The sequence below is a fragment of the Oricola indica genome, from assembly GCF_965227485.1.
GTDB classification, from domain to species: domain Bacteria; phylum Pseudomonadota; class Alphaproteobacteria; order Rhizobiales; family Rhizobiaceae; genus Oricola; species Oricola indica.
On record NZ_OZ245747.1, the window covers coordinates 446,010 to 501,835 of the forward strand.

Annotated in this window: 54 protein-coding genes, 4 pseudogenes and 1 CRISPR repeat array (1 of these 59 only partly in view); of the genes and pseudogenes, 30 read left to right on the forward strand and 28 right to left on the reverse strand. The window is 58.7% G+C overall.

Going from position 1 to position 55,826, the window contains the following annotated elements; translation table 11 throughout:
* Positions 1-1,482 carry the 3' portion of a hypothetical protein gene (locus ACQK2M_RS02345; RefSeq protein ID WP_425416461.1) on the forward strand. The gene continues 87 nt to the left of window position 1, outside the view, so the window shows 1,482 of its 1,569 coding nt (coding positions 88-1,569); its start codon lies beyond the left edge, outside the window; the stop codon is at positions 1,480-1,482.
* A gap of 103 nt (positions 1,483-1,585) precedes the next feature.
* Here ACQK2M_RS02345 and ACQK2M_RS02350 read toward each other — a convergent pair whose 3' ends face one another.
* The 3 genes from ACQK2M_RS02350 to ACQK2M_RS02360 all read right to left on the reverse strand — a co-directional run bounded on the left by ACQK2M_RS02350 (position 1,586) and on the right by ACQK2M_RS02360 (position 4,602).
* Positions 1,586-2,362 carry a helix-turn-helix transcriptional regulator gene (locus ACQK2M_RS02350; RefSeq protein WP_425416462.1) on the reverse strand — a complete coding sequence of 259 codons (777 nt, stop codon included), beginning with the start codon at positions 2,360-2,362 and terminating at the stop codon, positions 1,586-1,588.
* Positions 2,363-2,574: 212 nt separating this feature from the next.
* Positions 2,575-4,371, reverse strand: coding sequence for an SLC13 family permease (locus ACQK2M_RS02355; protein ID WP_425416463.1), 1,797 nt, complete (start codon positions 4,369-4,371; stop codon positions 2,575-2,577).
* An 18-nt stretch (positions 4,372-4,389) separates the two neighbouring features.
* Entirely contained in the window at positions 4,390-4,602 is a 213-nt protein-coding gene (locus ACQK2M_RS02360) for a SlyX family protein (protein ID WP_223478797.1), read from the reverse strand.
* A 213-nt stretch (positions 4,603-4,815) separates the two neighbouring features.
* On the opposite strand from ACQK2M_RS02360, the gene cdd reads away from it, so the two are divergent.
* From cdd to ACQK2M_RS02390, 6 genes are all read left to right on the forward strand, one after another.
* A complete protein-coding gene (gene cdd / locus ACQK2M_RS02365) occupies positions 4,816-5,214 on the forward strand; it encodes a cytidine deaminase (RefSeq protein WP_425416464.1) in 399 nt (132 codons plus the stop codon).
* Positions 5,211-6,008 carry a purine-nucleoside phosphorylase gene (locus ACQK2M_RS02370; protein ID WP_425416465.1) on the forward strand — a complete coding sequence of 266 codons (798 nt, stop codon included), beginning with the start codon at positions 5,211-5,213 and terminating at the stop codon, positions 6,006-6,008. The genes cdd and ACQK2M_RS02370 overlap by 4 nt, the downstream gene beginning before the upstream one ends.
* Positions 6,005-7,030, forward strand: a complete 1,026-nt coding sequence (gene deoC, locus ACQK2M_RS02375; protein ID WP_223478794.1) for a deoxyribose-phosphate aldolase — start codon at positions 6,005-6,007, stop codon at positions 7,028-7,030. Before ACQK2M_RS02370 ends, deoC begins: the two co-directional genes overlap by 4 nt.
* Positions 7,031-7,040: 10 nt before the next feature.
* Positions 7,041-9,434: an aldehyde dehydrogenase family protein gene (locus tag ACQK2M_RS02380; protein ID WP_425416466.1), complete on the forward strand. Its 2,394-nt coding sequence runs from the start codon at positions 7,041-7,043 to the stop codon at positions 9,432-9,434.
* 17 nt (positions 9,435-9,451) lie between these two features.
* Positions 9,452-10,765, forward strand: coding sequence for a thymidine phosphorylase (deoA, locus tag ACQK2M_RS02385; RefSeq protein ID WP_425416467.1), 1,314 nt, complete (start codon positions 9,452-9,454; stop codon positions 10,763-10,765).
* 125 nt (positions 10,766-10,890) lie between these two features.
* Positions 10,891-11,973, forward strand: a complete 1,083-nt coding sequence (locus tag ACQK2M_RS02390) for an alpha/beta fold hydrolase (protein WP_425416468.1) — start codon at positions 10,891-10,893, stop codon at positions 11,971-11,973.
* A gap of 19 nt (positions 11,974-11,992) precedes the next feature.
* Here ACQK2M_RS02390 and ACQK2M_RS02395 read toward each other — a convergent pair whose 3' ends face one another.
* Entirely contained in the window at positions 11,993-12,541 is a 549-nt protein-coding gene (locus tag ACQK2M_RS02395; protein WP_425416469.1) for a retropepsin-like aspartic protease family protein, read from the reverse strand.
* A 140-nt stretch (positions 12,542-12,681) separates the two neighbouring features.
* Complete coding sequence (locus ACQK2M_RS02400; protein WP_425416470.1) at positions 12,682-12,969, reverse strand: PqqD family protein; 288 nt, start codon at positions 12,967-12,969, stop codon at positions 12,682-12,684.
* A gap of 272 nt (positions 12,970-13,241) precedes the next feature.
* Here ACQK2M_RS02400 and ACQK2M_RS02405 point away from each other — a divergent pair, with 272 nt between their 5' ends.
* Together ACQK2M_RS02405 and ACQK2M_RS02410 are read left to right on the forward strand one after the other, a co-directional pair.
* Positions 13,242-13,439 carry a hypothetical protein gene (locus ACQK2M_RS02405; RefSeq protein ID WP_425419969.1) on the forward strand — a complete coding sequence of 66 codons (198 nt, stop codon included), beginning with the start codon at positions 13,242-13,244 and terminating at the stop codon, positions 13,437-13,439.
* 102 nt (positions 13,440-13,541) lie between these two features.
* On the forward strand, positions 13,542-15,941 hold the full coding sequence (locus ACQK2M_RS02410; RefSeq protein ID WP_425416471.1) for a glycosyltransferase family 25 protein: 2,400 nt from the start codon (positions 13,542-13,544) through the stop codon (positions 15,939-15,941).
* Positions 15,942-15,952: 11 nt separating this feature from the next.
* Here the strand turns inward: ACQK2M_RS02410 and ACQK2M_RS02415 are convergent, their stop codons facing one another.
* From ACQK2M_RS02415 to ACQK2M_RS02425, 3 genes are all read right to left on the reverse strand, one after another.
* Entirely contained in the window at positions 15,953-16,984 is a 1,032-nt protein-coding gene (locus tag ACQK2M_RS02415) for a nucleotidyltransferase family protein (RefSeq protein WP_425416472.1), read from the reverse strand.
* 41 nt (positions 16,985-17,025) lie between these two features.
* Positions 17,026-17,655: a uracil phosphoribosyltransferase gene (upp, locus tag ACQK2M_RS02420; RefSeq protein ID WP_425416473.1), complete on the reverse strand. Its 630-nt coding sequence runs from the start codon at positions 17,653-17,655 to the stop codon at positions 17,026-17,028.
* A gap of 101 nt (positions 17,656-17,756) precedes the next feature.
* Positions 17,757-18,719: an adenosine deaminase gene (locus ACQK2M_RS02425; protein WP_425416474.1), complete on the reverse strand. Its 963-nt coding sequence runs from the start codon at positions 18,717-18,719 to the stop codon at positions 17,757-17,759.
* A 122-nt stretch (positions 18,720-18,841) separates the two neighbouring features.
* On the opposite strand from ACQK2M_RS02425, the gene ubiE reads away from it, so the two are divergent.
* The 4 genes and pseudogenes from ubiE to ACQK2M_RS02445 all read left to right on the forward strand — a co-directional run.
* A complete protein-coding gene (ubiE, locus tag ACQK2M_RS02430; RefSeq protein ID WP_425416475.1) occupies positions 18,842-19,618 on the forward strand; it encodes a bifunctional demethylmenaquinone methyltransferase/2-methoxy-6-polyprenyl-1,4-benzoquinol methylase UbiE in 777 nt (258 codons plus the stop codon).
* A 4-nt stretch (positions 19,619-19,622) separates the two neighbouring features.
* Entirely contained in the window at positions 19,623-21,200 is a 1,578-nt protein-coding gene (gene ubiB / locus ACQK2M_RS02435; protein WP_425416476.1) for a 2-polyprenylphenol 6-hydroxylase, read from the forward strand.
* Between the two features lie 304 nt (positions 21,201-21,504).
* Complete coding sequence (coaBC, locus tag ACQK2M_RS02440) at positions 21,505-22,746, forward strand: bifunctional phosphopantothenoylcysteine decarboxylase/phosphopantothenate--cysteine ligase CoaBC (RefSeq protein ID WP_425419970.1); 1,242 nt, start codon at positions 21,505-21,507, stop codon at positions 22,744-22,746.
* Positions 22,747-22,782: 36 nt separating this feature from the next.
* A pseudogene (locus ACQK2M_RS02445) lies at positions 22,783-23,007 on the forward strand (Lrp/AsnC ligand binding domain-containing protein); the annotation flags it as partial.
* Positions 23,008-23,011: 4 nt separating this feature from the next.
* On the opposite strand, the gene ACQK2M_RS02450 reads toward ACQK2M_RS02445, so the two are convergent.
* Complete coding sequence (locus ACQK2M_RS02450) at positions 23,012-23,275, reverse strand: hypothetical protein (protein ID WP_425416477.1); 264 nt, start codon at positions 23,273-23,275, stop codon at positions 23,012-23,014.
* 159 nt (positions 23,276-23,434) lie between these two features.
* On the opposite strand from ACQK2M_RS02450, the gene ACQK2M_RS02455 reads away from it, so the two are divergent.
* The gene (locus ACQK2M_RS02455) at positions 23,435-24,352 is read left to right on the forward strand and encodes a pirin family protein (RefSeq protein WP_223478780.1); all 918 of its coding nucleotides are present in this window, start codon (positions 23,435-23,437) and stop codon (positions 24,350-24,352) included.
* A gap of 101 nt (positions 24,353-24,453) precedes the next feature.
* On the forward strand, positions 24,454-25,050 hold the full coding sequence (locus tag ACQK2M_RS02460) for a hypothetical protein (RefSeq protein ID WP_425416478.1): 597 nt from the start codon (positions 24,454-24,456) through the stop codon (positions 25,048-25,050).
* 7 nt (positions 25,051-25,057) lie between these two features.
* Here ACQK2M_RS02460 and ACQK2M_RS02465 read toward each other — a convergent pair whose 3' ends face one another.
* The 3 genes from ACQK2M_RS02465 to ACQK2M_RS02475 form a co-directional block, all read right to left on the reverse strand.
* Positions 25,058-26,242: an NAD(P)/FAD-dependent oxidoreductase gene (locus tag ACQK2M_RS02465; RefSeq protein WP_425416479.1), complete on the reverse strand. Its 1,185-nt coding sequence runs from the start codon at positions 26,240-26,242 to the stop codon at positions 25,058-25,060.
* A 96-nt stretch (positions 26,243-26,338) separates the two neighbouring features.
* Positions 26,339-26,992 (reverse strand): peroxiredoxin, encoded by a 654-nt coding sequence (locus ACQK2M_RS02470; protein ID WP_425416480.1) that lies wholly within the window; start codon positions 26,990-26,992, stop codon positions 26,339-26,341.
* A 135-nt stretch (positions 26,993-27,127) separates the two neighbouring features.
* The gene (locus tag ACQK2M_RS02475) at positions 27,128-28,720 is read right to left on the reverse strand and encodes a peptide chain release factor 3 (protein WP_425416481.1); all 1,593 of its coding nucleotides are present in this window, start codon (positions 28,718-28,720) and stop codon (positions 27,128-27,130) included.
* Positions 28,721-28,886: 166 nt separating this feature from the next.
* On the opposite strand from ACQK2M_RS02475, the gene ACQK2M_RS02480 reads away from it, so the two are divergent.
* From ACQK2M_RS02480 to ACQK2M_RS02505, 6 genes are all read left to right on the forward strand, one after another.
* Entirely contained in the window at positions 28,887-29,306 is a 420-nt protein-coding gene (locus tag ACQK2M_RS02480) for a VOC family protein (protein WP_425416482.1), read from the forward strand.
* Positions 29,307-29,328: 22 nt separating this feature from the next.
* Entirely contained in the window at positions 29,329-29,559 is a 231-nt protein-coding gene (locus ACQK2M_RS02485) for a DUF4287 domain-containing protein (protein ID WP_425416483.1), read from the forward strand.
* A 32-nt stretch (positions 29,560-29,591) separates the two neighbouring features.
* Positions 29,592-29,945: a DUF1428 domain-containing protein gene (locus tag ACQK2M_RS02490; protein WP_425416484.1), complete on the forward strand. Its 354-nt coding sequence runs from the start codon at positions 29,592-29,594 to the stop codon at positions 29,943-29,945.
* An 18-nt stretch (positions 29,946-29,963) separates the two neighbouring features.
* Entirely contained in the window at positions 29,964-30,434 is a 471-nt protein-coding gene (locus ACQK2M_RS02495; protein ID WP_425416485.1) for a VOC family protein, read from the forward strand.
* An 81-nt stretch (positions 30,435-30,515) separates the two neighbouring features.
* A complete protein-coding gene (dut, locus tag ACQK2M_RS02500) occupies positions 30,516-30,974 on the forward strand; it encodes a dUTP diphosphatase (protein ID WP_425416486.1) in 459 nt (152 codons plus the stop codon).
* A gap of 14 nt (positions 30,975-30,988) precedes the next feature.
* Positions 30,989-31,648 carry an HAD family hydrolase gene (locus ACQK2M_RS02505; protein WP_425416487.1) on the forward strand — a complete coding sequence of 220 codons (660 nt, stop codon included), beginning with the start codon at positions 30,989-30,991 and terminating at the stop codon, positions 31,646-31,648.
* Positions 31,649-31,670: 22 nt separating this feature from the next.
* Here ACQK2M_RS02505 and ACQK2M_RS02510 read toward each other — a convergent pair.
* A pseudogene (locus ACQK2M_RS02510) lies at positions 31,671-33,113 on the reverse strand (YifB family Mg chelatase-like AAA ATPase); the annotation flags it as partial.
* Positions 33,114-33,243: 130 nt separating this feature from the next.
* Here ACQK2M_RS02510 and ACQK2M_RS02515 point away from each other — a divergent pair.
* A complete protein-coding gene (locus tag ACQK2M_RS02515) occupies positions 33,244-33,369 on the forward strand; it encodes a hypothetical protein (protein WP_425416488.1) in 126 nt (41 codons plus the stop codon).
* Between the two features lie 45 nt (positions 33,370-33,414).
* Positions 33,415-34,638: a CRISPR direct-repeat array (repeat unit 36 nt; unit sequence GTTGCGGTTGGCCTGCGATTTCTGAACTGCTAGCCT).
* Between the two features lie 72 nt (positions 34,639-34,710).
* On the opposite strand, the gene cas2 is transcribed toward ACQK2M_RS02515, so the two are convergent.
* The 4 genes from cas2 to cas9 form a co-directional block, all read right to left on the reverse strand.
* Positions 34,711-35,085, reverse strand: a complete 375-nt coding sequence (gene cas2 / locus ACQK2M_RS02520) for a CRISPR-associated endonuclease Cas2 (protein ID WP_425416489.1) — start codon at positions 35,083-35,085, stop codon at positions 34,711-34,713.
* Positions 35,082-36,023 carry a type II CRISPR-associated endonuclease Cas1 gene (gene cas1 / locus ACQK2M_RS02525; protein ID WP_425416490.1) on the reverse strand — a complete coding sequence of 314 codons (942 nt, stop codon included), beginning with the start codon at positions 36,021-36,023 and terminating at the stop codon, positions 35,082-35,084. The genes cas2 and cas1 overlap by 4 nt, the downstream gene beginning before the upstream one ends.
* Before the next feature lie 69 nt (positions 36,024-36,092).
* Complete coding sequence (locus ACQK2M_RS02530) at positions 36,093-37,313, reverse strand: IS701 family transposase (RefSeq protein ID WP_425416491.1); 1,221 nt, start codon at positions 37,311-37,313, stop codon at positions 36,093-36,095.
* 174 nt (positions 37,314-37,487) lie between these two features.
* Positions 37,488-40,808, reverse strand: a complete 3,321-nt coding sequence (gene cas9 / locus ACQK2M_RS02535) for a type II CRISPR RNA-guided endonuclease Cas9 (RefSeq protein WP_425416492.1) — start codon at positions 40,806-40,808, stop codon at positions 37,488-37,490.
* 428 nt (positions 40,809-41,236) lie between these two features.
* Here cas9 and ACQK2M_RS02540 point away from each other — a divergent pair, with 428 nt between their 5' ends.
* Positions 41,237-41,821: a recombinase family protein gene (locus ACQK2M_RS02540; RefSeq protein ID WP_425416493.1), complete on the forward strand. Its 585-nt coding sequence runs from the start codon at positions 41,237-41,239 to the stop codon at positions 41,819-41,821.
* Between the two features lie 318 nt (positions 41,822-42,139).
* Positions 42,140-42,805, forward strand: coding sequence for a hypothetical protein (locus ACQK2M_RS02545; RefSeq protein WP_425416494.1), 666 nt, complete (start codon positions 42,140-42,142; stop codon positions 42,803-42,805).
* A 95-nt stretch (positions 42,806-42,900) separates the two neighbouring features.
* Here ACQK2M_RS02545 and ACQK2M_RS02550 read toward each other — a convergent pair whose 3' ends face one another.
* On the reverse strand, positions 42,901-43,248 hold the full coding sequence (locus ACQK2M_RS02550) for a hypothetical protein (RefSeq protein WP_425416495.1): 348 nt from the start codon (positions 43,246-43,248) through the stop codon (positions 42,901-42,903).
* A 196-nt stretch (positions 43,249-43,444) separates the two neighbouring features.
* Between ACQK2M_RS02550 and ACQK2M_RS02555 the strand changes: the two are divergent.
* A pseudogene (locus ACQK2M_RS02555) lies at positions 43,445-43,723 on the forward strand (transposase); the annotation flags it as partial.
* Positions 43,724-43,735: 12 nt separating this feature from the next.
* On the opposite strand, the gene ACQK2M_RS02560 reads toward ACQK2M_RS02555, so the two are convergent.
* From ACQK2M_RS02560 to ACQK2M_RS02585, 6 genes are all read right to left on the reverse strand, one after another.
* Positions 43,736-44,509 carry a hypothetical protein gene (locus tag ACQK2M_RS02560; protein ID WP_425416496.1) on the reverse strand — a complete coding sequence of 258 codons (774 nt, stop codon included), beginning with the start codon at positions 44,507-44,509 and terminating at the stop codon, positions 43,736-43,738.
* 13 nt (positions 44,510-44,522) lie between these two features.
* The gene (locus ACQK2M_RS02565; protein ID WP_425416497.1) at positions 44,523-45,527 is read right to left on the reverse strand and encodes a hypothetical protein; all 1,005 of its coding nucleotides are present in this window, start codon (positions 45,525-45,527) and stop codon (positions 44,523-44,525) included.
* A 101-nt stretch (positions 45,528-45,628) separates the two neighbouring features.
* Positions 45,629-46,114 (reverse strand): hypothetical protein, encoded by a 486-nt coding sequence (locus ACQK2M_RS02570; protein WP_425416498.1) that lies wholly within the window; start codon positions 46,112-46,114, stop codon positions 45,629-45,631.
* A gap of 258 nt (positions 46,115-46,372) precedes the next feature.
* On the reverse strand, positions 46,373-46,804 hold the full coding sequence (locus ACQK2M_RS02575) for a hypothetical protein (RefSeq protein ID WP_425416499.1): 432 nt from the start codon (positions 46,802-46,804) through the stop codon (positions 46,373-46,375).
* A gap of 39 nt (positions 46,805-46,843) precedes the next feature.
* Positions 46,844-47,146, reverse strand: a complete 303-nt coding sequence (locus ACQK2M_RS02580; protein ID WP_425416500.1) for a hypothetical protein — start codon at positions 47,144-47,146, stop codon at positions 46,844-46,846.
* A gap of 403 nt (positions 47,147-47,549) precedes the next feature.
* On the reverse strand, positions 47,550-48,143 hold the full coding sequence (locus tag ACQK2M_RS02585) for a hypothetical protein (protein WP_425416501.1): 594 nt from the start codon (positions 48,141-48,143) through the stop codon (positions 47,550-47,552).
* Between the two features lie 835 nt (positions 48,144-48,978).
* Here ACQK2M_RS02585 and ACQK2M_RS02590 point away from each other — a divergent pair.
* The 3 genes from ACQK2M_RS02590 to ACQK2M_RS02600 all read left to right on the forward strand — a co-directional run bounded on the left by ACQK2M_RS02590 (position 48,979) and on the right by ACQK2M_RS02600 (position 50,187).
* The gene (locus tag ACQK2M_RS02590; protein ID WP_425416502.1) at positions 48,979-49,395 is read left to right on the forward strand and encodes a hypothetical protein; all 417 of its coding nucleotides are present in this window, start codon (positions 48,979-48,981) and stop codon (positions 49,393-49,395) included.
* A gap of 22 nt (positions 49,396-49,417) precedes the next feature.
* Positions 49,418-49,597, forward strand: coding sequence for a hypothetical protein (locus ACQK2M_RS02595; RefSeq protein WP_425416503.1), 180 nt, complete (start codon positions 49,418-49,420; stop codon positions 49,595-49,597).
* 89 nt (positions 49,598-49,686) lie between these two features.
* Positions 49,687-50,187, forward strand: coding sequence for a hypothetical protein (locus tag ACQK2M_RS02600; RefSeq protein ID WP_425416504.1), 501 nt, complete (start codon positions 49,687-49,689; stop codon positions 50,185-50,187).
* 168 nt (positions 50,188-50,355) lie between these two features.
* Here ACQK2M_RS02600 and ACQK2M_RS02605 read toward each other — a convergent pair whose 3' ends face one another.
* Positions 50,356-51,042 (reverse strand): hypothetical protein, encoded by a 687-nt coding sequence (locus ACQK2M_RS02605; protein WP_425416505.1) that lies wholly within the window; start codon positions 51,040-51,042, stop codon positions 50,356-50,358.
* A 367-nt stretch (positions 51,043-51,409) separates the two neighbouring features.
* Here ACQK2M_RS02605 and ACQK2M_RS02610 point away from each other — a divergent pair, with 367 nt between their 5' ends.
* The gene (locus tag ACQK2M_RS02610; protein WP_425416506.1) at positions 51,410-51,817 is read left to right on the forward strand and encodes a MucR family transcriptional regulator; all 408 of its coding nucleotides are present in this window, start codon (positions 51,410-51,412) and stop codon (positions 51,815-51,817) included.
* 86 nt (positions 51,818-51,903) lie between these two features.
* Here the strand turns inward: ACQK2M_RS02610 and ACQK2M_RS02615 are convergent, their stop codons facing one another.
* The 3 genes and pseudogenes from ACQK2M_RS02615 to ACQK2M_RS02625 all read right to left on the reverse strand — a co-directional run.
* A complete protein-coding gene (locus tag ACQK2M_RS02615; RefSeq protein WP_425416507.1) occupies positions 51,904-52,626 on the reverse strand; it encodes a hypothetical protein in 723 nt (240 codons plus the stop codon).
* Between the two features lie 63 nt (positions 52,627-52,689).
* On the reverse strand, positions 52,690-54,519 hold the full coding sequence (locus ACQK2M_RS02620) for a recombinase family protein (RefSeq protein WP_425416508.1): 1,830 nt from the start codon (positions 54,517-54,519) through the stop codon (positions 52,690-52,692).
* A 56-nt stretch (positions 54,520-54,575) separates the two neighbouring features.
* Positions 54,576-54,677: pseudogene (locus ACQK2M_RS02625) on the reverse strand (ATP-binding protein); the annotation flags it as partial.
* Between the two features lie 102 nt (positions 54,678-54,779).
* Here ACQK2M_RS02625 and ACQK2M_RS02630 point away from each other — a divergent pair.
* Positions 54,780-55,721 (forward strand): IS1595 family transposase, encoded by a 942-nt coding sequence (locus ACQK2M_RS02630; protein ID WP_425416509.1) that lies wholly within the window; start codon positions 54,780-54,782, stop codon positions 55,719-55,721.
* Positions 55,722-55,826: the final 105 nt, after the last annotated feature.

The following is a 55,826-nucleotide window of genomic DNA, read 5'->3' on the forward strand; positions in this document are numbered from 1 at the left end:
TTGGTCGATGTTTGTACCGGGCTCAGCGTGGACATTCCGCTGCTCAATCCGGTGACCGACACGTCATCCGGCCTGCTTTCAGGGCTGCTCGACCCGGTGCTCAACGCGATCATCGGCGATGTAAACACCAATATCGTCGATGTCCTGAGCCAGGAGAATATAGGACTGACGGTTCTCGACGAGGACAACAATCCGGTGACGAGTTCGGACAATTGCAACCTGGTCGCAGACGATATCGTCATCGACGAGGACGCCGGTATCGCGATCGGCGGCGGCACGGTCAGTTCGCTGGGCGGCACGTCCAATCCCCTGGCCAATGCAGGCGAAATCAACTCGATCGCCATCGGCAACGATGCCGACACGGACCCGACCGCCACCAGCGCGATCGCGCTCGGCTTGCGAGGGTCCGTGGATGCGGTCGACGGCGTGGCGATCGGAAGGGATTCGTCGACAACCGCGGAAGGCGGAGTTGCGATCGGCGCGGATTCGACGGCCGATCGTGCCGGCATGGGCGGCGGCGCGGAAGACTTCTCCGGAACGGCTGTCGCATCGACTACCGGCGCCTTCTCCGTCGGTTCGGCCGGCAACGAGCGCCAGATCACCAATGTCGCCGGCGGCACCGAGGACACCGATGCGGTCAATGTGCGTCAGCTGCGCACCGTGGGGAACGATCTTGCAGGCGCGATCGGCGGCGGTGCGGGCTTCGACGCCACGACGGGGATTTTCACCGGTCCGAGCTATACGATCCGGGGATCGGTCTACAACGACGTCGGATCAGCGCTTGCAGCGCTCGACAGCGGCTTCGGCGTGATCGCGGCCAACAATACGAGCGGCTACGCGGACGCAAGCGCCACTGGCGATGACGCGCTGGCGACCGGCTACGGATCGAGCGCCGGAGGCTCGGAGGCCACGGCCTATGGCACATCGGCATCCGCCGGAGGCGCGGGCGCGACCGCCGTGGGCACGGGCGCAACCGCCGACGAAGACGGATCCACGGCCATCGGCGCAGGCGCGAAGACCACCCGCGCCGGGCAAATGAGCTTCGGCACGGCAGCCAACACCTACACCATGTCGGGCGTCTCCTCGGCGGCGAGCCTGGCGGCGCAATCCGGTCCGGTCGGTATCGTGACCTCGGACGCAGGCGGCAATCTCGCAACCGTCGCAGCCGAAGACCTGCTGGCCGATATCATCAACAATTTCGACAGCGACGTCACCGAACTCAGCAACCGGATCGACGACGTGCGTACCGAATCGCGGCAGGGTATCGCGGCCGCCATGTCGATGGCGCAGGCACCGATGCCATCGGCGCCGGGACGCACGACCTGGGCGGCGAATGTGGCGACGTTCAAGGGAGAATGGGCGTCCGGCTTCGCCGTGGCGCACCGGCTGCCCGGAAGCACACCTGTGAGTTTCAATGCGGCAATGAGCCTGAATGCAACCGGCGTGCCCGGTGCGCGCGCCGGCCTGTCCGGCGAATTCTGAACCCTTTCATGACACGGGGCAACTCGGGTCCCGGTCAGAAGGAAAGCCCGTGCGTATCCGGTGAAACGCACGGGCTTTTTGATTCCGCAATTCTAAGCGAAGCTCAGTACTTTCCGAGCCAGCCATGCTGTATCGCGTTGACGACAGCTTGCAGCTTGTTGCGCGCCTCAAGCTTTTTCTGCGCATTGGCGAGGTGATAATTGACCGTGTGCGTGGTGATCCCGACGCGCTCGCTGGTTTCCGCCACGCTGAATCCCCGCGCCGCCGCCTTCAGGCATTCGATCTCACGTTCGCTCAGAGGATTCTCGCGTGCGTCAACATCACCGACGATGCGGATCAACTGTTCGAATGCATGTTCCGCGACGAAATTGAGCTGCATCATCTCGCCAATACCCACATCGTCGCGGCGGCCGGCAAAGGAAATCATCCCGACGCGCCCGATGCTGCTGCGCGCCGGCAGATGAACGAATGCATTGTAACCGCGCGCCAAAAGGAATTTGCCGAGTTCCGGATTGTCCGCTTCGTCGCCGTTTTCAAGATAACGGGTCAACGACTTGACCTCTGGCAAGACGGAATTGCGCAATTCCTGGACAAAGGACCAGTGATAATAGTCCTCGTCCATGCAGCGGTGAATTACTTCGCTGTCCCAATTGGTGAGAATAACCCTGTCATCGAGCTTGGTTTCCCCGTCGTCTCGCGAAACGAAAACGATAAAATAATCGAGGCCAAAGGCGGGAAGGTAGTTCTTTAGTATCTTGAAAATGTCGTAGCTGGTGCGGGCGCCTGCGATCTGCCTGACTGCCTCGACAGATTCACCGGTTAACTTGGTCGCAGCTCCATGCGTGTCCTCGTCACCGTGCAATCTTCGGATATCTTGCATCTGGCTACCCCCCGAAGCGATACCGGGAATGCGACCCGGATAATATATATACTAGATGCACTTTTTAGCCAAGATAAACCAGCAAGAAATAACTATCGAAATCCGTAATGAAATTCGGACAGAAACCCTCATATTTCCAGATAATAACTTCAAACTTTCGAGAATTTATCCGCCAAGTAAAAAAGAATAAGGCGCCGCAATAATGCGTAATATCAATCGGTCAGCGGCCAAACCATCGGAATAACAATCATTGCGGATACAAACGTCGTCATATCCATCAGGAATCCAAGACGCAGGAAGTCGGAGAAACGGTAGCCACCGGCGTTGTAAACCAAGGTGTTGGTCTGATAGCCGATGGGCGTCATGAAGCTTGCAGAGGCTGCAACCATGACCGCGACGACGAAAGGCCGCGCGTCGAGACCCAACGTTGCGGCAAGACCGACCGCGACAGGCGTGACGATGACGGCAACCGCGTTGTTTGTGACGATCTCGGTCAGCACGGTCGCCAGGATATAGACGGCAGCGAGCGCGACCAACGGCGGAAATCCGGCGAGCAGCGGCGCGGCGGCATCCACGACAATGCGAACCAGGCCCGTGCGATCCATCGCCACGCCGACAGACAGCATCGCGAAGATCAGACCGAGCACGCGCCAATCGACAGATTGCACCGCCTCATCGACCTCGACGCAGCGCAAGACGAGAACCAGCACCGCGCCGATCAGCGCGAGAGCGGCAATCGGCATGACGCCAGCGGCCGCGCCGATAACCACGCCTGCCGTGATGGCGATCGCCAATGGCGCTTTGGCGCGCCGGAAACCGCGAACGCTCGGCTGTGCGACATTGACGAGATTGTTGTCTTCCGCGAATCGGGCGAGGTCTTCCGGGGCGCCCTCGACCAGAAGCGTGTCGCCGACGGTCAGCGGCGTGGTCTCGAAACTGTCGGCCATGTTCATGCCGCCGCGATGCAGCGCCATGGGGTAGACGCCGTAGCGCCGCCAAAGCCGCAAATGCCGCAAGGTGCGTCCGAGCACGCGCGCGCCGGGGCCGATGAGGATCTCGACAACCGCCGAGGAGCGCGCCGCCGTCTGATGGATGCGGCTCGCCGCGCCGAGCGTCACGCCGCTCTCTTCCTTCATCGAAAGGATTTCCGCGACCGGCGTGCGCAGGACGACGATGTCGCCCGCTTCCAGCGCGGTCTCGTCAAGTTCGCGGCGCAGCGAGACGTTGGCGCGAATGACGTCGACCAGACGGCGATCCGGCCTGTTGAAGGCTCCGATCGAGCGCACCAGCGCGCCGACATGGGGCGAATCCTCGTCGATCACCGCCTGGACGATGAACTTGCGGTCCGCAGGCGACCCGGCGACACCCGAAACCGTCTCGCGATCCGGCAGCAATCGGCGCCCGAGCATCATTGCGGCGATGCCGAGCAGCGTGATGACGATGCCGACGGGCGCGATTTCGAGAATATGGAAGGGCTCAAGGCCGAGGTCGCGGGAGACACCGTCTACCAGCAGGTTGGTCGAGGTTCCGATCAATGTGCAGGTGCCGCCAAGGATCGCCGCATAGGACAGCGGGATCAGGATGCGCGACGGGGATTCCCCCATCTCGCGGGCCATCGAGGTCGCGACCGGGATCATCAACATGACCAGCGGTGTGTTGTTCATGAAGGCGGAGGCCGCAGCCACCGCCACGAGGAATGCCAGGTAGGCGACCATGGGCGAGGTTCGCGCATGGGTGGTGACGAAACGGGCGAAACGCTCGATCGCGCCCGTGCGGATCAGCGCCGCCGACAGGACGAACATTGCCCCGATCGTCGCCGGCGCGCTCGACGACAGAACGCCGAGAACATCGGAGATGTCGAGAATGCCGGTGACCAGCAGAACCGACACGGCGACACCTGCCGTGATTTCCGGCGGACGCCATTCGGCGACGAAAGCCACCAGCATCGCCAGGATGACGAGCGCGACGACAGACGGCGCAACGACGCCGTATTGCATCAAGTCAGGCATCGAATCGACGACCCCGGGTTACCAATGCGGCGGTTTGGCGACGGGAACACCGGACTGAACCTGCTCCTCTACCGTCCTGAAACGTTCGACAAGCGCCTCGACCAGGCGTTCGAGGCGGTCGATCGCGCGGCCCTGCCGGATCACCGTATCGTTCAGATCCTCGATGATGCGCGCCTGATGGGCGGCGAGGATTTCCAATTCGTCCAGCCGATCCGTGTCGCTTTTGGCCATGCGCATCTCCCTGCGGTCACCTTTCATTCTAGCGGGGTCCGGGAGTTGCGGAAAGGGACTAGCATTGCGCGCAATGCGACATCGCGGGTAACGGCGCCTTTTCGCGGCTGGAATCGGGGCAAAGCCGTGCTACGGTCGCGGCGGAACCTCAAATTCCCGCGCGTCCGAGCGCGGGCCGGTATCGGCGGCCGGATACCGCCGGGACACAACGGAATGACACTGGACGACCTTTTTTCGGCTGCGCGCGAGGCCATGGCGAAGACACATTCGCCCTATTCGAAATTTCCCGTCGGAGCGGCGATCCTGACCGAGGACGGACGGGTCTTCACCGGCGCGAATATCGAGGTGGTGAGCTTTCCGGAAGGCTGGTGCGCGGAAACGAGCGCGCTGTCGCATTACGTGATGGGCGGCGGCGGCAGGATCACCGATATCTGCGTCACGGCGGAACGGCTCGACGAATGCACGCCCTGCGGCGGCTGCCGGCAGAGGCTCGCCGAATTCGCCCCACCGGATGCCCGCGTGCACCTGACCGACCAGGCCGGCATCACCAAAACGATGACCATGGCCGACCTCCTGCCACTTGGGTTCAAGACGGAGATCCTTTCGACATGAAGACGGCCAGCGACACCATCATCGAGGCGCTGAACGGCCTCGTCCCGCGCGTTGCGCTCGTGCTCGGATCCGGGCTGGGCGGTCTGGTGAAAGCCGTCGAAAACGCAGTTCACGTGCCCTATTCGACCCTGCAGGGCTTCCCGGAAAGCGGCGTCAGCGGCCATGCCGGCGAAGTCGTGGCGGGCTCGATCGGCGGAACGCCGGTGCTGCTTCTGTCCGGCCGCGTGCATTACTACGAGAAGGGCGATGCGGCGGCGATGCGACCGGTGCTGGAGGTACTCAAGGGCCTCGGCATCGAGAAGCTGATCCTGACCAACGCCGCCGGTTCGCTGCGCGAGGATCTGCCGCCCGGCTCGGTGATGCTGATCACCGACCACATCAATTTCTCCGGCACCAACCCGCTGATCGGCGAAGAGAGCGATGCGCGTTTCGTCGGCATGACGTCGGCCTATGACACGGAGTTGCGCCAACGCATCGAAAAAGCGGCCGAGGACGAAGGCATCGCCATCGGCCATGGTGTCTATATGTGGTTTTCCGGACCGAGCTTCGAAACACCGGCGGAAATCCGCATGGCCCGGACGATGGGTGCGGACGCGGTCGGCATGTCGACCGTGCCGGAGGTCATCCTGGGGCGTTTCCTCGGCCTGTCATGCGCCGCCTGTTCGGTCATCACCAATTACGGAGCCGGGATGACCGGCGGGGAACTGTCGCATACCGAGACCAAGGACATGGCGCCGATCGGCGGCGGGAAGCTGCAGGCGATCCTGACGCGGGCCATCGGGGACATGCAATGACATCCATGGCGGAAACGGCGGAAACCGGCGCAAAGAGCGCGACGGGATCGCAACTGGTTTCTCTTGCGGCGACCCGCGCGCGCAACACGGGAACGGATTTCCGGCCCGACCTGTTCGAGAACATCTCGGTCAACCTGTCGGCGGCCGAGCGCCGGACCGCGGCGCTGACGACGCGACGCACGGTCAAGAAGGAGTGGCAGGCGGCTTGGCTGCTGCGCGCCATCGAATGCATCGACCTGACGACACTGGCGGGCGACGACACGCCCGGGCGTGTCGAGCGGCTTTGCGCCAAGGCACGCAATCCGCTGCGCGCCGATCTCGTCAAGGCGCTCGGCCTCGAAGGACGGCGGCTGACGACCGGCGCGGTCTGCGTCTATCCGGAGATGGTCGCACCGGCGGTCAGTGCCCTGGAAGGATCCGGCGTTCCCGTGGCCTCGGTGGCGACAGGCTTTCCGGCCGGGCTGACGCCGATGCGCGACCGGCTCGCCGAGATCCGATACGCGGTCGATCACGGCGCGCACGAGATCGATATCGTGATCTCCCGCCGTCATGTCCTGACCGGCAACTGGACCGCGCTCTACGAGGAAGTGCGCGAAATGCGCGAGACCTGCGGCGAGGCGCATATGAAGGCGATCCTGGCGACCGGGGAACTGAAAACGCTCACCAATGTCTACAAGGCCTCGATGGTTGCGATGATGGCAGGCGCGGATTTCGTCAAGACGTCAACCGGCATGGAGGCAGTGAACGCGACGCTTCCGGTGAGCCTCGTCATGGTGCGCTCGGTAAGGGATTTCCTCGAAGCGACGGGCAATGTCTGCGGCTTCAAGCCGGCCGGCGGCATCCGCACCGCCAAGGACGCGATCGCCTGGCTGATCCTGATGAAGGAGGAACTGGGCGATCCCTGGCTGAAGCCCGATCTCTTCCGCTTCGGCGCAAGCTCGCTGCTCGGCGACATCGAACGCCAGATCGAGCATTTCGTCACCGGCCGCTATTCGTCGGCCGACCGGCACGGCATCGCCTGAGGGACGCGCCATGAACGACATCAGCAACATTCTCGACACGATGGAGTACGGCCCGGCGCCCGAGGACGCGAAAGACGTGCGCGCCTGGCTGGAAAAACACAGCAACGGCTTCGGCCATTTCATCGGCGGCGACTTTACCAAACCCGGCAAGAAGACCTTCGCAGCCTCCAATCCCGCCAATGGCGCGCCGCTGGCGAAAGTCGCGCGAGGCAATGCGAAGGACATCGACGAAGCCGTCGCCGCCGCGCACAAGGCTTCGAAGAAATGGCAGGCCTTGTCTTGCAATCAGAGGGCGCGGCATCTCTATGCGCTGGCGCGCCATGTCCAGAAACATGCGCGCTTTCTCGCCGTGCTGGAAACGCTCGACAACGGAAAGACGATCCGCGAGACGCGCGATATCGACATTCCGCTGGTCGCCCGGCATTTCTATCATCACGCCGGATGGGCGGAACTTCGCGACCGGTCGTTTCCCGGCCATGAGGCCGTGGGCGTCTGCGGCCAGATCATCCCGTGGAACTTCCCGCTGCTGATGCTCTCCTGGAAGGTCGCGCCGGCACTGGCCGCGGGCTGTACCGTGGTGTTGAAATCGGCCGAACACACGCCGCTGACGGCGCTCGCATTCGCCGAAATCTGCGTGGAGACGGGCCTGCCGGCCGGCGTCTTCAACCTCGTCAACGGCGACGGCGAGGCAGGCGCGGCGCTTGCCGCGCATGAAGACGTCGCCAAGCTGGCCTTTACCGGTTCGACCGAGGTCGGCCGCATATTGCGCCGCCAGACCGCCGGGTCGGGCAAGAAGTTCTCGCTGGAACTCGGCGGCAAGTCGCCCTTCATCGTCTTCGACAACGCCGATATCGACGCGGCGGTGGAAGGCGTGGTCGACGCGATCTGGTTCAACCAGGGCGAAGTGTGCTGCGCGGGCTCGCGCGCCATTGTGCAGGAAGGCATCGCGGACCGCTTCCACGAGAAGCTGAAGGCGCGCATGGAAAAACTGCGCGTCGGCGACCCGCTCGACAAGGCGATGGACATGGGTGCGGTCGTTGCGCCGGTTCAGGTCGAGCAGATCGCGGCGAAGGTGAAGGCGGGCGTCGAGGAAGGCGCGGCCCTGTGGCAGCCGAGCTGGGCCGACCGTATCACCGGCCGCAACGAAGGCTGCTTCTTTCCGCCCACCCTGTTCACCCATGTTTCGCCGGCCTCGACACTGGCGCAGGAAGAGGTGTTCGGGCCGGTACTCGCCTCGATGACCTTTCGTACGCCGGGCGAAGCGGTTCAGCTCGCCAACAATTCCCGCTATGGGCTCGCAGCCTCGATCTGGTCGCAAAATCTTGACGAGGCTTTCGACACGGCGCGCAAGGTGAAGTCGGGCGTGGTCTGGATCAACTCCACCAACCTGTTCGATGCGGCGGCCGGTTTCGGCGGCTACAAGGAAAGCGGCTACGGCCGGGAAGGCGGCCGCGAGGGGATGCTCGAATACCTCGTTCCCGCCTGGCAGAAAAAGGCGAAGGCCCTGCCGGCCTCCGATCCGATTCCCGCGCCGTTGCCCGGGCCCGGTGGGGATGGCGTCAGCCTTGACCGGACCGTGAAGATGTATGTCGGCGGCAAGCAGGCGCGGCCTGACTCGGGCTACTCCTACCCGGTTACGGGCAAAGGGGGAAAGCACCTCGCCGAAGTCGGCCTGGGCAACCGCAAGGACATCCGCAATGCCGTCGAAGCCGCGCACAAGGCGACGGGCTGGAACGGCATGACCGGGCACGGACGGGCACAAGTACTCTATTTCCTCGCCGAGAACCTCGAACTTCGCGCAAAGGAGTTTTCGGCAAGGCTGGCGGAAGCCGGAGCGTCCGCCGCGTTCGCCAAACGCGAGGTCGATGCCTCGGTTGCGCGAATCATGCATTACGCGGCATGGGCGGACAAATATGACGGCGCGGTGCGCGCGCCGGCGGCGCGCATGCTCTCGCTCGCACTCAACGAGCCTTACGAAGTGATCGGTATCTCCTGTCCGGACGAAGCGCCACTGCTCTCCTTCGTGTCGCTGGTCATGCCGGCGATTGCCATGGGCAACCGGGTCGTCGTCACGCCTTCGCCGCTGCAGCCGCTTGCGGCATGCGATCTCTACCAGATTCTCGACACGTCCGACGTGCCGGGCGGCGTCGTCAACATCGTGACGGGCGACCGCGATACGCTGGCCGACACGATGGCGAAACACGACGACATCGCGGCGCTTTGGTATTTCGGATCGGCCGATGGCACGGCAAAGGCCGAGCGCGAATCCGCCGGCAATCTGAAACCCGTCTGGGCGAATAACGGCAAGGCGCGGGACTGGTTCGACGCCGAACAGGGCGAAGGCGAAGAGTTCCTGTTCCGGGCGACGCGCATCAAGACAATCTGGACGCCGTTCGGCGTCTGACCGAAAAGGAATTTTTCATGCTGGCCCAGGAATTCATTCGGCGAAAACGCGACGGCGGCGACCTCGCAGCAGATGCTGTCGCGGAGTTCGTGCGTGGCATCACCGAAGGATCGGTGACCGATGCGCAGATCTCGGCTTTCGCCATGGCCGTCTTCTTCAACGGGCTTTCAGCCGATGAGACCGTGGCGCTGACCTTGTCCATGCGCGACTCCGGAGATGTGCTCGACTGGTCAGGGATCGACCGGCCGATCTGCGACAAGCACTCGACGGGCGGCGTTGGCGACAATGTCTCGCTGATGCTGGCACCGATCGCCGCAGCCTGCGGGTTGGGGGTGCCGATGATCTCCGGGCGCGGGCTCGGCCACACCGGCGGCACGCTCGACAAGATGGATTCCATACCCGGTTACACGACACAGCCCGACAACGCGCTGTTCCGGCGCGCGGTCGAGGAAGCCGGTTGCGCGATCATCGGCCAGACGGCCGATCTGGCGCCCGCCGACAAGCGTTTTTACGGTGTGCGCGACGTGACGGCGACGGTCGAGAGCATCCAGCTCATCACGGCCTCGATCCTTTCGAAGAAGCTCGCGGCGGGACTCGGCTCTCTCGTGCTGGACGTGAAATTCGGCAACGGCGCCTTCATGGCGGACTACGACAAGGCGCGGGAACTGGCGAAGACACTCGTCAAGGTCGCCAATGGCGCAGGTACGCAGACCACCGCACTGATGACCGACATGAACCAGCCGCTGGCGTCGGCAGCCGGCAATGGGGTGGAAGTGACGAATGCGGTGGAATTCCTCACCGGAGTGCATCGCGACCCGCGTCTGGAAACCGTGACGCTGGCGCTCGCCGCCGAAATGCTCGTTGTTTCGGAACTGGACTCCTCGCCGGCAACCGCGCTCTCACGTGCCCGCGATGCGCTGAACAGCGGCGCGGCAGCAGAGACGTTCGGCAAAATGGTGCATGTGCTGGGCGGGCCGTCCGATTTCGTCGAGAACCATGCGGCGCATCTGGAAAAAGCGGCATTGACTGCGACCGTGGATGCCCCCGAAGCCGGCCATGTTACCTCGATCTCGACACGCGATATCGGCATCGCGGTGGTCGAACTGGGCGGCGGAAGGCGGCGGTCGGAAGACAAGATCGACCATGCGGTCGGGATTACCGGGCTCGTCGACACGGGCACCGCCGTCGAAAAGGGTGCGCCCCTGGCGGTTGTGCATGCGCGCGACGAGGCATCGCTCGCCGTCGCGCGCGACGCGATACTTGCCGCCTACGTGATCTCCGAAACCAACCCAGAGGTTGCCGAGCCGGTCGCCGAACGGATCGTCAGCTAGACCGTTTCCGGGGCGCCTCCGGAGAGAATGGCGCCATCCGCGTTGAATCCGTCTGCCTCGGACTTTAAAGTCCCGGACGAGCCGCGTCCGGGTGGGAGGGCGGCATTCGAACACGGGGCAAATCGATGCGAGTGGTTTCGGTCGCGACCAGCGCCGTCGTCTTTCTTTTCCTGCTCGTTGCCGGCGGCTTCGCGCAGGATAAGGGCGATCTGCCCCAAATCGTCGACGAAGCGGGCAATCCCTTGCCAAACGCCGTCATTTCCCTCGAAAAACTCAATCTCGGCGGCATCGGCCAGTGGATCCTGATCCGGGGTCGCGACCGTAACAAACCGGTGCTGCTGGTGCTACATGGCGGGCCGGGCGCCTCGATGATGCCTTGGGTGGATCTGTTCCACACGACCGAACTGGAATCCAGTTTCGTGGTGGTGCACTGGGACCAGCGCGGCGCGGGCAAGTCGTTCTCCTCCGGACTGACGACCAAGGATCTCGACGTCGCATCCTATATCGACGATACGCTGGAACTTGCCGATCTTCTTCGTCGACGTTTCGGCAAGGACAGGATTTTCCTGACCGGCGTCTCCTGGGGCAGCGCGCTGGGCTTCCTGACGCTGCAGCGCGACAGTTCACCATTTCACGCCTTCATCGCGACGAGCGAGCGGGTCGATTGGCGCCGCAGCCAGACGCTTGGTTATGAGTGGGTGAAGGCGGAGGCCGAGAAGGCCGGCGATCAGGAGGCGCTGGAGCGGCTGGCGGCAATCGAACCGTTCGATCCGGCCGATTTTGGCGATATCGCCGTCAAGAACGAGTTGCTCGATACGTTCGGCGGTGGCGACATTCACACCGAAGGCCTGTGGGACGCCTATCAGGACTACGCCACCAGCGGCCAGAGCCCCTATTACACGCCGGCCGAAGTCGGCAATTACACGCAGGGCCTGGAATTCTCGCAACGCGCGGTCGTCCAGCAGGCGCTCGACTACGACCTTTTCGTGGACTTTCCGAAATCGCCCATCCCGGTGCATTTCATCATGGGGATGGAAGACCACCAGACCCCGGTCAGCCTTGTCGAGGATTACGCCGGCGAGCTGGACGCGCCGGACAAGAGCCTGACCATCGTCCAAAGCGCCGGGCACGACGTCCCGTTTGACGCCCCGCTCGCCTGGGCGAAGGCGCTGATCCGGATTGCCGGAGAAACGGCCGAGAAACACTGACCGACCGAAGCGCCGCTCGTCAGAGCTTCATTACCAGCTGGCCATTGGAGAATTCAAAGTTTCGCAGCCGCTTGAGGAAGCTCATCCCGATCAGCACGATGTTGAGCGAATCGTCTTCCAGGATCATCGCCTCGACGTCACGCACGCGAATCGAGCCCAGACGCACCTCGCGCACGATGGTGCGCGCGGCCTTCGTCGAACCGTTGGCTGTGTTGACGGTGTAGATGAACTCGGAAGGTGAAACATGAATGCCGGCGCTGCGCGCCTGCGACCGGTTCATGGCGATCATCGTCGCGCCGGTATCGACGACGCCTGTGACACGACGCGAATTCAGGCTGAACTCGGCGATGTAGTGTCCGCGCGGGTCCGCACGAAGGCGTTCGGTGCCGGACCACGCGCGGGCCGGTTCCTGCGATTTTACTGCGGCGCGGCGGGCGGAATCGGCTTCCACGCGATCTTTCAGAGCAATCGCGGCCGTGTCCACGACATGCGGATTGTCGTTCAGGAACGAGACCACGCCGAGCGCGGAAATCGACACGGAAACAACGATGAAAAGATAGCGCAACATCGGCGCGGCCTCCTTGCCGGAGGCGTTTTCGCATGCTGCGCTTTTTCGCGGGTTAAGCGGCGGCCAATTCCCTAAAGGCGGTTAATGCTCCAAAAGCGAATCACGGGGAATTTTAGCGATTCAAGGTGATTATAGGCGAATCAGGCACCGCCGGCCGATATCGCGCCGCTCTGCAGCAACATCTCGACCGTCTCCAGCACGTCCGATTTCACGGTATTCGCGCTTTCCGGATAGATTTCGGCCAGTTCACCCGCCAGTTCCTCGGCGGTGCGCGTGCCGTCGCACATTTTCCAGATCAACGAGGCGACGGAATCCAGATGAACAGCGTTCTGGGATGTCGGGCGATAGAGCAGTGTGTTGCCATCCATTTCCACCGTATAGAAGGCCTCATTGCGTGTCAGCTTTCCGCCTGATTCGTTTGCGGTCATGGCCCTGCTCTGCTCGTTCGGTTTGATGGATGCATTCATTTACGGATAGTCATTTCATCCAGTAACTCCAACGCCAAGGCGTCTCCCGTCAACCATTTTGGCGACCGACAAGGGTTTCGACACGAACTGCAGGATTTCGAACTTGCCGCATCCCCCATACGATGTTACCCAACGTTAAGGGCTTTGGGGCATTCGTAACAAAGCCACAAGATTTCACTAAGGGGTAGTCCATGTCGGAAGGCAACAAAAAGAACGTCAGCCGCAGGCAGGTGATGACAACGGTCGCTATCGGCGGCGTCGCAACGGCAGTCATGTTGCCGAGCAAGTGGACGAAACCGATCGTCGATTCCGTGATCACACCGGCGCATGCGCAGTCTTCCCCGCCGCCGACCACTGTTACGACCGGGACTACGGTCACGACCACTTCGGGTACGACCGTGACCACGACGACGCCCCCACCCCCTCCGTAAGGGTGTTGATCGAGAACTGATCAAACTGCTTTAGCGTTTATATCGCAATGGCCGGCAATGTGCTGGCCATCATTTTTTGGAAGACTGCATACGGCTGGCAAAATGCCTGAGTTGCTCATCGAACTAGCCGGTCAGACGGTTTCTCTGACAGTTCCGGATATCTTTGGTGAAATGGCCGGGTATCTGTTCGGACACCAAATGGCGTTCGACGTCACCGCCAACCACTCGGTTTCGATCAAACAGACTGGCGACGACTCGTTTCTTATCGAGACCCCTTTCTCGCCACCAGTGCCCGAACTAAAGGCCAGCGACCTACCCGAATTCGCCATGGATGCGGTCATTCGAGGCCTGGTGACCGATCAGTCCAAAGGCGTCATACTTCATGCGGCGGCCGTTGAGCGGCAGGGCAAGGCAGTTCTTGTCGCAGGCATTTCCGGTGCCGGTAAATCCACGCTGACAGCCTGGTTGGCGACGAACGGCTTCCGATATTGCACGGACGAGATCGTCTTCGTCCCACTGGCCGACCCGTTGCAAGTCACACCGTTTCGCAGACCATTGGTGCTCCGGGCGGATTCAGTCAGGGCGCTTGAAGAAGATGGCTTCGACAATTCGCAACAGCATTCATTTGGCGACAAGAGCCACGTTGCCATTCCGAGCGAATATACCGGTAAAACTCTGACGCCAGGTGCGATCGTTTTTCCGGCCTTTCATGCGGATGCCGAAATCTCAATTCGCCCACTGAGTTCCAGCCAAGCCGCTTTGCGCCTGCTCGAAAACAATTTGAACGGGGCAAACCTGGCCGATGGTGGCCTCGCAAGCCTGGCCCAGCTCGCCAATTCGACCCCCGCCTTTGAACTCCGTTATGGGGAATTCGAACAATTGGAAGGGGTTCTCGAAGATGTCATCGACGATATCATCGAGACCGCGCCTGACCCGAAATCCTGGCACAGGATCCATTCTGCCTTTGGACAGAATCAGGCTTCACAAACCGTTCGGACCGCACCTCCCGTGCGTGCTCCGACGAAAGTGAATGCGGCGACCCCGTCGCGAGGGAAATTCAAACTCACAATCGGGATGGCAACTTACGACGATTTCGACGGTGTCTATTTTACGCTGCAGTCGTTACGCCTGAACAATCCGGAGTTGATGGACGATATCGAGTTTCTCGTCATCGACAATCACCCGGACGGACCATGCGGCGATGATCTCAAGGCATTAGAGAACCACTGCAAGACCCTCCGCTACGTCCCCTTTACCGGTCAGTCGGGTACGGCAATCAGGGATGTCGTTTTTTCCGAAGCCAGCGGCAATTTCGTGCTGTGCATGGATTGTCATGTGCTGCTCCCGCCCGGCGTTCTCAAACGCCTTATGGACTTTCTCGACGCACATCCCGACAGCACTGATTTGTATCAGGGTCCGCTGCTGTATGACTGGCTGGATCAGATTTCCACGCATTTCAAGCCGGAGTGGAACAATGGAATGTACGGCACGTGGGACGTCGACGAAAGAGCAGAGGATATTGATGCCGAGCCGTTCGAAGTTCCGATGCAAGGTCTCGGGCTGTTTGTGTGCAAACGCGACAGTTGGCCGGGATTCAACTTGAAGTTCCGCGGCTTCGGCGGCGAAGAAGGCTACATTCACGAAAAATTCCGACAGCGGGGCGACCGAACACTGTGCCTGCCATTTCTGCGATGGCTGCACCGTTTTCAACGGCCAATGGGAATCCCGTACAGGCCGATCTGGGAAGACAGAATCCGGAATTACATGATCGGTCATCGCGAACTCGGCCTCGACGAGGGACCATTAAAAAGTCATTTCGGCGAACTGCTCGGAAAGGAATTCACCAAGCGCGCAATGGAGGAGATCGATGTCGAACTTCAGAATCCGTTCAACCGCTTCGATGCGCTACGGTGCATCAATCTCGATGACCGACCCGACCGGTATGCCGCCGTCGACAAGCGTTTCGAGAAGATCGGCATCTCCCGGTTGGTCAAGCGGTTCCCCGCTATCAAGACCCCGGAAAACCACCATATCGGCTGCGCGCTTTCTCATCGCGCGATCATCGCTGACGCCCGGCAGCGCGGTTTGAGAAACGTATTCATCTTCGAGGATGACGTCATCTTTCATGACCGGATCATGGAGTTCATGCCGGTCGTTATGGACGAGCTCGAAAAGACCGACTGGGACCTGCTTTATCTCGGCGCAACCGTATGGGGCAGGGATTTCGATATGGTTCCGGGCAGCAGCATATTCCGTGAAGCGAAATTCCTAACGAGCCTGCAGTCCTACGCGGTGAATCATACGGTTTTTGACCGCATACTGGGAGACCTTCCCGACGATCACGATTCAATGGCATCCTGGCTCGGAGTACATCACGGCATCGATCAATATCTTGGCCGCCTGGATAAGCGAAAATTACTCACCGAGCCGATGCTCGCTATCCAGCCGGAACTGACCACACAAGCGAATTTCAAAGGTCAGGAGCACTACGCCAAGGCCTAGCCGGAATTGCTTCAAGCTCCCAGGCTTCGCCTCGGCGCGAGTGTCATCTGGTAATAGCGGAATGCGTGGCGCAGGAATTTCGAACGCCAGTAGCCTTCGCCCGTCGCCTCCAGCACCGCCTGAGGCGTGACGATCTTCCAGCACGGCGGAAGGCGAAGCGCCTCGCGAATGACCTTTCTCCGGCCTTCGGGAAGCGCCCGCGGGAAAAGGCCGTCGATCAGCGATAGCGACATCGAGACTTCGGGCTGGATGTGCAGGCGCGAGACGGTGTCCGCCAAATGGCGCAGGCTGTCGTCGGACAGTTTACGGCTCGCCTGAAGCACATCGACAAGCAGCCGGAGCTGGTGGAACTTGTGACCCGCGGCGGCATGTATGACCGCGACGACGAAATGCCCGGCGGCAGGCCACTGGCCGCCGCCGCGCGCCAGGTCGTACTCATCGAACCCGAAAGACACCCGTCGTCGCAAAGCCGGGACATGAACGATATCGGTATGCAGTTCGGCGAGAAGGGACGTGTCGCCCCCATATCCCCATTTCTGTTCCTCGTTGGCCTCGGACTTGTCGAAATGCTCGCGCTTGAACTGGACGAAATCGAGCGTTTGCATGATCTCCCCGGCGCGCGCCAACGCAGCTCTCGGCAGAAGGATGTCAATATCCGAGTAGGGGCGGTCCGACGGGTCGGGATACAGCTCTTCGGCGAAGGCCTGGCCCTTGATCAGGGCATGTGGAACGCCTGCCTCGCCCAGCGCCCGCGCGATGCGCGAAGCCTGATCCGCCAGCGCCTTGGTGACCGCCGACAGGAACATGCGGTCCCTGACGGCCGATGAGCGGTAGTGCTCGAATTCCGCGTTCTCCGACAGTCCGATCCCGGCGATCTTGCGAAGCACGACCGGCTCGACATTGTGGTCGCGCGCGGCATGCAGGACCGGTTCGATTTCCGCTACGGGAAACGCATCCGCTGCCAGCGGCTCGCCTTCCGGGTCCGCCAATCGGCAGAGCAACCGCTGTTGTGACGGCGTCAGACGAGGTCTTTCGTCAGGCATGGCATTGCCCATCGCAACACTCTGTCGGAGCGGACAGGCCGCTACTTCGTGCCGTACATGCGGTCGCCGGCGTCGCCGAGACCGGGAACGATATAGCCCTTCTCGTTCAGGCGTTCGTCGATCGACGCGGTGACGATCGGTACGTCAGGATGCGCCTCGGTAAACTTCTTCACACCCTCGGGCGCGGCGAGCAGGCAGACGAAGCGCAAGTCCTTTGCGCCACGCTCCTTCAGTTTTGTGATTGCGGCGATGGCAGAATTGGCGGTCGCCAGCATCGGGTCAACGACAATGACGAGGCGGTCGGAGAGATCTTCCGGTGCCTTGAAATAGTATTCGACCGGCTCTAGCGTCTCATGGTCTCGATAGAGACCGATATGGGCGACCCGGGCGGACGGAACGAGATCGAGCATGCCTTCCAGCAGGCCGTTGCCGGCACGCAGCACGGAGGCGAAGACGAGCTTCTTGCCTTCGAGCACCGGCGACCGCATCTCGGCCAGCGGCGTCTCGATGGTTTCCATCGTCATCGGCAGTTCGCGCGTCACCTCGTAGCAGAGCAACAGCGAAATCTCGCGCAACAGCCGCCTGAACCCGGCCGTCGAGGACTCCTTCTTGCGCATGAAGGTGAGCTTGTGCTGCACGAGCGGGTGATCGACGACGGTGACGCTGTCCATGGGGTACCTCGCAGAAGAATGGTGCCGTCACCCTAGCGGCACGGGACCGGCGGGAAAAGCCGCAAGAAGCGGTCATCGACCGCTATCCAAGGCTCAAACCGTCAGCCGATGCGGGCGAGCAGCTCCCTGCGCGTTTCCTCGTCGACAAATGCCGCTTCGATCGCCGTCCGGGTGACAGCCAAAAGGGCGTCGTCGTCGAGGCCGAAATGCGTCCGCGCGATCTCGTATTCGGCGGCGAGCGACGTGTGGAAGAAGGGCGGGTCATCCGACGACAATGTCACCTTCACGCCGGCGTCGCGCAGTGCCGGGAAAGGATGGTCTCCGTAGGAGTGGAAGACCGACAGTGCGATGTTGGAGCCCGGGCAGACCTCGAGCACGACACCTTCGTCTGCAAGACGACGCACCAGGGCCGCATCCTCGATGGCGCGCACGCCATGGCCGATGCGCGAGGGCCGCAGATGATCGAGCGCGCCGCGCACGCTTTCGGCCCCGACGAGTTCCCCGGCATGGACGGTGATACCGAGCCCGGCATCGCGTGCAATATCGAAGGCGCGCGCGAAATCCTCCGGCGCATGCATGCGCTCGTCACCGGCCATTCCGAACCCGGTCACGAGGGGGTGCGGGTGGGCGGCGATGTAGCGGGCGGCCCGCTCCACGGCTTCCGGACCCTCATGGCGGAGACCGGTCGCGATCATCCGTCCTTCGATGCCGTGCTTTTCCCGCGCGCGGCGCATGCCCTCGGCAAGACCGACTATGTATGCGTCCGGCGTCAGCCCCGCATTGACGGCATGGTCAGTGGAAATGAAGACTTCAGAGTAAATCGCGCCCTGTCCGGCCAAGTCGGCGAGATAGGTCTCGGTAAGAAGCGCATAGTCCTCCTCGCAGCGGAACAGCATCGACGCGACGTCATAGGCACGCAGGAAGGTCGTGAAATCCGACCAGACATAGGAGCCGTCACGAATGATGGCGGAAATGTCGACGCCGTATTTGCGTGCCTGTTCCTCGACAAGAGCGGGACTCGCCGCACCTTCGATGTGGCAGTGGATTTCCGCTTTCAGGACCATGGGCGACATCTCCGCTTAAAGGGCAAATCTCCGTGACATGATGGCACGGCTTGCGCAATGGCCCCGTTTGCCTGCATAGGCTACGTTCCTGAAAACCGAGGCATCACGAACGGATCAGACCCATGTCGCAATCGAGAACCACAGCGGGCGGCGCGATGAGAACGTCGTTCGGCTTCGCGCAGGTGGGCGAAGGCGAAAAGCAGGGCCGCGTCAACGACGTGTTCCACAAGGTGGCGCAACGCTACGACATGATGAACGACCTGATGTCGGCCGGGATGCATCGCGTCTGGAAGGACGCCATGGTGACGGCGCTCAACCCGCCGAAAGACCGGCCCTGGCACTCGCTGGACGTCGCAGGCGGCACGGGCGACATTGCCTTTCGCATCGTAGAGGCATCCCGCGGCAATGCCCAGGTCGATGTGCTCGACATTAACGGTTCGATGCTGGAGGTCGGGCGCGAACGGGCGGAGAAGCGCGGACTGGCCGACAATCTGGCATTCGTCGAGGCCAATGCCGAAGACCTGCCCTTCGAGGACGGAAGTTTCGATGCCTACACAATCGCCTTCGGTATTCGCAATGTGCCGGATATACCCAAGGCGCTCGGCGAAGCCTACCGCGTGCTGAAACGCGGCGGACGCTTCCTGTGTCTCGAGTTTTCCGAGGTGGATACACCGCTTCTCGAAACGCTCTACGAGAAATGGTCGTTCAACGCGATCCCGCGTATCGGCCAGGCAGTGACCGGCGACGGCGAGCCTTATCGCTACCTCGTGGAATCGATCGCTAAATTCCCCAATCAGGAGAATTTCGCGGCAATGATCCGCAACGCGGGATTCTCCAGGGTGACCTACACCAACTATACCGGCGGCATCGCGGCGCTGCATTCGGGTTGGAAGCTCTGAGCACATGAACACCCTCATGGCGACATTGCGGATGATCCGCGCCGGCTGGGTGCTCGCGCGCGAAGGCGTGATCGCGGGCTTTCCCGCGAACGGGCTGACCGGTCCCGCGGCAACCGCGCATGGCGTCGCCAGTGCGCTGGCGCGCAAGCGCAGCCGCTCGCTCGACAACGCCGAGCGCATGACGCGGGCGATCGCCAGGCTCGGTCCCTCCTATGCCAAGCTGGGGCAGTTTCTCGCGACACGACCAGACGTCATCGGCCTCGATCTCGCGCTCGACCTCGCGCATCTGCAGGACCGCATGGAAAGCTTCCCGATGGAGGACTCGATCCGGCGGATCGAGGATTCTCTGGGTCAGTCGGTGTCGGACCTGTTCGTCGAGATCGGCGAGCCGGTGGCTGCCGCTTCCATCGCGCAGGTTCATCCGGCCACGGTGCGCGATCCGGACGGAACCACGCGAAAGGTCGCGGTCAAGGTCATCCGGCCGGGTGTCAGACAGCGTTTCGCACGCGATCTCGACACGTTCTTCCTGTTTGCGCAAATGCAGGAAAAGTACATTCCCGCATCGCGGCGCCTGCGCCCGGTCGCCATCGCCGAGACGCTGGCGCAATCGACCAAGATCGAGATGGACCTGAGGCTCGAGGCCGCCGCATTGTCGGAGATGGGCGAGAACACGAAAGACGATCCGGGTTTCCGCCTGCCCACGGTCGACTGGCTGCGCACAGGACGCGACGTGCTGACGCTCGATTGGGTCGATGGCATCAAGATGTCCGAAATCGACGCGCTGCGCGCGGCCGGTCACGATCTCGACCGACTGGCCGACGCAGTGGTGCAGAACTTCCTTCGCCACGCCATGCGCGACGGCTTCTTCCACGCCGACATGCACCCGGGCAATCTCTTCGTCGATCCGAAAGGCGATATCGTCGCCGTCGATCTCGGTATCGCCGGACGAATCGGCCTTAAGGAACGGCGGTTCCTCGCCGAAATCCTGTACGGGTTCATCACGCGGGATTTCCAGCGCGTCGCGCAGGTGCATTTCGAGGCGGGCTACGTACCGCCGCATCAGGATGTCGAAGCCTTCGCGCAGGCGATCCGCGCCATCGGCGAGCCGATCCACGGACAACCGGCCGAGACGATCTCGATGGCCAACCTGCTGACGCTTCTGTTCGAGGTGACGGATATTTTCGACATGCAGACGCGGCCGGAACTGCTTCTGCTGCAAAAAACGATGGTCGTGGTCGAGGGCAACGCCCGCGCGCTCAATCCGCGCTTCAACATGTGGAAGGCCTCGGAGCCGGTGGTGGGCGACTGGATTGCGCGCAATCTGGGACCGGGCGCGATGCTGGCCGATGCCAAGAACGGGTTGGAATCGCTGGGCCGGCTGGCGCGCACCCTGCCGGACCTGGCCGAACGCACCGAACGCCTCTCGCACGAGGTCGGCGACATGGCCGAACACGGCATGAAGCTCGATCCCGAAACGGTCAACGCCATCGGCAAGGCCGAGGCGCGGGAATCCCGCTCGGGACGGGTCGCGCTCTGGATCATAGCGCTGGCGGCGCTCTGGATCGCCTGGCAGGTGAGCTAAATCTTTACGGCACAGTAATTCTGTGATTGGATTATTCCAACTTAGTTGGAAATATCCCATGTCCAAGATCGGAAAATTTGTCGAAAAGCGGTTATCCGAGTTAAACAAGCGACCGGTAACCGCCGCGCTGGAAGCAGGGTTGGAGCGTTCCTACCTTCGCGACCTGATCGTCGGCAAGAAACAGACCATCCGCGCCGACATGATCGAAAAAGTGGCCGAAGCCATCGGCGCGACTTCGCAACAATTGCTCGACCTGCAAGACCGCGACATGACCGGAGCACGTGACGATCGAACGCCGGTATCGATGGGAATCGAACATAGCCCCGTAAAAGACAAGCGCATCCTGCTGATCATCGGCGGCGGTATCGCTGCCTACAAATGCCTCGACCTGATCCGCCGCCTGCGCGAACGTGGCGCGTCGGTACGGCCGGTGATGACGAAGGCAGCCACCGAGTTCGTGACGCCGCTGTCGGTCGGCGCGCTCGCCGCAGACAGGGTTTTCACGGAATTGTTCGACCGGGAGGACGAGCAGGATGTCGGCCACATCCGGCTGGCGCGCGAAACCGACCTCATCGTCGTCGCGCCGGCGACCGCCGACCTGATGGCGAAAATGGCGGCGGGGCTTGCCAATGACCTTGCCTCGACCATCCTGCTTGCGGCGGGGTCGCCGGTTCTGATTGCGCCGGCGATGAACCCGCATATGTGGAGCCACCCGGCGACCGTTCGAAACCGCACCATGCTCGAAGCGGACGGAATCGGCTTTGTTGGCCCGAATTCCGGCGAGATGGCCGAAGCGGGCGAAGCCGGCACAGGGCGCATGGCCGAAGCGCTGGAGATCGTTGCGGCGATAGAAGTGATGCTGGACGCATCACCGAAGCCGCTTGCCGGAAAGAAAATCATCGTGACCTCCGGACCGACGCATGAACCGATCGATCCGGTGCGCTATATCGCCAACCGGTCGTCCGGAAAGCAGGGCCACGCCATCGCCGCGGCACTGGCCCGCCTCGGCGCGGATGTCCGGCTCGTCGCGGGTCCCGTGACGATCGCCGATCCGGCAGGCGTATCCACGACGCATGTCGAAACTGCCCGGCAGATGCGCGATGCGGTGGAAAGCAACCTGCCCGCCGACGCGGCGATTTTCGCAGCCGCCGTGGCGGACTGGCGCGCGGCGACCGAAGCCGGAGAGAAGATGAAAAAGGAAGGCGGCAAGGGCCCCTCGCACCTGCCGTTGACCGAGAATCCCGATATCCTTGCCGGGATCGGAACTCACGAAACGCTCAGACCGCGCCTCGTCATCGGCTTTGCCGCCGAGACGGAAAAGCTGGTCGAGCATGGCAGCGCCAAACTGAAGCGAAAAGGGGCTGATTATATTGTCGCCAATGATGTCTCGCCCGACAGCGGCATCGGCGGAACCGGCGTGATGGGGGGCGACCGGAACCGCATCACGCTTCTCTCGGCAGACGGCGCTGATCCGTGGCCCGAAATGACCAAGGACGAGGTCGCGGCTCGGCTGGCGACGCTGGTCGCCGAAACCCTGGCGGACTGACGCTCGGTTTCAGCCGAAGCGGTTGTGAATGCGAGTGTGGAGAAGTTCCGCCGCGCGGTCGCCACGATCCCGCATGTGGTCGAAGCCTACCGGATGAGCGGCGACCTCGACTACATGCTGAAGGTGCGCGTCGCGGACATGCGTGCCTATGACCGTTTCTACCGGAAACTGATCCGCGCAGTTCCGCTTGCCGATGTCTCGGCCTCCTTCGTAATGGAGGAGATCAAGGAAAACAGGGGCGTTCCGCTGGAGGCGGTTTAAGCTGTCAGGCGTTCGGCATGCGCCCCAGCGCCTGCCCGGTATCGTCACCGGCCTGTTCGCGCTTGACCTCCGAGACGGCCATGTTGATCGCGGCCATGCGGTCTTCGACCGCATCGATACTGGCGGTACCGTCAGCCGCCTTGCGGGAAAGCTCGTGCTTCATGTCGCGCAGACGCGCCAGTTTCTCCTCGCGTGAGAAGAAGCCGTCCGCCACGATCGCTTCCGGCGTCATGTCGGCTTCGGAAGAAAGGTCCGGTCTGTCGAACATCGTCGTCTCCTTTCGTTTTTGTCTGAGAGGAAAACGGATCAGCCCCAACGAGGTTCCAAAAGCGCGGCGTTCACCGAGACTGAACAATGCGTCCGCAATCCGGGAATCTGTGAACGACGACTGAAACGTCCTATCTTATGGGCAACAAGGAGACCCCAAATGTCCATTCGACCCGTGAAACATATTTCCGGCACGCAGTCCGCCTTGGAAGGCGCCGGCGTCAAGCTTGAGCGCGTCTTCGGTTTCGGCGATCCGTCGATGACCGACCCTTTCCTGATGATGGACGATTTTCGCAATGACCGCCCGCAGGATTACCAGGCAGGCTTTCCGTGGCACCCGCATCGCGGCATCGAGACCATCACCTATGTGCTGGAAGGCTCGGTCGACCATGCCGACAGCCTCGGCAATTCAGGCACGCTCGGCCCCGGCTCGGTGCAGTGGATGACCGCCGGTTCGGGCATCATGCACCAGGAAATGCCGAAGGGCGATTTTCGCGGCCGCATGCACGGCTTCCAGCTCTGGGCGAATTTGCCGTCGAGCCTGAAGATGACGACCCCGCGCTACCAGGATATCGGCGCCACCGACATTCCCGAGATCATCGATGACGACGGAACGCGCGTGCGTGTCGTGGTTGGCGAGTTTTGGGGCAAGCGCGGCCCGGTCGATGGCGTCGCGGCGGATCCGCAATATCTGGATATCTCGATTCCGCCGAATACGCGCAAGGTATTGCCCATCGACACCTATCGCTCGGCTTTCGCCTACATCTTCGCCGGCTCCGCGACTTTCCGCGACGCGTCGAAACCGTTCGGCGTTCTGGTGGAAAAGGAAATCGGCGGCGAGGAAGTCCATATGCGCGACATGTCGGGCAACCGAACGCTGGTGGTGTTCGGAACAGGCGACGAGATCGTCGTGCAGTCGGGCGAGCAAGGCGTGCGCTTCCTGCTCGTCTCAGGCGCGCCGATCAAGGAGCCGGTCGCCTGGCACGGGCCGATCGTGATGAACACCCGCGAGGAACTGGAACAGGCGTTCCGCGACCTTCGCAGCGGCTCCTTCATCCGTGAATCCGCCACCGTTTAGGACTTATGGCCGCCGGCACTCCATCCGGCGGCCATTTCTTCCGGATCGACAATCGGTCCCCCGGTGCTATCGTCCACCCATTGTCGAGATGAGGTGAGACGATGGGACGTTCCGTTCTCGAAGACCTGCAGGCGCGGTTGAGCGCCACGCGGCAGGAGATCGAATCCGAATTCGAAACGGAGCTCGCCGAACAGCGCGAACGTTTCCGCTATACGCTGCATCGCGGCAAGGTGCGTTTCGAACGCGATATCCGCGAATTGCAGCGGCGCTATCGCGTCGGCTTGCTGAAATATATCGTCGGCGCGCCGCTCGGCTTCATCCTGTCGGCGCCGCTGATCTACGGGCTGATTGTGCCGCTGGTCTTTCTCGATGCGGCCGTGACGCTCTACCAGCATGTCTGTTTCCGGATTTACGGGATCCCGCTTGTGCGCCGGCGCGACCACATCATCGTCGACCGGCAGCATCTCGCCTATCTGAACGGGATCGAGAAGCTGAACTGCGTCTATTGCGGTTATGCCAACGGGCTGATCGCCTATGTGCGCGAGATAGCCGGGCGTACGGAACAGTATTGGTGTCCGATCAAGCATGCCCGCCGCAGCGCCGATCCGCATGACCATTTCGAGGCGTTTGTCGACTACGGGGACGCCGAGACCTATCGCGCGAACCTCAAGCAGATAAGAGGCGATCTGAACCGTTGACGGGTTACTAGACGGCCTGTCCCGCCACCCAGCCGGACGACCAGGCCCACTGGAAATTGTAGCCGCCGAGCCAGCCCGTAACATCGGCAGCCTCGCCGATGACATGAAGTCCCGGAACCGATTTCGATTCCATTGTTTTCTGATCGAGGCCGGCCGTGTCAATGCCGCCCAGCGTTACTTCGGCCGTGCGATAGCCTTCCGAGCCGGACGGCTTGACCGTCCAGCGATGAACCGGGTCGGCGATACGGCGCAGCGCGTCGTCGTTCAGTTCCGCCAGCGGGCCCGAGGCGCCCGCCTCTGTGACGATAAATTGTGCCAGCGCCTTCGGCAGCGTTCGCGCAAGGACGGTCTGCGCCTCCTGTTTGCCGGCCAACTGGCGCGCTTCGCGCAGGATCGCGAAAACATCATCGCCCGGCGCCAGATCGACGCTGATCGCGTCGCCCTCGCGCCAGTAACTCGAGATTTGCAGGATCGCCGGGCCCGACAGGCCGCGATGGGTAAACAGCAACGCCTCGTCGAAACTCGTCCCGGCATGGGCAACACGCGCCTCCGTGCTGACGCCCGCCAGCGGCTTGAGACGCTCCAGGAGGTTCGGTTCGAATGTCAGCGGGACGAGGCCCGGCCGGGTTTCGGCGACAGCAAGGCCGAATTGCTCGGCAACACGATAGGCGAATCCGGTCGCGCCCATTTTCGGGATCGATTTGCCGCCGGTCGCGATCACAAGCGACGCGCAGGAGACCGGGCCCGTGGACAGGCGCAATTCGAATGTTGCGCCCGGCCGCGCGATCTCGTCGACGCTTGTCGAGAGTTCGAGCGTTCCGCCGGCCTGCGCAAGATCGTCGGTCAACATGTCGACGATCTGCCTTGCCGAGCCGTCGCAAAACAGCTGACCGAGCGTCTTCTCGTGCCAGGCAATGCCGCGTTCCTCCACGCGGGCGAGGAAATCGGCGGCGGTGAACCGCTTCAGGGCCGAAATGCAAAAATGCGGGTTGGCGGAGAGAAAGTTGGCCGGCGACGCATGGATGTTGGTGAAGTTGCAGCGCCCTCCACCTGAAATCCGGATCTTTTCTCCGGGCTGTCGCGCATGATCCACGACAAGCACGGCACGGCCGCGCCTGGCAGCTTCCGCGCCGCAGAACAGACCGGCGGCACCGGCTCCAAGAATGACGACATCGTAGCGGCGAGACTTCATGCCATTCCCTTAACCCGGCGCGTCGGCGATGTCAGAACCGCGCAAGAGAAAACCGGCGGACAATGCCGCCGGTTCCAAACTTGATGCAGCCCGATATCAGCCCGGCAGGTTTGCCTTGCGCAGATACGGGAAGATCGTCTCGAACTCGCCGAACTTCTCTTTCGCCGCCTCGTCATTGACCGAGGTCGGAATGATGATCGGTTCGCCGATCTTCCAGTCCGCCGGCGTCGCGACAGCGTTTTTCGTCGACGTCTGCAGCGCATCAAGCGCGCGAAGAACCTCGGCGAAGTTGCGGCCGACGGTCATCGGGTAGGTCATCGACAGTTTCAGCTTCTTGTCGGGACCGATGATGAAAACGGATCGCACGGTCTGGCTGTCGGCCGGCGTCGGCGTGCCCGGAAGGTAATATTCCGCGGGCAGCATGTCGAAGGCCTTGGAGACCGCAAGGTCGGTATCGGCGATGATTGGAAACTTCGCCGTCAGGCCGGCATAGGATTCGATATCGCTCTTCCACCGCTTGTGCTCCTCGACGCCATCGACGGAGATGCCGATCACCTTGGTGTTGCGCTTGGTCCACTCGTCGTCGAGGCGCGCGACGGCGCCGAATTCGGTGGTGCAAACGGGCGTGAAATCCTTCGGATGCGAAAACAGGATGGCCCAGGAATCGCCGATCCAGTCATGGAAGCTGATCGTTCCCTCGCTGGTTTCTGCGGTGAAGTCCGGCACTGTGTCGTTGATACGAAGGCTCATCATACTCTCCTTTTCGGTTACCGCGCCAAGGCGCAAAATCTGTGTTCATGCCTCAGATAGTCATCCGACCGCCTGGAACAAAGACATAGCTTTCTGCCTTTGCGCGGCAGAACAGCGCATCGTGCCAACCGCCGGTCAGGCGGCTTTGGCGCGGATCTGATAGTCCTTGATTTCGTCGAAGACCATGCCCGGCGCGCGGTCGGCCTCGTAATTGAGCGAGAAGGCGTTCTCGGCGAGAAAAACAGGGTCGCCGTCGAGGTCCCGTGCAATCGCGGCGCGGTGTTTCTGCATGAAGGTTTCGAGCTGACCCCGGTCCTCATGCGAGATCCAGCGGCAGACATTGAAACGCGCGGCCTCGAAATCGACCGGCAGACCGTATTCCTGCTTCAGCCGCTCCTTGAGCACGTCGAGCTGCAGCGCGCCGACCACGCCGACGACAGCCGGCGAGCCGTCTTCGGGCACGAAGAGCTGGACAACGCCTTCCTCGGCCATCTGTTGCAGCGCCTCGCGCAGCTTCTTGGCCTTCATCGCATCGCCGAGGCGGACACGGCGGAGGATTTCCGGCGCGAAGTTCGGCACGCCGCGAAACAGCAGGTCCTCTCCCTCGGTCAGCGTGTCGCCGATGCGAAGCGTGCCGTGGTTCGGAATGCCGACCACGTCACCGGCAACCGCATTGTCGGCGATCTGTCTCTGGTGGGCGAAGAAGAACATCGGCGCCGACAGCGTCATCGACTTGCCGGTGCGCACGAGCTTCGCCTTCATGCCACGATCGAGCGAACCGGAGCAGACGCGTACGAAGGCGATGCGATCGCGGTGGTTCGGGTCCATATTGGCCTGGATCTTGAAGACGAAGGCCGTCAGTGACGGCTCGGTCGCCTCGATGACGCGCTTGTCACTTTCCTGGGCGCGCGGCGGCGGCGCGAAATCGCCAAGCGCCTCGATCAGGTCGCGCACGCCGTAGTTCTTCAGCGCAGAACCGAAATAGACCGGTGTCAGATGGCCCTCGAGAAAGGCCTGTCTGTCGAAGGGGCGGCAGGCTTCCTGCGCGAGCGCGGCCTCCTCGATGAAGGTCTCGCGCTCGTTTTCCGGCAGCAGGCCCGAGACACCGTCCGATTCCGGGCCATTGACCTTTACCGGCTCGATTTGCGCGTCTTCGCGGCGCATCGTGCCCTCGGCCATGTTCCACGTTCCGGCGAAGGTCTTGGCGCGACCGATCGGCCACGTCACAGGCGCGGTATCGAGCGCGAGCTTCTGTTCGATCTCGTCCAGGATCTCGAAGGGATCGCGGCTTTCGCGGTCCATCTTGTTGACGAAGGTGACGATCGGGATATCGCGCAGGCGGCAGACCTCGAACAATTTGAGCGTGCGCGGCTCGATGCCCTTCGCGGCGTCGATCACCATGACGGCGGCATCGACGGCGGTCAGCGTGCGATAGGTGTCGTCGGAAAAGTCCTCGTGACCCGGCGTGTCCAGCAGGTTGAAGACATGGCCGCCATATTCGAAGGTCATCACCGAGGTGACGACGGAAATGCCGCGCTCGCGCTCGATCTTCATCCAGTCGGACCGGCTCTGCACGCGGTTGCGCTTGGCCTTGACCTCACCCGCGAGCTGGATCGCGCCGCCAAACAGCAGCAGCTTTTCGGTCAGCGTGGTCTTGCCCGCATCCGGGTGGGAAATGATCGCGAAAGTGCGACGGCGCGCGACGGCGTCCTTGAGATTTTCGGCCATGGTCGTGTCCGTGAAAACTTGCCGCGCTTCTCGCAGGCGCGGGCGCGGCTGTCAAACACGTTCCCAAGGGGCGGCGAGTGCATCTTTTCGTCAAATATACGTTGATATCAATCTATCTTCGATCTACAGTCGCCTCATCCACACAGCCATTGCGAGAGGAACCCGCATGGAACCGACCATCTATCTCTATTTCAACGGCAATTGCCTTGAGGCCATGCAGTTCTACGCTGAGACGCTTGGCGGCGAGATCATCGGCGTGTTCAAGAATGGTGACGCGCCGGACCCGGAAAGCCGAATGCCCGGCGGCGACGATCTTGTGATGAACATGAACATGCGGCTCGGCTCGGCCAATATCATGGCCTCTGACGCGCCGGGCGAATGGTATACGAAGCCGCAAGGCTTCAACATCTCGTTGGCGGCGAACTCGATTGAGGAGGCAGAGCGGATCTTCAACGCCCTGTCCAGGGACGGTGACGTGCGCATGCCTCTGGAGGAGACCTTTTGGGCGGAACGCTTTGCCATGTTCTCCGACCGGTTCGGTACGCCGTGGATGATCAATTTCACCGGTTCCAAGGCGATAAGCTGAGGCAAGGGAGGCGGACAACCCGATGTCTTTCCAGGCATATCTCGACAACATACAGGCCAAGACCGGCAAATCACCGGCGGATTTCAAGGCGATGGCCGCCAAAAAAGGCTTCACCGGCAGCTCCGGGCTCTCCCCGGGCGTGAAGGCGACGCAGATCACCGACTGGCTGAAGCAGGATTTCGGGCTCGGCCACGGCCACGCCATGGCGATCGTCACGCTTCTCAAAGGCGCAAAGAAGGAAGGCAGCCAATAGCGTCGGCGGCCAAGGACCAAAGGACAAGCATCATGACCTATGTAGACGGAATGGTCGCCGCGGCGCCGGCGAATGGAAAAGAGGCATATCTCGAATATGCGAAACGCGCCGCCGAGGTTTTCAAAAGTCTGGGCGCGACATCCGTTGTCGACTGCTGGGGTGAGACGGTGCCGGACGGCGAAGTCACGTCGTTTCCGATGGCCGTCAAGAAGAAGGATGACGAGGTCGTCGTCTTCTCCTGGGTCGAATGGCCCTCGAAGGAAGCACGCGACGCGGGCTGGAAAAAGTTCGAGGACGATCCCTCGATTTTCGAACGTCTCGGCGAGATGCCGTTCGACGGGAAGCGGCTGATATTCGGCGGCTTCGAGACAATCACCAGATCCTGAACCAAGGAGGACTTCGATATGACGCGGAAGGTCAAGACCTGCCTGTGGTTCGATGACGGGGCGCTTCCCGCGGCGGAGTTCTACTGCTCCCTGATACCGGATTCGCGCATCGACCATGTGAGCCGCCATATCGAGAACGCGACGCATGGCGAGCCGGGCGCGGTGCTTGCTGTGGAATTTACCCTGGCCGGAACGCCCTACCAGGCGATCAATGGCGGACCGCATTTCAAGCTGTCCGAAGCCGTTTCGATCTCGGTCAGCACCGAAGACCAGGCGGAGACAGACCGCCTGTGGGCGGCGCTCACCGCCGACGGTGGCGCGGAAAGCCAGTGCGGATGGTGCAAGGACCGGTTCGGCCTGTCCTGGCAGATCGTGCCGAAACGCGCGGCCGAGCTTTTCAGCGGCCCGCAGGCGTCGAAAGTCTGGCCGGTGCTGATGACCATGCAGAAGATCGAGATCGCCGCACTGGAAGCGGCGGCGGCGGCATGAGTCTTCCGATGTGAGACGTTGCTCACAGAATTGCTTCGTCTTTCGCTTGCGGAAGACGGGCGGGCGCGGCAGATAGCCGCAATGACGTCTCCAACCCTGACACTCATCCGCCTGCCGCATGGCGACGGGATCGCCCTTCCCGGTTACGAAACCGAGGAGGCCGCCGGCATGGATCTACGCGCGGCTGTGGCCGACGACATGCCGTTGACCTTGCAGCCGGGCGCGCGGGCGCTCGTTCCGACCGGTTTCGTTTTCGAGATTCCGGCCGGCCACGAAGGCCAGATCCGGCCGCGTTCCGGCCTCGCCCTCAAGCACGGGATCACCTGCCTCAACACGCCGGGCACGATCGACGCCGATTATCGCGGCGAGGTGCAGGTTCTGCTGATCAACCACGGAACGGAACCCTTCGAGATCACGCGCGGCATGCGTATCGCCCAGATGGTCGTCGCTCCGGTCACGCAGGTCGCCGTCACGGAAGGCGAACTGGCCTCAGGGACGACGCGCGGCGCGGGCGGATTCGGCTCGACGGGCACCCACTGACGGACACACCCAAAATGACACCCCCCGAACTTGTAATCTTCGACTGCGACGGCGTGCTCGTCGATACCGAAACCGTCGCCAATCAGCGGCTTTCCGCGATCATCGCGGAGCACGGCCTGGACCTGACGATGGCACAATGCCGCAAGCGCTTCATGGGCCGCACCATGAAGAGCGTCCGCGACATTCTGCTGGAGGAAGAAGGGATCGATCTTGGCGCGGATTTCCCCGACCGCTGGCTGGCCGGCCTGCCGGACCTTTTTTCCGCCGGCGTGGAGGCCATTCCGCATGTGCGCGAGGTCATCCTCTATCTGAACGCCATCGACACGCCTTATTGCGTCGCCTCATCGGCGAAGGTCGAGAAGATGCACCTGACGCTCGGCGTTTCAGGGCTCCTGCCACTGCTGGAGAACGTCCTGTATTCCGCGTGGATGGTCGAGAAGGGCAAACCCGCGCCCGACCTGTTCCTGTTTGCCGCGAGCGAACTGGGTCATGCGCCCGAACGCTGCGCGGTAATCGAAGACAGCCCGGCCGGCGCGCTGGCCGGCAAGGCAGCGGGCATGCGCGTCTTCGGCTACACCGCCGATCCGCTGACCGACGCCGAGGGCCTCGCCGATGCGGGCGCCGTGTTGTTCGACGACATGCGGACGCTTCCGGCCCTGCTTGGCCTGCGATAACAATTCTGTCCGGCTGAAAAAACTATGCCGCGGACGCCAGCCGCTCGCCGGCAATGCGGTAGGAAATTGCCTCGGCGACATGGATGCGGCCGGTCTGCGCCGCGCCGTCGAGATCGGCCAGCGTACGGGCAACCTTCATGATGCGGTGATAGGCGCGCGCCGAAAACTTCATCCTGTCGGCGGCATCGCTCAGCAGTTGCAGCCCTCCGGCATCGACATCCGCGACCTGTTCGATCAGTGCCGTCGGGCAGTGGTGGTTGGTGGTGACGCCCTTTATCGCGAGCGCTTCGTAACGCTCCGTCTGGATCGCGCGGGCGGCAGCGACACGCTTGGCGACCGACGCGCTCGGCTCGCCCGGGCGGGAGCGTATCAGATCACCCGGCGTGACGGCGGGAACCTCGACGCGCAGATCGATCCTGTCCATCAGCGGGCCAGAGATACGGGCCTGATAATCGGCGACGCAGCGCGGCCCGCGCGCACATGTGTGACCGGGCTCACCGGCCATGCCACAGCGGCACGGATTCATCGCCGCGACGAGCTGGATGCGCGCCGGATAGGAAACGCGGTGATTGGCGCGGGCGATGACACATTCGGCCGTCTCCAGCGGCTGGCGAAGCGAATCGAGCACCTGCGGCGTGAATTCGGGAAACTCGTCGAGAAACAATACGCCATTGTGAGCGAGAGAAACTTCGCCCGGCTTGACGCGCAGCCCGCCACCGACCATCGCCGCCATGGAGGCGGAATGATGCGGCGCACGGAAGGGACGGCGATCCGACAATTTGCCGCCGGCAAGCTGGCCAGCGATCGAGGCGATCATCGAGACATCGAGCAGTTCGGCCGGCGTCAGCGGCGGCAGGATCGACGGCAGGCGCTGGGCCAGCATCGACTTGCCGGATCCGGGCGGCCCGACCATCAGGAGATTGTGCCCGCCGGCCGCGGCGACCTCCAGGGCGCGCTTGGCCGTTTCCTGGCCCTTGATGTCGGCGAGATCAGGCAGGCCCGCTGGAAGCTCGCGGCGGGCGGGCACCGGGCGCGTGAGCACCTGCGTGCCGCGAAAATGGTTGGCAAGCGAGATCAGGCTTGCCGGCGCGACGATATCGACATCCTCGCCCGCCCAAGCCGCTTCCGGCCCGCATTCCTTCGGACAGATCAGACCCTTGCCCTGCGCATTGGCCGCAATCGCCGCCGGCAATACGCCGGCAACCGGCGCGATGGTGCCATCGAGCGACAGTTCCCCGAGCACGACATAATTCGACAGCGCATCGGCGGGCACTGCGCCGAGCGCCGCCATTAGACCGAGCGCGATCGGAAGATCGAAATGCGAGCCTTCCTTGGGCAGATCGGCGGGCGCCAGATTGACTGTGACCTTCTTGGGCGGCATCGACAGGCCGGAGGCATGCAGCGCCGACTGGACCCGCTCCCGGCTCTCGGCCACCGCCTTGTCCGGAAGGCCGACGATATGCATGTTGTGGTGGATTAATTTCTAACTGATATTACCCGTTTTTGACGGTTCGTAAACGCCGCGAGGCAGCCAATGGGGTTGCTCTCGTGCAAGATTCGATTGCCTTACCGCAGCAAGCGCGCCGGATACGTCAGTGATGGACATGATGCCGATTGTGCAGGTGACCACCGATGCAACGTATTGCGGCATTGATCGCATATCCGAGTACGACCCACATCGCGGCGACCAGCGCAAGAAGACCAAAACCTATCAGGACTGACGTGGTTTCCGGTCTCGCACCAGATCGCGATGCAGCACCCGTCAGGTTGCGGTTGGCCTGCGATTTCTGAACTGCTAGCCTGCCCGCATAATCCCGCCCCTGCGCGACGAAGTTGCGGTTGGCCTGCGATTTCTGAACTGCTAGCCTTTTCCCCCCTGTTTGGTGGAGCAGAGTCGCGTTGCGGTTGGCCTGCGATTTCTGAACTGCTAGCCTTACGGAGCTTGACGTAATCGACGGTGTTTGGTTGCGGTTGGCCTGCGATTTCTGAACTGCTAGCCTACGCCCGCGGATCGTCTGTTTTGCTGGTCCGTTGCGGTTGGCCTGCGATTTCTGAACTGCTAGCCTCGCCGGTTGTTGCGGACGGAACCGCTTAACGTTGCGGTTGGCCTGCGATTTCTGAACTGCTAGCCTGCGCTCGATGTTGGCTGGAACAGAACCGCTGTTGCGGTTGGCCTGCGATTTCTGAACTGCTAGCCTTTCTTCTTTCCGCCACCGAATAGACCGCCGGTTGCGGTTGGCCTGCGATTTCTGAACTGCTAGCCTCGCAGCCCGATCGCTCGGCCGCCGCGCAGAGTTGCGGTTGGCCTGCGATTTCTGAACTGCTAGCCTCCGTTCTTATCGTAGTGGGGATAGTGTATAGTTGCGGTTGGCCTGCGATTTCTGAACTGCTAGCCTTTTAATCCCGCCGCCTATGATTGGACCCCAGTTGCGGTTGGCCTGCGATTTCTGAACTGCTAGCCTGCCCGCGCATGTCCTCCGCATCGAGCGGGCGTTGCGGTTGGCCTGCGATTTCTGAACTGCTAGCCTCGCCAGGCCGCGGCGAGAAGGCGACAGACCGTTGCGGTTGGCCTGCGATTTCTGAACTGCTAGCCTCTATCGTGTCATCCGAGCCGTCACCGACGAGTTGCGGTTGGCCTGCGATTTCTGAACTGCTAGCCTGCCCGGCGAGACCTTCGTGCATCCGATCCAGTTGCGGTTGGCCTGCGATTTCTGAACTGCTAGCCTAGATCAGGCAATGCCGATCATCCACGATTAGTTGCGGTTGGCCTGCGATTTCTGAACTGCTAGCCTATCACGCAAGCTCCCTTGCTCGTCTCAGGTGTTGCGGTTGGCCTGCGATTTCTGAACTGCTAGCCTCCATGCCGTAGGTTAGTTTCATGCCCTTGAGTTGCGGTTGGCCTGCGATTTCTGAACTGCTAGCCTATATCGGAATCGCGCTCGCCTTCGGGGCCGGTTGCGGTTGGCCTGCGATTTCTGAACTGCTAGCCTGTTTGAAGCCTCAATGCCTTGTTTTTGCAGGGTGTTTGGGGCTTCATGCCGTCGCAAAACAAATCTGCGCAACTAGAACAGAGCGATCTGTTCTGGGTTTTTCCTGCGAGCACGGCGACTTTGGTCGCTGAATCTGACGATGTTTTCATATTGCCTGTCCGTGAACTGAAATATAAAAACATCACCGCGCGCCGGAAGGTTGGCTTCAATTCGGCGGCAGTAGGTGTCGAATTGCTCTTGACCGTTTAGCAGCCTTAGGTAATTCGAAAGCTGACTCATTTCAAAGCCCTGATCAAGCAAGAACTTCCGGAACTTTGCCGCCTGCGCTCGGTACTTTTTGGTGTCCACCGGTAAGTCGAAGGTTACGAGCATCCACATCAGCCTGTAGGCGGACATATGAGTTGGCGTTGTCCGCTCTCCCCGTTTTTGCGTATAAATCGTGGTCATTGGTTCCCGCTCCGGAGCGCGATACCCGCCATGGTCAGGGCATCCGGCGGCGTCGGTAAGTCGAGTTCCTTTACTTCGCCGCAGAACATTGCCGACAATTGCTGGGCGAGGCGCGTGGCGTGAACGTAAAGCGGGCTTTGGCCGTGCGGCGCGGACAGGTCCATTGAGACTAATGTCGCCAAAGCCGTCTTGGCTTCGGCTGACACCTGTTCGCAACCATCCCGCACAAGATTGTAGACAGCCCGATCGACCAACGGACGATACGGTTCCATGAGGTCGTCGGACAGTGCGAAGGCGTTGCCGCGGTTGGCGTGGTGTAGGCCGATGGAGGGGTGCAAGCCGGCCGCGCAAATTGCCCGACCTATCATCGCGCGTAAGACGGTGTAACCGTAGTTGAGCAGTGCATTTGCGCCCTCCGCCGTCCGGTCGCGGCGAAAATCCGTACCCATTAGTGCCTGCCAGTAACGTCGCGCTGCTTGGGCTTCCACGTTGTCTGGGTCGCCGGAGCGGACCTTACGCGCCAGCATGTCGAACGCGCCGGCCTCCGCACCAACGGAGGCCAGAACAGCTCCTTGCATGCGTATTTTCGCAACGACGATGTCGCGCCAAGCGCGTTTGACCAGCGGGCGCGACGCGTTTGCTTGCGCGTTGAGCCGAGCGCCTTGCAGGTGGTTGCCTTCGAGTGGCCAGACGCAAGCCACCGGCGCGTGATTTTGAGCGCACAGTACGATGGGCACGGCACGTTCCGTAAGACGGAGGAACGCGGTGTTCGACCACGTCAGCCCGTGGGCGTGCGCGATCACGCCAACGATATCGTCAAGTGCAATCCGCCCGACCTCCTGACGGTCCCTAGCATTACAGTTGCATTTTAGATTTGAGGTGTGCCTGTTGGGCTGCGGCCTGATGTGCGCGTCGCCAGAGCGACCATGCGATGACATGGGCCGGATGAACGCGTTGTCGTGCGAGGCGCGTGGCGATCCGCCGGATTTCCTGGATCGACCAGCGGATCAATTGCCGGTTCTGCGCGTTGTGGGCGGCCTCGTTTTTGGGGGCGGCGCGGCATTGGCATGGTGTCGGATCGCCGCCATCATGGCGAAGGCGAGCATGACCAGCGAGACATGGCGATGCCATCCATGCCAGGAGCGGGTTTCGTTGTGGTCGAGGCCGAGTTCGTTCTTGGCGGTCTCGAAGCTGTCCTCGATGGCCCAGCGATGCCCCTCGACGGCCACCAGCTTTTCCATGGATGTGCCAATCGGACACCATGTCGAGAAGAAGGCAAGATCGCCATCGGCGATGTTTCGGCGGATCAGCAGCCCGCGTGTCCAGATGCTGGCGAAAGCCGCGTCGAAATCATCGGAATCGAGATCGGCGAGTTGGAGATAGGCCCAATCGTGCAGTCGCGCACCCTTGGTTCCATCGCCTGCCGACAGCCGTCGCCAGGCATTCTCAGGCAAGGCTTCAGCGATGTCCTTCGCCGTTCCGGACACGGCCAGCGGCTTGTTCCATGAGCGGAAGGGATGATTGGCATTCACCCCGAGCACATAGCCCTTCGCGGCACGTTTGAGTGCCATCTCGATATCGCCCACGCCATAGACGCTGTCGGCCGCCACCCAGGAAAACGGCACGTTCGAAGCCATCGCCCGCTCGATCATCGTGAGCGCCAGTGCCGGCTTGGTGGCGAAGCGAATATTTTCCGGCACATGGGCTGCCGCCAGACGGTCCCGGTCATCCGTCCAGGCCTTTGGCAGATAGAGCGCCCGGTCGACGAAGGCATGACCATGCCGGGAGACATAGGATGCGAACACACCGATCTGGCAATTGGTGATCTTGCCCGCCGAACCCGTATATTGTCGAGCGACCCCGCAGGACGCTTTGCCCTGCTTCAGAAAACCGGTCTCATCAAGCACGAGGACGGCATCGGGATCGGCCAGCGTCTCGAGCGCGTAATCGCGCACGATGTCGCGCAGTGCATCCGCATCCCAGCGCCCGCGACCTAGGATCGCCTGTTGCCGCCAGGGGCCCGGGTCGCCTGCCGCTTCCGCACGCATCCATCCTGTCTTGCGTCTTTCTTCCCCCAGCAAGCCGTCCAGAAACTGTCCCGCCGATGCTGCCACACGCTCCTGCGTGAACAGCGGCCGCATCCGCGCCTTCACCTCCCGCAACGAAGACGCCCAAAGTTCAAGCGTCGCCTCAACAGATGCACCTGTCATCCATGACCTCCGAATCATGGAAACTCATGGATTCAGACGCCATCAGAAAATGCAACTGTAATGCTAGACACCGTGAGGAAGCCGCGATTGACGGCCACATGCAAGCCACTGCTAGAAAGATCGACCACGCGCAGCATGGTCGCTTGCTTACCACCTTAGCGTGCAAGCTGCTCTGCAAATTTTTATCTTTGGTTAACTCTGATCCTCAAGCCACCAAGGCCCGGGATCGAACACCCGGCCGATATCGTCAACGCGGACCTGCCGCGCGCGCAATTTTTTCAGCCCACCTGCCGTTGGCGACACATACTTGAACGGGTCGCTGGCGCTCGCATCGCGTGACTTCAGCGATCCCGCCTCGTTGTGCTCCGCCAACGTTATCTGACCGTTCAGACCGAACTTCACAACACGCATCACACGGCGGCCGTTCTCGTTCTCGATGGCGACGGCGTCTCCTTGTTTCAAGCTGAGTATCTTCTTTGCGGTAGGGTATCGAGACCGTGTTGGGGACCGCCAATCCGGCTGATGGGCGTCGAAGGTGGAAACGACCTCTGTGATCCATTTGCCGTCAGGTAGGCGCCAAACATCGAAGCTGTGATTGCTGTCGCCTTTATAAGCTTTATATGCCCGCCCCCGACGGTCACGCACAGGTATCGTATTGAGCGGCTCAATGATCCGCACATGACGAATGCCTTTAAAAGTGGCGTCGTTGCCTGCGAATTCCGCGACGGCCGCCTCAAACGCCTTGCCGTCAAGGTCGCGCGTGGCCGTCCACAGCCGGTCGCGCAGTTCGGAGTGGCCGTGTGCATTGCCGCGAATTTTCATGATATCCGCCGGTTTTTTGATTTCGGTGATTGGGATTCGGTGTACAACCAAATCGTTGCCTTTCTCATCCTTTTCACCCGTCAGACCGTAGGCTGTATCGTTGTGCAGTTTTCCCGCGGTCTGCCCGCGACCCTCCGCATGGCCGGCGTCGCGGCCGACTGTTCCATGATCAAGCTTGTGAGAAACGGTAATGCCGTTGATGGCGACACGCACATCATCGCGGAAGTTCGACCATGGCTGCTCGACGTGCTCAACGACGCGTTCCGCGCCCTTTTCCTCAGCCTGCGCAGCGGCCGTAGACAGTTTCTGGATCAGCGTACGCGAGGTGCATGCGATCACGACAGCATCAATGGCGTGATGGCGGTGATCGAGCCTGTTCTTGCGCTTGGTCAGGTCGCTATCGACCAGATTGTGGTCGGGTAGCAGCTCATTGAGGCTCCATTGTCTGCGCAGCATCTCCGTCATGCGGCCCGGCAGGGCGCGCACGCGGGAATGGCGTTTGAAAACGCCATCCAGATCGGCTTCCTCGAAGTCGTACAGATGTGCCAGGTAGGTTAGCGCCAGGCGCGACATATATTGCATATCGGTCAGTTGCCGAGCAAGAAACCCCCCTTCCTCACCGAAGCGTTCCATCGCGTCTTCTGCGAAGCGCCATTGCTTGTTCTTTGGCAGGTGGTTCGCGCGAGCGAGAATGTCGGAGTACCTTGCCTTCCACTGCGGTACGTCGGCTGGTGCTCGGTTTTTCTTCTCGCGGTTGCAGGCCGTGCAGCACAGCACCTTGTTGGCTTGGCTATCATCCAGCGTCTTCGAATAGGGTAGGATGTGATCCACATCCGTCTCACCATTGAAGAGCATATGGCCGGCAATTGCCTTGCCGCAATAGATGCAGGGCCGGTTGAGCGGCTGATCCGGGTTGGTCTCCTCCCAAAGTTTCAGCCGGAGCCGATTGTAGCCCGTATCGGCCACTTTGTGGATGTCGGTCAGTTCGGTGGACCGCCGTCGTGCTTCCTTTGTGTTCCTTCCGATGGTCCGGTTGACTTCTTCGCGCTGTCTCTCGTTTAGCTTCAGCTCTCGGCCGACTTCGATAGCGATGCGGTCCGGCTTGCCGTGCTTGGCGATCAGGGCGTTCACGACGCGGCGTAACTGGTTGAGCGCAATATGCACCGTAGGGTTTGCTATACGGCCCATGCGTTCGTCGTAGGAGGCGTCCGGTTCCCCGGTTCCGGGGGGAATGTGGCGATCCAGCACTTCTTGGTAATTCGGAAGCTTATCGGTGCCCTTTCGGTTTGGATCGGCTTCGGAGTTGGTCCGGCCGTAGACAGAAATGGCAGCGGCGGTCTCGGTGATGACGAAACCGTCTTTATCTGTCGTGTTCTCCATCGCATCAATGAGCGCGGTAAGAGCCGAAAGACCGAGCCGACCGAAACCGTCGGGGACCGGTGAATCGGCGACTGCGCGGGCATGCGCCGCATCCAGTCCTGTTGCCGATTGCAGCCACTGGACAAGCGCTTTGTAATCGTTTTCCGTGCGCATCCTTTCCGTAACTGCGGCCTGGTCAGCCATCGGCAAATCCGCCCAACGATTACCAAAGCAATCCGGCCGCGACATGGAAAAGTAAATCACGTCGCCCAGCAGGTCATTGCGGTTGTCCGATTCCTTGTTGAACCGGATTTCCTTGCCGAGACCAAGTTGCTTCTTCAGCTTGGAGAATGGTGCTGTGCCCCGCTTATTCAGACCGGTACGTAGTGCCAATATCAGGGTATCGCGCTGACTACGTGTCAGCTTGACGTGCTGCTGGTCTTCGCCGACAATTTCGAGTTCGTTGACTTCCTTCAAGAGTCTGAACTTCTGGAACATCGGATGCGCCTTTGGCAGCCGACTTTCCGCCGGATTGTAGGAACATTTGCCCGGCTGCACCGACTTAAGCGGACGCTGGTAAAAGATCACTTCGCGGATGTTGTCGATCACGGCGTCGGACAGCAGGTCCTGATGAAAGCGTTTCTGGCTCTCCATCATCCTGTCGAACTCATGCTCCAGTGCGGCGCGGGATGGATAAAAATCATAACCTTTACCGTCGGCGGTCATACGTGCACGCACTGAGAGGCCGTTTTGGCGGCGCATGTACAGCCACTCGCCGAATGTTCGCGCCTTCTCTTCCATCATACGTGTGTCCAGAGCATTGATGGCTGTCGCAATCTTGCCCTGTTCGATATCGTTGCTGTCGGTCTTGCGGTTGGACTTGAAGCCGCGGCGCTGATTGAGCTGAAAGACAGCCCGGCCGATCTCATGCGGCGTAAGTGCCTTGTCGAGTGCACGGGCGCGTAGCGCATAGACGGACGCCGAAAGATCGCCGCCGGCGCCATCCTCATGCTCGCGGATCAAGGCCTTGCACGCATCAATGTTGGAAGGCATCAGGCCGCACTCTATAAGGAGGCGCAGCAGGCGTTTGCGGCGCTTTAAATAACGGTCGCGCCGTCGCCGCATACCTCGTGCTTCGCGCCGAGCGACGGCAAGTGATGCCTTGGACTGAGGATCACGCCCGGCCATCTCCGCTTGCGAAAAGATGCGCACGCCGCTGTCGATGAGACGTCCTTCACCGCCCCCCTCTGGTTCGCCGCGCGTTTCGATAACCGCCCAGCCGAGCGAGTTGGTGCCAAGATCAAGGCCAAGTGTTTTGATAGATTCACTCAAGCAACTGACTCCCCCTCAGATACTTATTAGAGTTGACTATTCAGCGCGCACAGGCAATAGTCTTTTGGTTCAGAAATCGCAGTCCAGCCGTTAACAAGCTGAGATATGCACCAGATAAGGCGCTCGCTCCGGCGGGCGCTTTTTCGTTATTTTGTGTCTGAATCGGAATGAATGGCGCATTTTCAAGCCCTTGCGAGCCAGCCGGTGAGCATGCGGATGTGAGCGATGAAGACCCAGTCATCAGCGGATGTCATTAACGCCGCATTGTCCCGGACTGCATGTGGACGGTCTCCAACCGGCCACTTTGGCGCAATATCATATTCCACCATGACCCTGCCCTGGTGAGACACTTCTCCGAGCTTGATTTGTGTCTCACACAAGTTGCCATTGAATTTTGAGACGGAATTCCCACATGTTCATAGGGATCAATGAGACACAAGGAGACCGCCATAAGCACCCACGCGATTGTCGGCTATGCCCGAACTTCCACCAACGATCAAAAAGCCGGCCTCGACGCCCAGCTCCGCGAATTGAAGCACGCCGGCTGCACCAAAATCTTCCAAGAAGAAATCTCATCCGTCGCCACATCCCGTCCTCAATTGGACGCCGCGCTGGACTATGTTCGCGACGGTGACGTGTTTTTAGTTGCCAAGCTGGACCGCTTGGCACGGTCCGTTGCCGATCTGGTGACCATCACTGAACGCCTGAAAGCGAAAGGCGTGGCACTGCGCATACTCAACATCAATCTTGATACGGGAACACCTACGGGAAAGTTGATGTTGAACCTGCTCGGTTCAATTGCCGAGTTCGAACGCGAGCTGATGCTGGAACGCCAGCGGGAGGGCATCGCCAGGGCGAAGGCGGAGGGCCGATATAAAGGCCGCGCTCCGACAGCACGGGCAAAATCGGATGACGTGATCCGAATGAAGAAGTCTGGCACAAAGCCTACCGACATCGCTGCCCAACTTGGGATCAGTCGCGCCAGCGTCTATCGGATATTGAACGAGCATTAATTGTTTCCCGAAATGCATCTGTGCTTTCCGCTCGAACACGAGCGCTTAACCCAATACGGATTTCAGCCTCTGGTAATTCACGCAGCTTCCGGTCTTTAGAGCATCTATGTTTCGCAAGAAGCGTAGAGGTTGCGACATGCTGCACGCTGATCAGACGTATAGGTTTGACCTGACTACGCGAATTTCGGATGGGAGGGTAATTTCGGATCATCGAGGTAGGGCTTATCGTTGATTTGATGGGGAGAGGAACATATGATTTTTTCGGAATTAGGTCTCAATTCTCGATTAAATTTTATGTTTATGGTGAGGAGGAGTAAATTGTATAGATCGACATTAATTGCACTGTTATGCACTTTTATAAGCGCTACGAAGTGTCTTTCCGGTGAATTTTACTACACATCGGAGATTGATAGGCTTACTAAAGAAGAAACAAGTCAACTTCTATACCATGAAATTGACGATATCGAAGGGATATTTTCGCTAACAAAATTTGAATTTGCGGTAATGCCAATATACTTCTTTGAATTAAATTATCTTAATATAGAAATTAGCATATATTCATCACAAGACGATTCCGGCATCCCGTATGAATGGGATGTATCCATAAATGAAGAAACGTCGGAGCCAACTTATTTTACAGATTCTAGATGTGTGTGGAATACACGGAGAGATGAAGTTATAGATGCAAGATTGTTTTTTGAACGATATATTAACGTTGCCAATTTTATGCTTGGTGTATTTGATAGAGAAGACCCTAATAGCGGTGATGAGTTCGACTCAATTATGACAATGTCATTAGCTTATACTATTCCGTGGGTAATCTCGGTGAAAAAATACTATCCACTAACCTCTCTCGCGTGCGAACTGAATCTAGAGGGTGGGCGCAAGCATTACATAGAATATAATTTTCTAGATAGCCAATTTCAAAGCTTTTTAGGGGATCAAGATAAATACTTTGCCGGCGTTTTTGCTACCAATAATTAATATTTCCTCGCTCTAACCGGCATCTATATTGATGTAGTATTCTGTGATTGGCGCTAATATATGTTATATATTTTTTATTGTTAAATAGTAATATTTTATATATTTTTATACGCGAAATCTAAACCATCCTGAATTCGTTTCAGCCCTCTCTTTTGCATCTGGATTAATTCCTGCTTTTTGTAGCCGTCGCTATTAATGCCCTCGGCAAACTGCTTCTCGGCGATCTTGACCACCAGCGGACCCATTCGCTCCATCAGCGCGCCTATCCTATCGCGCTCGTCGGCGAGATACATGCCGGTATTCCATCGCCGATCACAAATCTCGTTGACGATTGTCTGGTCGTCCCGATTGTAGAGAACACTCAGGAGAATTGGAGTCGGTATCCCCTCCGCCATCCGCGTCAAGCGCTCCAGCTCCGCTGCCATTTCTTTTTTTGTTGGCATCAATGTCGATCCTCCCTTTGTCATGCATGCGGGAGACCGGAGATAACGGCGCTCCTGCCGGCTTCCCCTGTGTTCCACATAAGCACTAAATCGCCGTACCGACCTTTCCCGCGCATTGCATTGATTTCCATTCGTCCCAAGTCCACCGTCGAAACCGATAAGTCGTGGTCGATACTCCAGTCCGAATCCGCCCAAGCCCGGCGACATCGTCGTCATGGACAACCTGTCCAGCCACAAGCGGATAGCTATCCGAGAGAAAATAGAAGCGGCGGGCGCAACGCTTCGGTTCCTTCCGCCCTACAGTCCGGACTTCAACCCCATCGAAAAAGCGTTCTCGCGCCTGAAAGCGATGCTCAGAAAGGCAGGCGAACGCACCGTGTCCGGCCTCTGGAGCCTAATCGGCAAATTGGTCGATATCTTCCAGCCGAATGAATGCGCCAACTACTTCAGGTCCTGCGGATATGACCCGGAATGATCGGAAAACGCTCTAGCCCGCTGTGATCGTTATATAGCGTTTTGAGACCCACCCCGACCTGCAGTAGCCTTCGTATTCTATCCGCTGTTCTATAGGTGTTGTTACACCACAACCGCCTGAACCATACACGATACCAAACCAGCCATCGACTTCATCGCATAAGAAAACGCCGGTTGCCGCTCCCAACCTATCAGTCTCAGCAGAGTCGCTGGACGGGCCTGCACGTACCGAAAGATAGTTGTCTCCCTGCGGATTCAGACCGGACACTTCGCCGTTCCCACTGCATGCATCCCACTCGATACTCCCACCAACCATTACCGGCGAAAACGAGTTACCGAGGTCAATCGAACTGCCCGAAGAGCGATCTGCGCTGTAGGGATTCCCAAGAACCGTTACGGCCAAGCGATTTCCTACGTTGTTCGTGCCGTAAATGGAAACCTGAATGAGGACGTATCCATCGACAATCATTCTAACGGCCATCGGATTAAGTTCACCTTCGCGAAGCATTCGCTCCGCAGCACTGCGATTGGCCAATGAATTGAAAAAACTGTCCGATTCATCGTATTCATCGCGGATATCAAAGCGATGAAAGTTTGCACGATCCTGACGAATTATTTGCCACGCTTTCGTCAGTCGAGTTCCGCTTGAACTATATAGATCAGCCTCGTTTATATAAGCATTGTATTTGGAAATTAGTTCATCACTAATTGAAATTGATGGTGTTATCATAAACGTACATAATGACAAATAGAGCATTATTAATAAATTTGATATCTTGAAATTCATAACAAAAAACTCCCTATTCAATCTTATCAACCGAGTTGGGGCATAATTCGTCATACGCTATTAATCTTTCGAAATAGCCACTTGCAGAATAGTTTCCAAGATATTCATCATTTTCAAAGCTCCACAATAGGTGCCTTGGATCACCAACATCGCTTTGATTGCTATTTAAGCCATCAAATCGCAATTTTTGTCCAAATGCATCCTGAAATTCGCCGTTCTTACAATTTGCCTCTATATGATCTGCTATAGGTAGCGCCATTTCCTCTTGAATGCATTCCTCTGTAACCTTACCAACGTAGTCGCGGCAGAAATTGATCGCGTTCTGTCGTGTGTGTTCAATCACAATTCTAGCTGAATCACTTCCTAAATTTTGACGGGATATCACAGTAACGTCCATCCCAACTCTCGTGCCATAGGGGATTAAGTCGCGTCCATCATTCTGTACGTCATCAATTCCCGCCCCCGCAAACGGATCATCATTTTCTGCGGTCGCAAACGGATCGACCTTCTTCATGCGTGTGTCGAAGCATTGCTTGACGGCATTGGTGGCCGCTCTGGTTCCCTTCAGGGAGAAGTCGTCAATCTTGGTATCCCCGAAGAACACCTCCAACCGCGAGGAACGGGCATAATCCTCGATGAAATCGTCTCTCAGCCCAACTGACTTCAGACCGTTTTCAATCCCTACATCCTCTCCGGTCCATGTCCGTCGTCCATCGAAGACGTACTTCATGTCGTAGGTCTGGTCGGGTTTAATCGACGCCCATTTGTCGTTGGTCATCATTATTGACCAATCGCCGGTGGTGCCAAATTTTCCGATAAAAAACCGCGTGCCGCTCTTGTACGAAGCAGTAGCAAAACAAGCGCCATCATCGGATGAGTCATAAAAGAATTCCCACGCGCGGGTGCTTTCAATCAGTTGGAGGTTCGGTCCAGCGGAAGGCTGAGCTGAAGCTTGCCCAGCGACGAATGTGGTTGAAATCAACAGCGCAGCCAAAACGCTTTGCAATGACACCAGCATTGAACGCCTCCCTCAACGAAGGATGCTTCCACGGTGATTTCTGAAGGTCAAGGTTTCGATGCGGCAGCGAAATGGAAGCAGCGAGCGAACAAGGTAGGAAGTCATTCGTGCGAGGGATCAGAGATATGCACTCTCTTGCCGGCTTCTCCCGTATCCCACATGAGCACCATTTCTCCATAATTGCCTTTGCCGCGCATCGCGTTGATCTCCCGACGACCCAGGTCCGCTGTCACAACTGAAAAGCCGTGGTCGATACTCCAGTCGGAATCCGCCCATGTGTTGATGACATCGACCAGCACGGCCTCTCCCGCTTCGATGTCTCGGTACTCCTTTTCCTTGCTCGAGAATGTAGCCATCTCGTCGTCATCCTCGGTTTCGAAGCCAGCCGAGCTGCAGATCAGGCTTTCGACCGGCGTCTCGCCCATGTTCAGGAAGTAGACCAGGACATCGCAATCGTCGCCGCTTTTCGAGACAAGCATGAAGCGGGGTGTTCTCGTCTCCTTTGTGTAGGTTGACGGCGGCAAGTTCACGTAATGGGGCGGTGCCCATCGGTAATCGAAGTTTTTGATACGCGTTTCATAGTTCACGCATTCCTCCTTTCTCGTTGTTGAAATTGCTGCGGTCGGGACTACGACCGCCGTTCAAACCGGATCGGCGAACGGCGGCATTCCACGTGTGAATGCGTGGCCGATCCTTGCCGCGGTCGCATGCGTCGCGACCGGATTTCCATGTCGGACGAACTGGACGGCGTGATCGGGGCTGTCATTGATATCGAAACCACAGGCTGGCCGGTCGCAATCTCGCAACCGGCCAACCACCCATAAGCAGGGGAAGATACAGGCTCGTTATCGAGTCAACGGAGCCATCTTTCCGTTCATATTGATGATGCCGCCGATATGTCGTTCGGTCCTGTGATCCCGAAACCTTGACTTCGAAGACTTCGATGAACCGGTCGTGCTGGTGGTGACAACTTGTCCGACCGGACCGTTGTTCGGGGCAATGATTTCCGGCCTGACTATGCGACCGACGACGGTGCCTTGGGTGCACTCCCCGACGGTACCGCCGCCGGCGTCACAGACGATGTCGTTGTCGCCAGGGTAGTCACAAGCTGCCGTTCCTTTCGTGAACACGGGCTTGCCCTGATCCATTTCGCAGACTTCAGCCCATTCGCTGTAGGTGAAGCCGTCTTGATCGGCCTTTTTCGTTTTACCCTTTGCCGAAACAGGGGCGACGAAGACGCTTGATGCGAGAAGTGCGAGAGCGATTGTTCTAAACATGATGATGTATCCCTTTATCTGAGGAGCGGTAACCGGCGCTTAGCGATGGTCCCGAATGGTGACGCGGTGATCGCGAATCTTCTTCTTCGTGCGATGGTCGCGAACAACGACGTTGGACGGCTGTTCGACGTCCGAGGTCGAAACGACGACAATGGTGTTGTCGCGCTCGTCTTCAGCGTTGTCGCGATGATCGCGAACGAACACCTTCGAGCGATGGTCACGCACTTTCGGCTTGATCACGACGACCGTGCTTTCGCGTTCTTCAGCATCCGGCTGATCCCGATGATCGGTCGTTTGCTGGCGATGGTCCGTGACGTTGTCGGAGTCAGGTGATTGGAACAAGCAAGTGTTCAAACCGATGCAGACATGCGTGTCTCCGATGTCGAAATCGACGAGACCGTCGGCTTTAGAAGCATTGATTGAAAGAACGGCAACGCCGAATATTGCCGTGGCGGTTATTCTGAGTTTTTTAAAAGATAAAGCGTTCATGTAACCTCTCCATTGATTTAAACAGAGCTTATGTGCGCTAATCCTCAGCAGGTGTGTGATCGATCACATGACAGAAGTTTCACCCGCTCGGAGAGATATTAGACTCACATCGTTTTATGCTTCGGCGATGTATCGAACATTCCAAGTTCATGCGGTTACGATGACGGTGGAATGCAAGGGTTCGAAGAGCCTGCCGCACGCCTATGAACGCAGAGGAAACGGGCTAGCGGCACGACACTTTGTCTTCGAAAGTCGGTCAAACCGACAAGCTGCGTCCACCGACAGACACGTTCGCCTGCCCAATCCTGACGGCCTCATCCAACTCGGCGACCGGATCACCATCGCGATCAAACACGACCGCATGATCAGGGCTGTAGTTCACAACAAAGCCGGTCACGAGACCGAACGCCGGGACGCCTTCGGGCAATTGCCGGACGACTTGTTTGACGAAGGTAACCGGCGACGATCCCTCGTCGAAATCGATGCGCAACAGCCGATCCACGCCAACGAACGCCGCGGCAAAGATCGGGCTTGGGATCGTCCGTTCGGTCAGGATGACAGCGTGTGGTTTGAAGCTCGCCCGGTAGCGTCGATCTGCCTCGTCTTGCACAGCAGCTCGGGTTTCGGCGATGGCTTCGTCCACGATGGCGATATCCACTTCCAATGCCATCGCCAGCTTCTCCCGCAGGATCGCGGCCATGCGCATGTCGCCGTTCATGATGTCGCCGAAACGGCGCATACCCTTGTTGACATTGGCATAGCCCATCCGTCGCACCAGGTCGGCACGACGAATGCAAAGCTCGTCGAGACGCCGCTCGATCAAAGCCGACAGGGGATATTGGTGTTTCACTGACTGGTCCCGCTTTAGTGCTTGCCGGCGCACAATCTGGGTTCAAATGCCGAACGCTGGATGCGTATCTAAATCATATATCATCCCGCATTCCCCGGATAGATGCCGTTTTCAGCGACCACTGAAGCGTGATAATCTTGTTACTACAATGGGTTAACCGTGATGGAGCGGGCATTGGTGGCGAACGCGACGGGTGAAGCGCAATTCGGGTCTCTGCGGCTCCAGTTTGACCGCACGGTGAAGGTCGCGTTTCAGGGTTCCTCCATCAGTTCGGATGGCCTGATCGACGGGCTTCGCGATCCGCCATCAGGGGCAGCATGCACATGACCGGGCACGCACCAAATCCGCGATATCAAAGGATGGCGACGGGAAAGCTGTGTCCGGCGCATGGCCAGATCAATCCGCTAACTGCCAAGACAACCGACTTGGCCCTGCCACGCGCCAAAGTGCATCAGCTAAAGCGAACCACAGCCGAAAAAGAGCTTGGAGAACCGCTACTGGCGCTCTTACCATGCTAAAAGGCGATCCAAATGGGCAATGCCGGTTAAAAATTCCGCGCCAAAGAGAACGGCTGGATGCACTGGAAAATCGACGAATATGATGGAATGCGATTACTCGGGACGTATTCGGCTCCCGGAAACTTGCACCCAACGGAGGTTGAGCGGATTCTATGCCAGCTCGCGGCAAGGCATTTAAATCCCGAAGAAGTAATTGGCGCAAATCTCAGAACGGGCATGCATGGCAAAACGAGGTTACTCCAAGTAACTAGTGACAAAGGGGTGATGCAGATTGGAGAATGCCCATTCTTGACAGCCCGGAAGGTGGGAGGGGAACCATGAAATCGCCCTTTGCTGTTGCAACCATTTTCCTGCTGCTAATTTCGCTGCCGGCCACTTCACAAGCACAATCTCTTTCCCAAGAACGCCTTCGTGATTGGGAGTTCAAGTTTTATGCCTGCAAACACGTCGTTATGAACGCTGCAATTGTTGTGCGCTTGATGGCGAAGCACCAAATCACCGACCAAGACGGCATCACGGAAATGCAATCGCAGCTTGGATCAGCATTAGCGAAGTCCACAACTGAGAGTGAAGAGCTCTTTCAGTTTACCAAAGGTGAAGCATGGTTCATTAGCGGCCTCACTTTTGCGGTTGTGTCAGGCATGGTTTCTGGTGGGTTTGAACTTTCTGATCTGCAACTCATACGGACCGGAAGCGACATCTGCATCCACTCCATTGATAGCATGGCCCAGTGAAGCCCGAGCAAGGGGAAAATTGATGTGGACTGGAGCAATTATTGGCGCAGGTTTCGGCGTTGTCTTTTACGCGTTTCGAAACGGTGGCACACTTCTTATGCGCGATTTGCAGACCAGCTTTGGCATGGCGCTTGGTCAAGCGATAGCGCATATGATCGTCCCCAGCCTAACCGGCTTGGCTATCGGCGCATTACTTACATGATTTCAAACTGACCGGGTGACTTCCGGATGGGTATCTAGTGTTAAAATTGTCAGCCGAATTGGGTAGAAAGTGTCTACGAAGGTGGCGAGATGTTTGGCGGAGCACGGCGCAGAGCGACAGAACACGTGGTCCAGTCAATCCGACCACTTATCGCAATTTACCAGAGCTATAGCGGCTTACCGGCTGGCTTTTGGCGTGATGAGTTTGTTCTAGGCTTCATCGGATTCATGATTAGCTTTCACGCCAATGTCACGTCAGGTGTTAAGCTATCTACGGCAGATAAGGGCCACCTGTTATATGACGTGCTTTCGGCGATTTCGAATATGAACGGGCAGGCAATCGGTCGTGAATACACCCAGCTCGCGACCCAATTTCCAAAGAATCCAGACTTCGAGAAGGGCGCAGACAATGCAGCGATTTGTGCATTCGCATCTATCGGGAAAATGAGCCCAGAAGGCCGACCATACTATGACATGGCAAAGGAGTTGGCTGATGCACAAGGGACGCCCGATGACCTTAGCGCAATAGGCGGTTTCCTCCTTCACATTCTCTTTTATCAGCCACTTAGAGAGCGATTCGGAACAGATTGAGCATAGGCCCGTAGGTCTACGAGGGGTTTATCGCGCGACATCTCACCCGCCGGATGTACCAACGCTTGGTCCACCTATGCAAATGCCGGATGATGATTGGAAGTGACGGCTTCAACCATACGTTCAGAGCATGCTGTAGGGCGCAACCGATCCAAGCCATCAAGCACCTTAGAGGCTTCTTGGGTTAGGGTTCACACTCATGCAGTTTTTTGCGAAAAGCCCCGAAACCCCTTGTTTGCGGTCATGCAGATATTCGGGGTAGATCGACAGACCGTCGATATCCAAGTCAGCTCCTGCGTGGCGAGCGAACAACTTGCCGCAATAGGACAGTGCCCGACCGAATGACGCCCGGTCCTTGTTGAACGGTTCGATCTTCAAGCTGTCTATCTCCGGGTATTTCTGCCGGATGCGTATTTGTTTTTCGAACGTGGTGTATTCCTGAAGCGCATCGCGATGCTCGTAATGCGGTGTCAGGATCGCGTGGATGTGTAGGTTCGTCAGGTTGTCCTTATTGAAGTCGAACCGGCAACGGGATTCTTCCGCGTCGATGAATGCGAAACACAAGGGCTGTAGCTTGTGCTTGCTCGGTCTGTGGAAGTTGGGTCCGAGGATGTCTCTACACAGGTCGAAATAGAATTTACGGAATATTTGATTGTGATAGACTCCGCGGCGGTAGTCTATATGGTTGTATTCGTTTATATTCCAGTAGCCGATTGATTGATTGAAGGTCATATGAATCAAGAATGAATCCCTCTCGACCACATCATAATTTATCCAACCAAAATGAGTCTTATGATGTGATTCAAACATTTGACTCAACCCGTCATAATTCGTCTTAATCTCGCTTCTGTTCATTTGTCTAAACTCCATTTAATATCTCATTCGGTAATAGTGTACTCCCGCCGCCGATCTAAGATCGGCACGTGGAAGCCTCGTATTCGGGTTTCATCACAAAGCAGCCGAAGATCAACGTCGGCTGAAACAACCCTTGTTAGTCACAATCGCGATGCCGGAATTTCGGCTTGAAACGAACTTGACCTCTCTATTTAGGTTACAAGAATCTCCACATTGTCAGTCACAGCAATTTTTTTGCTCCGAATAGATCAATTTTGCCCAAAAGCCGGAGAAGAGTATGGTATTTTATCATCAATGAATGTACGTATTAATTTGAAGGTCATCACATAGCGATTCTAGAACCGCTCATTCTTGAAAGATATTTGCCATGACCGAAGAAACCAACAAACAAGACACAATGATGGATCAGGTCGCCGACATCGTCAGCGCCTTTGTTTCCAACAATCCCGTTCCCGCGTCCGAACTGCCGAACTTGATTGCTTCCGTGCATGAATCGCTTGCCAAGCTGCACGGACAGGAAGTCGAGAAAGAACCCGAATACACACCGGTCGTTTCGGTTCGCGCCAGTGTCAAACCGGATCATCTGGTCTGCCTTGAATGCGGGGCGAAGCAGAAGACCTTGAAGCGCCACCTGATGGCTGCCCATGGCCTGACGCCAGAGGAATACCGTGCCCGCTACAACCTCAAGCCCGATTACCCGGTGACCGCGCCAGACTATTCCGCGAAACGGACGAAGCTGGCCAAGAAGCTGGGACTGGGAAGGAAGGGGAGATAGCAAAATGCTGAGAGACAAGGTTGTGATTGCTGCCACCTCGATGGGCGGGCGGACGTAACCATCACTCATCACCTTCGAAGGCTAAGCTAATGTCGAACAGCTCGAGTGACCGTGGAATCGGTCGTCAAGCGCAATGCTGTTTTCCAAAGAGGTGTCTTGATGAATGTGCGGGTTGCCAGAAAGCCTCGACCGCTGCGATGCTCGCTCAACAAACCCGCCCAGCACAATGGCCGCAGAACGTGCGAATATAGAATTGACCTGACGGTCATAATGCGCATCGCATCCCCGGACTCTTTGCCGTAGAGCAGTTGAGCGAATTCTTCGGCCGACAAACCGTCTTCAGCTTCAACATTCAGCACGTTCAGGAAAATGTCCCAGTTGCCAAGTGGTTCGTCGTTGAACCGCGCATAGGAAGAATGGTTGACCTCGAACAGAAAGAACGGCGTCAATATCCCGAATATCTTGCCCGGTTTGCCGACCAGCTCTTCTCCAGCCCTGGTCAATCGGAACGCCCCGCGATAGTGGCGACCGATGCGCAGATGGATCAGAAGGTCGTGCAGTACGAGCAGCGGCAGGAAGTCGGCTTCGTTCAGCACCTTGTTGAGTTTGAAAAGGTCGTCTGCCGTATGCTGTGGCCATTCGAACTCGGCTGCCGCCCAATGCACGAAATTGCGCTTGAACGCCATTGAAGGCGTCAGCCCGATTGAATCGTGCTCAGCGATATAAGCAAACGTCTTCTCGGTCGCACGCACTAAGGGCGAATGCGCCAAGGCCGGATCGACATCGTTGATTGGCCGGAATTCGATCATGCCGAGGATTCCGAAGAATTATCGACAAGAAATGTGCTCGCAATGAATGGCTGTAAGTTAGACTTATCTATTAATCGTCGAATTTTTAACCTGCGCTTCATCATCTACATTTAAACCATGGGGTAAGTCTGGAAGCGATATTACACTCAACTGGCCCAGCAACGAAACTTTGCCCGCGGGGTCGATAAACACACCTGACATGAGATCGGTAGGATCGTTGTCATTTACGATTACATGTCTTGAAACGCCGTCGGCTAATATAACTGAAAAGGTATTATTGTAGTAGCCTTTTTCTAAATTAGTCGCGTGCATATAATTCAATATTCTTTCAGCTTCTTCTTTTTCTATATGAGCTTCTTGAAACTTTTTATTAGCCTTCTGCAATTTAGGACGGCTGCCGTCAGGCGCTAGTCTTAAGGACTTTATAATTGAACGGAGCCGGCTGGCCACAATCGACCTCTTGTCGAATGCGCTTGGTGATTCAATATCTTGAAGATCGCCGATCAATCCGATCAGTTCCTGAGTGTCTATTTGGGTGATTTTGGACATTTCGCTCAGTTTGTCGGTTACATCCCTTAGTTCATTGTGGAGTTTTTTTAGTTCCGCCTCGCATTCCGCCAGTTTCCCGCGCACATATTCGGTATTCGAATCAGGATCGCTAAGAATTTCAAATACCTTGTCGCGAAGTGACTCTTTTTGCCGAATCATCTCTTCTAATGCCGCGATTCGCTGCTCAGCTTTGGTCCTTTCCGATTGTGATTCCGCTGCCTTCAATGCACCGGCGAGGTCAATTTCGCGGACAAAGTATAGAAAGGATTTTTCAAAATCGGAGTAATCCCAACCGGAAGCATCGCAGGACATATTGCGCACTGCGTCGGTGCACCTCAAATACTGCCGGCCCTTTGGTGGCGAACCTTTATGCACGAAGCGCATCGGCGCACCGCAGTACTCACACTTCGCGATCTTGGTGAACAGATTCCTATACTCGGGTCCCTTTCTTCCCGCTCCCGCGACGCGACGTGTTCTCCTCGCAGATTGGATTCGAAGAAACTGATCCTCCTCGATTATTGCAGGAAAGTAGTCGGAAACGGGATCACCACAAGGGACACGTTTTCCATCATCGTTGCGCCGGTGGGGCTGAAATTCGCCGAGTACGGCGCGGTTTTTCAGAATTTTTGAAATGTAAGACTCATGCCAACCGTTCGACTTTGAGAACGTGGGCACAGAAGCTTCATTAAGCTTCTTGGCTATCGTGTACGAACCAAGCCCTTGTTCGGCATAGGTGAAAATCTGCCGCACGACACCAACACGTTTATCAAGAAGGCGGAACTCGCTACGGTCCGCCGACAACTCCAACCAAGCTGGGCAGACTTTGGTTAGCTTCTTGCTTTCGATTGATTTCCGCTTGTTCTCCCACGCCGCACCCACCCGCATGCTCTTCGTATTGGACTCTTCGTATGCGCGGCTAAGGACCATTATCGAGTACATCATCTCGCTGAGGTCCGTTTCATCCGCTAAGTACCGTCTGTTGTCCGCGAGCGTGACGATGTTGATGCCGCTGCGGACAATATCAAGAAAGCGTGGCACGGAATCGATTATCTTTTGCCTACTTAGCCGATCTAGCGATTCAACGAGAAGGTATGACCCCTTCGGGACTTCGCCGGACTCCACAGCTTTCAAAAACCGTCCGAGAGAACCAGACGAGACGTTCTTCCCGTCATACGCCGAGATTCCTATGTCTTCGAGCTTGAAGTCTTCTACGAGTTTAAGACCGTGCTCATCAGCATACCGAAGGGAGGCTTCCTTTTGCCGGCGCAGACTGTCGCCCTTTAGCTGAATGTCCGTTGACATCCGGATATAGGAATAGGCTTTCGGCTTGTCGATTTCGTTCATTTAACAGACATAAGAACGATGCGAATTCAGTGCAATAGTAAGAAATTAATCCACCACAATATCTGCATGTTCACCTTGCCCGGTGCGACCATGACCTGAACATCGACCGGCACCGCCTCGATGCCCTGAAAGGAAACCGTCGAAACCCGAGATACCATCTGCCCGTCCCCGCCTGAGTTCTTCCATTAAGACTCATAAGGCGATATTATACTTGACAAACCCAACCCTTGAGACCATATTGGATTCAAGGAGATACGGAAATGTCGGTACTTGCGAAAAAATGGTTCTATGACGAGGCAGCGGCCTTCGATCACGTTGAGTCCCTTTTGTGGCCGGAAGGCCCGGTTTGCCCCAAGTGCGGGAACTGCGACAAGCACTACAAGCTGACTGGCGTCCGTACTAAGCCGTCTAAGAAAAACCCGGAAGGCGTTGAACGTCACGGCCTCTACAAGTGCGCAGAGTGCCGCGCACAGTTCACGGTTCGCATCGGTACGATCTTCGAGGAATCGAAGCTCCCGCTGCATATCTGGTTGCAGGCCATTCACCTGATCGCCTCCAGCAAGAAGGGTATTAGCTCCAACCAGCTTGCCCGCGTTCTGGAAATCACGGTCAAGTCGGCTTGGTTCCTGTCTCACCGTATCCGCGAAGCCATGCGCGTTGATCATTCGACCCCCATGGGCGGCAACGGCAAGACAGTCGAGGTTGACGAAACTTACTTTGGTCGCCTCAAGGACGTTCCGAAGCAGAAGGGCGGCACAGCCCACAAGATGCCGATTCTGACGCTTGTTGAGCGCGGTGGTGAGGCTCGTTCTTTCCAGATCGACGGTGCCAGCATCGCGCAGATTCGGCCTATCGTCCGTGCGAACATTGACCGCGAGACAAAGCTGATGACTGACGAATGGCCGGTCTACCCGCGCGTTGCTGCCGAGTATGCAAGCCATGACGTCGTTCGCCACAAAGACAAGGAATGGGGTCGCGGCGACGCCCACACGAACACGATTGAAGGCTTCTTTTCGATCTTCAAGCGCGGCATGAAAGGCGTCTACCAGCATTGTGCAGAGCATCACCTACACCGCTATCTGGCGGAATTCGATTTCCGTTATTCGAACCGCATCAAGCTTGGCGTTGACGACAACGAACGCGCCGAACGTATTCTGACTGGTGTCAAAGGCCGCCGCCTGACTTATAGGTCATCTTATTGAATCGAAAAAGAAATCTAGACGGAAATCGATTCAATTGAGGCTGCCATTTCTTTAGGTGTTTACCTTTTTGAGAAAGGTTAGGTGCATGCTAGGATCGAGTATTCA

Excerpts from the sequence above, each read along its gene's own strand:
- upp (WP_425416473.1), bottom strand. The coding sequence starts at position 17,655 with ATGGACAGCGTCACCGTCGTCGATCACCCGCTCGTGCAGCACAAGCTC.
- ACQK2M_RS02465 (WP_425416479.1), bottom strand. The coding sequence starts at position 26,242 with ATGAAGTCTCGCCGCTACGATGTCGTCATTCTTGGAGCCGGTGCCGCC.
- ACQK2M_RS02380 (WP_425416466.1), top strand. The coding sequence starts at position 7,041 with ATGAACGACATCAGCAACATTCTCGACACGATGGAGTACGGCCCGGCG.
- ACQK2M_RS02395 (WP_425416469.1), bottom strand. The coding sequence starts at position 12,541 with ATGTTGCGCTATCTTTTCATCGTTGTTTCCGTGTCGATTTCCGCGCTC.
- ACQK2M_RS02370 (WP_425416465.1), top strand. The coding sequence starts at position 5,211 with ATGAAGACGGCCAGCGACACCATCATCGAGGCGCTGAACGGCCTCGTC.
- ACQK2M_RS02595 (WP_425416503.1), top strand. The coding sequence starts at position 49,418 with ATGTGGACTGGAGCAATTATTGGCGCAGGTTTCGGCGTTGTCTTTTAC.
- ubiE (WP_425416475.1), top strand. The coding sequence starts at position 18,842 with ATGTCGCAATCGAGAACCACAGCGGGCGGCGCGATGAGAACGTCGTTC.
- ACQK2M_RS02410 (WP_425416471.1), top strand. The coding sequence starts at position 13,542 with ATGCCTGAGTTGCTCATCGAACTAGCCGGTCAGACGGTTTCTCTGACA.
- ACQK2M_RS02400 (WP_425416470.1), bottom strand. The coding sequence starts at position 12,969 with ATGACCGCAAACGAATCAGGCGGAAAGCTGACACGCAATGAGGCCTTC.
- ubiB (WP_425416476.1), top strand. The coding sequence starts at position 19,623 with ATGAACACCCTCATGGCGACATTGCGGATGATCCGCGCCGGCTGGGTG.
- deoC (WP_223478794.1), top strand. The coding sequence starts at position 6,005 with ATGACATCCATGGCGGAAACGGCGGAAACCGGCGCAAAGAGCGCGACG.
- dut (WP_425416486.1), top strand. The coding sequence starts at position 30,516 with ATGACGTCTCCAACCCTGACACTCATCCGCCTGCCGCATGGCGACGGG.
- cas1 (WP_425416490.1), bottom strand. The coding sequence starts at position 36,023 with ATGTCATCGCATGGTCGCTCTGGCGACGCGCACATCAGGCCGCAGCCC.
- ACQK2M_RS02620 (WP_425416508.1), bottom strand. The coding sequence starts at position 54,519 with ATGAACGAAATCGACAAGCCGAAAGCCTATTCCTATATCCGGATGTCA.
- ACQK2M_RS02490 (WP_425416484.1), top strand. The coding sequence starts at position 29,592 with ATGACCTATGTAGACGGAATGGTCGCCGCGGCGCCGGCGAATGGAAAA.
- ACQK2M_RS02485 (WP_425416483.1), top strand. The coding sequence starts at position 29,329 with ATGTCTTTCCAGGCATATCTCGACAACATACAGGCCAAGACCGGCAAA.
- ACQK2M_RS02600 (WP_425416504.1), top strand. The coding sequence starts at position 49,687 with ATGTTTGGCGGAGCACGGCGCAGAGCGACAGAACACGTGGTCCAGTCA.
- ACQK2M_RS02505 (WP_425416487.1), top strand. The coding sequence starts at position 30,989 with ATGACACCCCCCGAACTTGTAATCTTCGACTGCGACGGCGTGCTCGTC.
- ACQK2M_RS02470 (WP_425416480.1), bottom strand. The coding sequence starts at position 26,992 with ATGAGCCTTCGTATCAACGACACAGTGCCGGACTTCACCGCAGAAACC.
- ACQK2M_RS02405 (WP_425419969.1), top strand. The coding sequence starts at position 13,242 with ATGACAACGGTCGCTATCGGCGGCGTCGCAACGGCAGTCATGTTGCCG.
- ACQK2M_RS02605 (WP_425416505.1), bottom strand. The coding sequence starts at position 51,042 with ATGAACAGAAGCGAGATTAAGACGAATTATGACGGGTTGAGTCAAATG.
- coaBC (WP_425419970.1), top strand. The coding sequence starts at position 21,505 with ATGGGAATCGAACATAGCCCCGTAAAAGACAAGCGCATCCTGCTGATC.
- ACQK2M_RS02610 (WP_425416506.1), top strand. The coding sequence starts at position 51,410 with ATGACCGAAGAAACCAACAAACAAGACACAATGATGGATCAGGTCGCC.
- ACQK2M_RS02575 (WP_425416499.1), bottom strand. The coding sequence starts at position 46,804 with ATGTTTAGAACAATCGCTCTCGCACTTCTCGCATCAAGCGTCTTCGTC.
- ACQK2M_RS02390 (WP_425416468.1), top strand. The coding sequence starts at position 10,891 with ATGCGAGTGGTTTCGGTCGCGACCAGCGCCGTCGTCTTTCTTTTCCTG.
- ACQK2M_RS02460 (WP_425416478.1), top strand. The coding sequence starts at position 24,454 with ATGGGACGTTCCGTTCTCGAAGACCTGCAGGCGCGGTTGAGCGCCACG.
- deoA (WP_425416467.1), top strand. The coding sequence starts at position 9,452 with ATGCTGGCCCAGGAATTCATTCGGCGAAAACGCGACGGCGGCGACCTC.
- ACQK2M_RS02425 (WP_425416474.1), bottom strand. The coding sequence starts at position 18,719 with ATGGTCCTGAAAGCGGAAATCCACTGCCACATCGAAGGTGCGGCGAGT.
- ACQK2M_RS02495 (WP_425416485.1), top strand. The coding sequence starts at position 29,964 with ATGACGCGGAAGGTCAAGACCTGCCTGTGGTTCGATGACGGGGCGCTT.
- ACQK2M_RS02350 (WP_425416462.1), bottom strand. The coding sequence starts at position 2,362 with ATGCAAGATATCCGAAGATTGCACGGTGACGAGGACACGCATGGAGCT.
- ACQK2M_RS02530 (WP_425416491.1), bottom strand. The coding sequence starts at position 37,313 with ATGATTCGGAGGTCATGGATGACAGGTGCATCTGTTGAGGCGACGCTT.
- ACQK2M_RS02475 (WP_425416481.1), bottom strand. The coding sequence starts at position 28,720 with ATGGCCGAAAATCTCAAGGACGCCGTCGCGCGCCGTCGCACTTTCGCG.
- ACQK2M_RS02560 (WP_425416496.1), bottom strand. The coding sequence starts at position 44,509 with ATGAATTTCAAGATATCAAATTTATTAATAATGCTCTATTTGTCATTA.
- ACQK2M_RS02550 (WP_425416495.1), bottom strand. The coding sequence starts at position 43,248 with ATGCCAACAAAAAAAGAAATGGCAGCGGAGCTGGAGCGCTTGACGCGG.
- ACQK2M_RS02455 (WP_223478780.1), top strand. The coding sequence starts at position 23,435 with ATGTCCATTCGACCCGTGAAACATATTTCCGGCACGCAGTCCGCCTTG.
- ACQK2M_RS02415 (WP_425416472.1), bottom strand. The coding sequence starts at position 16,984 with ATGCCTGACGAAAGACCTCGTCTGACGCCGTCACAACAGCGGTTGCTC.
- cas2 (WP_425416489.1), bottom strand. The coding sequence starts at position 35,085 with ATGACCACGATTTATACGCAAAAACGGGGAGAGCGGACAACGCCAACT.
- ACQK2M_RS02630 (WP_425416509.1), top strand. The coding sequence starts at position 54,780 with ATGTCGGTACTTGCGAAAAAATGGTTCTATGACGAGGCAGCGGCCTTC.
- ACQK2M_RS02615 (WP_425416507.1), bottom strand. The coding sequence starts at position 52,626 with ATGATCGAATTCCGGCCAATCAACGATGTCGATCCGGCCTTGGCGCAT.
- ACQK2M_RS02540 (WP_425416493.1), top strand. The coding sequence starts at position 41,237 with ATGAGACACAAGGAGACCGCCATAAGCACCCACGCGATTGTCGGCTAT.
- ACQK2M_RS02360 (WP_223478797.1), bottom strand. The coding sequence starts at position 4,602 with ATGGCCAAAAGCGACACGGATCGGCTGGACGAATTGGAAATCCTCGCC.
- ACQK2M_RS02565 (WP_425416497.1), bottom strand. The coding sequence starts at position 45,527 with ATGCTGGTGTCATTGCAAAGCGTTTTGGCTGCGCTGTTGATTTCAACC.
- ACQK2M_RS02480 (WP_425416482.1), top strand. The coding sequence starts at position 28,887 with ATGGAACCGACCATCTATCTCTATTTCAACGGCAATTGCCTTGAGGCC.
- cdd (WP_425416464.1), top strand. The coding sequence starts at position 4,816 with ATGACACTGGACGACCTTTTTTCGGCTGCGCGCGAGGCCATGGCGAAG.
- ACQK2M_RS02450 (WP_425416477.1), bottom strand. The coding sequence starts at position 23,275 with ATGTTCGACAGACCGGACCTTTCTTCCGAAGCCGACATGACGCCGGAA.
- ACQK2M_RS02355 (WP_425416463.1), bottom strand. The coding sequence starts at position 4,371 with ATGCCTGACTTGATGCAATACGGCGTCGTTGCGCCGTCTGTCGTCGCG.
- ACQK2M_RS02590 (WP_425416502.1), top strand. The coding sequence starts at position 48,979 with ATGAAATCGCCCTTTGCTGTTGCAACCATTTTCCTGCTGCTAATTTCG.